Source organism: Enterococcus sp. AZ126, from assembly GCF_051714545.1.
In the GTDB taxonomy this organism is placed as follows: Bacteria; Bacillota; Bacilli; order Lactobacillales; family Enterococcaceae; genus Enterococcus_L.
Map to the genome: position 1 here is coordinate 461,371 of NZ_JBIOSB010000001.1, position 57,671 is coordinate 519,041.

Genomic DNA, 57,671 nt, shown 5'->3' on the forward strand with positions numbered 1-57,671 from the left:
TTGAAGCTGTTCATTTTTTTGTGTTTCTAACTTTTGAAGTAAAACATTGACTTTGTCTTGACTGTCTTCTTGCTTCTTTTTGAATTCAATTGCTTTGTTTTTTTCATACGTGCTAATTTCTTTTTCTGCTATTTGTCTCATCTTTTTAATAGACGCTTCCGCTTCGCGAATTTTATCTAATGCTTCTAAAACCATTTTTTCACCCCTATCCTATAATGAACAACTCTTTATTCTTATTTATTGAACTTACTATTTCTTTACAATCTAAAAAGGAATAACTCGTGCTTTTAAATACTAAAAACACAACTTATTCCCTTAGTCTTTGTTTAGAACGTAAAAAAGGGCGTAAGTTCAAAAAATCGTTCTTCTCACCCCTTGAAGAACATGATCCTTGAAGCTTGCGCCCAACCATTTTTATTAATATACGCTTATCTTAGCAAAAAAAATTCGCAATTACAACTACTTTACAAGTACGCTTTATCTACACACTACAAAAAGAACGCTTCTAAGTCATAAGGAGAATGACTAATTCGTTCGACGATCGTCTCTTTCCAAACATCAGTAAACCAGTCATATTGGATTTGATTGATGATGCTTTTTTTCAATGCATCGTTCATTGTCTCACTATCGATCTCACCTTCATAAAAAGAGCCTAACATCGTGAACATTTTGGTATTATTATGTTGTTGAAAACGATAAATACGCCCTTTTTCTATGTAATAAAACCAGTGATTGATAATGACCGCAAATCGATTTTCTTTATCGTCAAGCAATGTCACAAACATTTTTTTAGTGATTTTTTCCATGTTATTTACTCCTTTGATTTCTCCAGTTAGTCTATCCCATCAACTTATTTGTAAAAAGACGATCGACTATTTCATTCCAAGTTGTTTCTATCGCTTTTCAATTGATTCACTATCGATCATATAAAATAATTTTTAACCAAACTTTGTGTTTGAAATTCAATACCATTTGGTATAATAGATACATAAGGATACTATATTGAACAACTGGAGGATAAAAATGACCCAAAAATTAATCAAAATAACCACAACATTCCACAATACATGGTTGATTGATCTGAAAAAAGATAGTTTTTCTAAAGAAAATAATATTTTATTCGGTGATACACTCAGACTTTCTATTTCTAAAAACGATTCCTATTATTTTTCAGAGTCAGTTCCTTTAACGTATGACAAAGAAATTTTGTCCAAAGAACAACCCACTGAAAGTGAAATTAATTTTTTTAATTATATGAAAAAGGTTGAAGAAAAGACGTTTTCAAAATCATTGGCAGCTAAGTATACGATAGATCAATATGTAATCTCTGAACAAATAGTGAGTATTTAAAAGAAAATCGTTTAAAATAAAAAAAATAACAGCCTCTGATTTACTTCATTCAACAGGAAAAGTAAATCAGAAGCCATTATTTTGCACTTTTTTTGTTACGCACTTTTTACTAATACATTTTAGTTTTTTTTTAGTTAAATTGTTTGTTTACAAAACGTTTTTGATAACTTGAATAAAATAAATTTAGATAAGTTTTAGACTCCTCCAGTAACTACATATACAGAAATAACACTTGTGATAACAGCTATTAATGAAATCATCAACACACCTCCACTCACTTTTTCTAGAAATCAACGTCTGAAAACAAATAATTTTCCTTAGGTAAAGAATAACAAACAGCTCTTGAAAAATAAAGTAGAAAATCAAAAAGTGCGAAATTAGCATAAAATCCCAATCTATTATTAATTTTTTTCTTAAAAACAGGAATTTCCAATCAATTATATGCTATAATCGCAAAAGAAGGGAGAGAAACTCTTGAATATCATAGAAACTTTACGTTTTTTTAGACTTAAATTGAAATTACCTCAAAGAGAAATGATGTCTGAATACACAGATCCTTCCACTTATTCGAAAATTGAAAGTGGTAAACGCTCTCTTAAGGTGAATGAACTAGAAGAAATATTAAATCAAACATCCATTAGTGTCGAAGAATTTTTTAGTTTTACAACATTTGATAAACACCAACAAGATTTCAGAGAAACTTTTTATTATTGTGGTGCTCATTTAGAAAATAAGAGTACAAAACAAAAGCTACTTAACTATTATTATTCATTAAAAGAAAAAGAGAAAAAAACATTGCGCGAGGTGTCAAATTACATTGGCATTAAAAATTTTTTCAATGCTCACTGGGAAGAAGTTGATCCTGTGACTTTTAAAGAAATAAATGATATTTTTGAAGACTTAATGAACAAGTCTTTCTATATTCAATATGACTATATTATCACGGCAAATTTAACTCGTTTTTTTAATGCCAAACAAGCTGATTTAATCCTTGCTAGGATGTTCCCTATTAAATACGAAGAACAACGTGATTTTACTACAAAAAAATTTGCGCATAATATTCTTATTAATTTAATTTCAATGAGATTATATGCAAAAGATTATGATAGTGCAGAAAAATATATAAAGCTTGCTAAAAAACAAGATAAGCAAAATGAAAACTACAGTTTTAAATTAAATCTTCAATATTTAACAAATATTTTAAACTATATTATTGAGGGCGAGCCTGTTTATATGGAGCGTGTTTATGATTTTATACATTTGTTAGAAAACACTGGTGACACTTTACAAGCAGAGCAAGTAAAAAAAGAAGTAAAAATGTTGACACACGAAAGAGATAGTGAAAAAATGCTAAACAGCTATGCGGTTGGTTTAATGAAAGAATCTTAATTTAGTTTTAAATCAAGCATATCCCACCTCTTTCAAGGTGGGATAAAGAGTATTAATCAAATCGAGTACAATGAAAATACTATTAGGGTATATCTATTGTACTACATGATGTATTGCATTTCAACCCTTTGGTTAATTACTGTTTTTTATTTGTTTATTCACTAATAAGCTTAATCGAGTACCATCATTCTATATAAACTCCCCTGTTCAGTGGATTTTTTTATTTCTCAGCCTATTTAATAGGTATCAATCTAAAAAAGCAAACTAGATTAAAAAAGCCCTCTAGAATCGTGAGGGCTTTTTTTGAATCATATTATTTTATTGCTCAACGGCCAGTGCTTCTTCGCTCAGCTTTTTTACGTTTTCCACGTGCGTTACTTTTTTTAACCATATCTGCTGCAATGACGGATGATAACAGTCCATCACCGACTACTTTATTTGTAACAGATTTTGCAGTTTTATATTTAACTGCTGATTTTAATAAACTCATAAGATTCACCTCATACTAGTTTTTTTGTACCTTTTGATGATACAAGAAAATTGTGAAGTTTTTTTGATTTTATTTATAAATAAATACCCAACTTTTAGACTAAGTATAAATTGAATGATGATTAGAATTCTTTAATATGTTAGAGAGGATGATTTTTAATGCGAACACTGTTTCAGGCTTGCTCTTGATTACTCTCATCCATGACTCCTCCGAACAAAAAGACCACTCGATACGTAATCTTCTATTACTTCTTAATTGTAATATAAACCTAAATTTACAATATCATCCATTCTAGTTTTAAGCGTTGTAAACTTAATTAATTTAACATTATCATTTCGAATCGCTTTTCTAACAATATCAATTTCATTTTGCAGTTCACTGTAATTTTCGGTATTTTCTATAGTAAAAATACCTTTTAGATTAATGGTTCGAATATTCGCTTCGTTCGTTCCAATCGATGCAGTCACACTTGCTTTAGAACTATGAGTGATGTTTTCTAGTATCAACGAATCATTCGAAACTAAAAAAAACAACGACTTATACCCTTCTCTATGAAAAATAATTGAAAATTTAACTGTAAAAGGAAACCCCTCCTTGTCATTCGTTACCACATTATAACTCAAAGCTTTTTCTAGGACTTTTTCATATTCCAAATAAAACGACTCCTTACTTTTACTAAGTTATATTTATTATACTTCAATTTTATGCGAACACACTATAAAAAGTCCCCGCCTAATCAATGATGTTGACCAGATTCATCTTCCTTGATTGCTAAACCTCTATCCATTCAGACTGAATAAGTACATTCACCAGACACATAAGAATCTTCGTCCGCTTCACTCAAAACTTGAGTAATTCAGTCATTTAAATCGTATTGACTGTGTGGATATCATGGCTTTTCCTCACCTTGTTTGATCTGTTTATCCGTTTTATAATAATTTCTTAGACTATCTTTGATGCGGTTAGACATTGGTGCACCCAATCCTCTATTTTCACTAAATTTGTATTACAATATTGTTATTCACTATTACAAATTTCGATGGATATATTTACTAAGTATTTGTTATTATCTATTTAAATAAAAAATTAAACGGAGGATATTAAAATGAAATTTCTTAAATTTATAATATTAATCTTATTTGTTGCTGGTGGTTTTTTTGCTTTCTATTATTCCCAAACATATGTTGGTTCCGTAGCCTACGCTAAAACGCCTTCTGAAGTTCCTGAAATGAAACCTACTATAGACATGGACGGTAAAATGATTAATGGGCTATACTCCTACAATTACAAATTAACTTTTGTATCACCAAACGGCCACAAAGATGTACGTGACGTAGAAATCTCTAGCGAAAAACCGACTCCTTTACAACCAAACTCTTATGTTAAAGCAAAATTAAGTAAAAAAAGAGTAACTGAAGGTCCTACAAGTATTGACGAATCCTCAATTCCTAAAAAAACTTTGGATAAATTACAATCACTAAACGACTAGCTAACTAATCGTTATATGTTACTCCGTAAAATAAAATTAATTCACTCACTACTTAAATATAAAAAATAGACAGTAAAAGCGCTGTGCAAACTTCTGTACGTTAACGTTTCTACTGTCTGGCGGGATTAAAAAAACTATAATGACAAGCTCAAAGTAGTCTAAAAATATCTTTAAATATAGATAATTCTAAATAACTAATGTATCGTATAGATTGGTAGAACTGTTACTAAAAGTTACTTAACATCGATAATTTCTACTCACTCTGCTAAAATTCATCCGTTCATTACAACTGCTTGGCACATATACGATAACTTTTGTTGTCTAATACCTTTAAATCACTTAAATAATAGTCTGTGACTTATAGTGAGCAACAGTGAAGGCTTCTCTAGTATCTTATTATCTGTTTGATCGGTAAATACTAATTGATCTTTAAATATCTTGCAAGTCAACCATATTTCACCACATCTGGAGAATAATAGCTTATTCCGCTTTTTCGGGAAAACCTATAAACTAAACATCTGTTCAATTCTGGATACATTCTTTCAACGCTTACCAAAGGAAAGTTGATGAATTAAACTGTTCAGTTGCAACAGTTAATATCTTATTCCACTTTTTATGAGTAACTAATCTAAATCTGCATCAATCTCTACATCAGCAAAAAAAAGACAGTAGAAACACTGTACAAACCTTTGTACATTAACGTTTCTACTGTCTGTCTCCATAAAAATTATGGAGACGGCGGGAGTCGAACCCGCGTCCAAACACATTGTCACTTAAACTTCTACGCTCATAGTCATACTATTTTGAGGCTTCGCTGAAATTCATGCCGCATAACAGGCCCGAACTCTCGCTAGTCTGATGATCTCTTCTAAATTTTACAGACGGAAAAATTTAGCGTATCCCACTTAATTTGAGACCCTTACTCGAGCACATGGGCGATGCCGAGAGGATCTTCACCCGCTGTTTTTACGCAGCTAAAGCGAAAGTATTGTTTTCGTTTTTAGCAGTTATATTTAACTGTAACGTTTTTACGTAGACGTAACCTACGAAACGCGATTCAAGCTCAACTATGCCTGTCGAATCCGTAACGTCCCCGTTAAGATTAAATAGCATAATATACGCTTTTAGTAGTATAACATATTTTTCTTGATTTTCAAAGGATCAGAAGCTGATTCTTCACCTTCTTATTGTCGTTGTATAACACTGCTTAGAATGGTCCATAATTTAAAAAAATTAATGCCCTGTCCCATATGTATTCACTAAAATCGTACCAATTACAATAAAACCAATACCGATAATCGTTGGTGTATTGATTTGCTCTTTCCAATAAACAACTGAAAAAATCGTGATCAAAATAATGCCAACTGCTCCCCAAAGTGCATAAGCAACGTTTAAGGGCATATATTTTATTGCTTTAGATAAACTATAAAAACAAACAACATACGCAGCCAGACATTCCACAGAAGGTATTAATCTGCTAAATCCATCTGTTGCTTTTAATAGATTTGTCGCAATCACTTCACTTATTATAGCGATAAAAAGATATAAATAACCAATCATACTCTATCCCTCCTCCTATCATTCCTCAATTATTATATCAAAACTTTCTCTAAATGGAACGGTTGATTTTTCTATATAAATAAAAAGATCAGCAACAGATTTAATCATGTAAAATCTATTGCTGATCTCATATTCACTTTATTTATTGACACACAAAATCAAGCTTCGACATAATAATTAAGCATCCAATGTATACCAAATTTATCAACGAGCATGCCATATTTTTTAGTCCAGAATGTTTCAGCTAATGGCATCGTGACTTTTCCACCTTCAGCCAAACGATTAAAGATTCGATCAATTTTAGCTTCATCATCTGTGCTAACTACCAAAGAAACATTATTGCCTTCAACAAAAGTTACCCCCATACCATCCGGCATATCTGAAAACATGACAGGTACGCCTTCAATCGTCATTGATGCATTAATGATCAAGTCTTTCCACGATTCTGGTGTTGGATGTTCAGGAACTTCAGGCGCATCTGCAAACGTCATGACACCTTCACTTTTCACATCAAATATTGTTTCATAAAAAGCAATTGCATCAGCCGCTTGATTCTTAAAATTCAAATAGACTTCTAACATACTCTTCTTCCTTTCTATCTATTTTCTATAATTATCTCATGCTAAAAGAAATTAGGCGAAAGGAAGGCTCATAGTTCATTAAAAATCAGTATTATTTATAAGTGCTTCGGCAAATTTTTCTAAGTACTCTTGATCTACTTCATCATAGCCATGTGTGATTGCGCTATCTAAGTCTAAAACTCCAAGGAACTTTCCATCTTTGATCATTGGCACAACAATTTCAGATAGTGCAGCTGAATCACAAGAGATATAATTTTTATGATTTTTGACATCTTTAACAATCAATGTTTCGCGTTTTTTTGCAGATTCCCCACACACGCCTTTTCCCATTTGGATTCGAGTACATGAAACTTTTCCTTGAAACGGACCTAATACTAATTCTTCTCCATCAAATAAATAATAACCAGCAAAAACGGTATTAGGTAAAGCATCAGCTAAAAGCGCAGAAGAATTGGCCAAGTTAGCAATTTTATCATGTTCTATTTCAGTGATTGCGGCTTGTTGTTGCACTAATAATTGATATGTAGCAATTTTTTCTTCTTTTGTTTTCCACATTTTCCGTTCACTCTCTTTTCCATAATTTAGATGATAGCACTATTCAATATTTTTATATTATATCATAGTCTTATATTTAATAAGTTCACTTCGTTTTAGTATGAATTCTTTATAGGATACTTTGTTTTCTACATGAAATTCATACTCTTCATAACTACTTCAAATAAATTCACACTTTTTTCAAGCTTTTTTATGTTTGATTTAATCTATTAAGGTTATAGTTTAATCACAGTAAACAACAAGTAACTTTGTGGATGAACGTGGTGTTAAAACTCTTTGAGGACTAACGGATGTTTATTCTCGACCCGATGAGGTGTAGGTTCGAATCCTACCGTCCACGTATGTGCAGTCTTTGCACTTAATATACATTTATCACTAAGATGAAAGGAAGGATGTTCTATGAAAAAAGTATTCGTTACAGGAGCAACATTATCGGCAATTACACTTGCGGCGTATTCATTTTTAAAACATACACCGAAACATCAGCATGACAATGGTAAACTATGATAAAAAAATTATCCTGAACGATCCCATTCGTTCAGGATAATTTTTTTATTTTACAGAGCCACTGGTCATTCCAGAGATAATATTTTTTTGGAAAATTAAATAGACAATTGAAATGGTGATGATTCCAATAACATATGAAGCAAATGAAGGGCCATAATCACTAAAATATTGTCCCTGATAATTATATTGGAACAACGGCAATGTCCACATGCTATCATCTTTGTTCAAAATTAGTAATGGCAATAAGAAATCATTCCAAATCCATAACGCATTAATGATCAACGCTGTAGCATGCATTGGTTTCATTAATGGAAAGGCTATTTTAAAGTACATCCTAAACTTGCTGCACCCATCCATCTGAGCTGCTTCATCCAATTCTACAGGAATACCTGTTTTAATATAGCCAACATATAAAAATAATGTTTGTGGAACGGCATAGGCTAAATATAAAATAATCAATCCGGGAATGTTTGATAACCCTAATTTTGTGACCATCGTGGTGATTGGAATCATGATCACTTGAAAAGGAACAAAGATTCCCAAAATCAGGAATGAGTACATCAAAACAAAGGCTTTTTTCTTTGAAATATTTCTTGCAATTGAAAAAGCTGCCATCGGTACAATCAATGTGATTAAAAGAATCGATAGAATCGATATGACGGCTGAATTGATAAAATAGCCACCAACCCCATCATCTAGCAAACGAGAAAAGTTTTCAGTTGTAAATGGATTAGGTATGCCAAAAAAATTTCCTGTAATTTGTGGTGTATCTTTAAAAGAGCTAACAATTGTTAAATATAGAGGAATCAAAATGACTAATACACCTATTGCTAAAAAAAGGTAATTTACATATGCTGTTTTCTTTTTCATGATTTTTCCTCCTATACTTCAAATCGTTTGGACAATCGAATTTGGATGATCGAAATACACGCGATGATAACGAACAGAATCACAGCTATTGCATTAGCATATCCATATTGATTATTTTTAAACGCATAATTATAGACTAATAGACCCAGTGTTGTTGTTTTGTCACTTGGTCCTCCTCCAGTTAATGCATATATCAAATCAAAAGCAGTTAGCCCACTTTTTAGCGCCATAATAAAAACCATACTCAATGATGGTAAAAGATAAGGTAATTCTATGTGGCGAAAAATTTGACTTTTGGATGCGCCATCCATTCCTGCCGCTTCTAAAATTTCTTCAGGAATACTTTGTAATCCTGAAAGAAAGATAATAATCGGCATAGCTGCTCCTTGCCAAAGTGCAACAAAAAGCACGCCATAAAAAACCGTTTTCTCATCAGCAATCAAATTCACTTGTAACCAACTGATATCAAGTACTTCACCGATTTGAGGCAAACCATAGTTAAAAATTTGTTTAAAAATCAATCCTAACGTCACTGTGCTTAATACAGCTGGAAAAAAATATACCGTTCTAAAAAGACCTACTCTTTTTATTTTGGTATTCAGTAACCGAGCAATAAAAATACCAATAATAATCTCACCAACAATCAATCCGATCGTAAAAATCACTGTAAAAGAAATACTTTTAAAAAACTTTTCATCAGAAAAAATCAATTGATAATTTTTCAAACCAACCATCTCATAATTTGAAGTCAATCCAGTCCAATTTGTTAAACTATAGAAAAAGCCCTGTAGCATTGGAAAGTAGAAAAAAATCAATTGTAGAATAATTGGAACTGCAACAAAAAGATACGCCCATTTTTTATTTAAAAATTCTCTTACTCTCATTAGTGATCCCCTCTTTTTCCAACTATTTCATTGTGTCAAAAAAACTATTTAAATTCTTAGCTAACTGAGTTTTATTCCCACTATTAATATAATCAACGGTAGCATGCCAGAAGTCTTCTTCTGAATTCCAATCCTTTTGCAACCAAACAATCTGTTTATCTGTAAATACATACTGCGTAACACCTTCTGTTTCTGGAAATTTCCCTTTTGTTTCAACAGACTTGATTGCTGTTGGCGCACCATCTACATCATAATATTTTTGCATGGCTTCTTTTGTTGTTAAGTATTCAACAAATGTATTTGCCGCTTCTTTATTTTTAGATTTGTTACTGATCGATACAGCTAAATCAGCTGCTCCTACTGTCAGTTCTTCGCCTACTTTTTCTCCAGGAAACGCAAACATTCCAATTTCAAAGTCCGGTTGTTGATTTTGAATCGCTGGCAATGCCCAAATACCTTGAGGAAAAATAAGTGCTTTTTGATTGGCAAAAGTAGCGACTGCATCGTCATAAGTAGCACCATTGGCATTTTTTTGGGCTGTTCCTCTCATTAAGTTTAATCGTTCAACCACTTCTTTGAAATCTTTATTCCCCGTTTTGATTCCGCCTTTTGGACTGTGAACTAACGCTTTATTTGCTCCTATGAATCCATTGTCAACAGTTGCCCAAGCTAATTGATGATAACCATTTAAGCTCCATGAATCGGTCGTTGTCAAAGAAGCCGCAAAGGGAATTTCATTTTTATCTTGGATCATTTTGACTAACGTTGCAAACTCTGCCCAAGTTTTCGGAGGCTCTATATTTAGTTTCTCAAAAGCAGTTTTATTATAGAAGAAACCCCAGGCATTACTCGTTAGAGGAACCGAATACTCTTTACCATCGATTGCGTAAGTTTCCGCTGCACCTTCTTTTAGATTGCTCATATAAGATGCCTTGGTTAAATCTTCAAAAACATCTGCCTTCGCCCATTCTTGAAAGTCAGCGTTTTGTGGATATGAATTCACGACATCTGGAACATCACCACTCGCAATTCTAGTTTTCAAAACTGTACCAGCATCTGGTACATTAGTGAATTTTATTTTAATTGTTGGATTTTCCTGTTCAAAGTCCTTAATGATTTCTTCCAACGTCGACTTCATTTCTTTTTTTTGAGAGAAAAATTCAATTTCTGTTTGACCTGTGTTACTTTCTTGTTTTTTTCCACATGCGGTTAAACTAACTGTTGCGATTGTCACAAAGACAATTTTCTTCCACTTTTTCATTTTATTCCCCTCAACTTTCGTTTTAATTAAATACGCATTTTGATATTAGAATTATTTATAGTTTTCTAAAATAATAGACAATACTTGAAAAATCTCCTTTACTATAAGGGATCGTTAGGCCAACATTCATCAGTTCATCTCCACAAAATCGACGTCCAGTTTCTAACTCAAGATAGGTTGCTTCACTATCCAGACCTTTTAATTTTATGAAAGTGATTGGTGCCTCTGCTACTGCAAGTTTTCTGATATATGTTACGACAGATTCACTTTGATCTTTGGCAACATAACTAAATGCAATGTCATTATTATCATTGGTAGAACAATCCAATCGATAGAGTTCTCCTTTTTGAATGATCGGCCTGATTTTTTTATAAAACGTGATTTGTTCCTTGATTGCTTTCAATTCCGCCTCAGAAAGTTTCGTCAAATCCAGCTCATATCCCAGATTACCAGCCATTGCAACCGCTCCTCTTGTTTCAAGCGACACACTTCGTTCAACTTGATGGTTAGGCACTGCCGACACATGAGCACCCATCGTAATAGCAGGAAAAATCAAACTCGTTCCGAATTGAATATCTAAACGGCAAATTGCATCGGTGTTGTCACTTGTCCATGTTTGCGGCATAAAACACAACATTCCCAGATCATAGCGACCTCCTCCACCTGCACAACTTTCAAATAAAATTTTTGGAAATTTTTGCGTTAATTCAGCTAAAACATGATAAAGTCCCAACATATATCGATGTGCTACTTCTTTTCCCCCTTTTGCGTTTGAAAGAGAAGAGATATTCGTTATATTACGATTCATATCCCATTTAACATACTGAATAGTACTAGATGTAAATACCTTAGACATCGAGTGAATAATATAGTCACAAACAGCCTGTTGCGATAAGTCTAAAACTAATTGGTTCCGACTAAATGTATGTTCACGACCTGTTGCCTGTATACACCAATCTGGATGATCACGATAAAGTTCGCTATCTACAGAAATCATCTCTGGCTCGACCCACAAACCAAATTGCATGCCACGGTCATTGATTTTTTTTGCCAAACCGCTCAGACCTATCTCTAATTTGTCGTAATTCACTGTCCAATCGCCTAGAGAAGAATTATCATCCATTCTTTTTCCAAACCAGCCATCATCTAAAACAAATAACTCAATGCCAACTTTTTCAGCATGATCCGCTAACTTAAGCAATTTTTCTTCATTAAAATCAAAGTAAGTAGCTTCCCAATTATTTAACAAAATCGGTCGTTCTTTTTGTTTATATCTACCTCTTAAAATATACCGCTCTACAAAATCATGAAGCTCACGGCTCATTTGGCCTAAACCATGGTCATGATAGGCTAGAAGTGCTTCCGGCGTTATAAAAGTCTCTCCTTTATTTAATTGCCAGCCAAATGTTTCGTGATTGATTCCGATAAATAATCGTGTATTTTGTAGTTGATCTACAAAAGCGCCCGCTTCAAAATCACCACTATAAATCAACTGTAAACTGATGATTTCTCCATAATTTTCATTTGCATTAGGCTCTGTCAACGCGATAAACGGCGTACTTCCATGACCAGATGCTCCTCTTCTAGAATTAACGATCGATAGTCCTTGCTGCAGTTTACTTCTTTGGACCATTTTTTCTCTTGCGTAACTACCTGTCAGCTTAATAAGGTCATAATTTGAACTTGGTAAATCGATCATGAAACTAAGTGCTTTATTTAAAAATAAATGTTGTTTCATTCCATTTACAAATTCTGCATGCGTCGCAATAACGTTAGAATCATCAAAAATCGTAAAGAATAAATGGATATTCATCTCTAGAAATGAATCGACTAATTCAATTTCTAACGTCATGCATTCATTTTCATTACTTCTACTTGAAGGTAAATTCGTCAGTTCTTTTTTCCCAGAATAAATTTTATGCCTATGATAACGTAAATCTGCTAATGCATCATGTTCATTCACTACTTCAAAAGCTGGAGTTCGAAAGTCTCCTAATCCTGTACAGCTATATACCAATCGTTGTGTATCCAGTGAAAAAGTACGATCATTTGAATAGGGACTCGGTGAAAAAGCTCGGTCCAAATATTCATATCGGTTTGATTCATGATATTCTTTGATTTTTTTTCCAAAATATTTTTGTACAAGACAACCTTCTTTTGTTATACCTAAAATCAAACTTATTTTATCTGAGTACACATGAAAAAAATTTTTTTGATTATCGAATTCTACATTCATTCTTTCACCTCTATCATTGATATCTCTTATTTTAATTTATGAAATCGTTTTCTAAAATAGCAAAATGTTGATATTTCATGGTAAAATGTTCTTAATTGATCAATTGAGGTGAATAAGCATGGATTTTGTTTTTTATGAATACGAAAAAAAACAGTTGGATATAAATATTGATTTTTGCGGTAGAGAAGCTTGCTTACCTAACTATTCCTTTGGTCCATCCATTAGAGAAAATTACGTGCTTCATTTTATTTTAGATGGTTCTGGCTGTCTACATATTGATGGAGATATAATTGATTTAGCAGCTGGAGATTGCTTTGTTTTGCCTAAAGATCACATTACGTTTTACCAAGCGAATAAACAAACGCCATGGGAATATGTATGGATTGGAATTGGTGGAACGAAGGTCGAAGAATTTCTCCAACGCTCCTCATTATTAGATTTTTTCTATTTAAAGAATATTGCTCATAGTGCGTTTATTAAAGAATTTATTCTATTAGTAGATTTATCAGAAAACGTAAGCGATTCTAACATTGACTTATTGATGGATAGTCAAATATATAAGCTGCTTTACATACTTGCAAACGAATTTCCATCTACTAAACAAATTAAAAAATCGCAAAAAGAACTTTATTTTTTAGAAGCTATTAAGTATATAGCCAATTATTTTAATCGTGCAATAACGGTTACCGATATTTGTTCGCAATTAAATTTAAGTAGAAGTTATCTATATGCAATTTTTAAAGCGCAAATCGGGTATTCCCCTCAACAATATTTACTACGATTCAGAATGAAAAAAGCGTCTGATTTATTAGTTAATACCTCTAATACAGTTACGATGATCGCATCTTCCGTTGGTTACAATGATCCTCTTAATTTTTCTAAGGCTTTCAAATCCTACTATGGTCAATCCGCAACAGAGTATAGAGTAAATCATACCGACCTCAAACAAGGTAGACGAGTCTTTTCTAAGAAAATAGACTAGACATTACTGGAAAAACAATCTATAAAGGAATAAATAATAGGCTAGGATATAACTCGTCGAGTTATATCCTAGCCTTAAGGAATCCGAATAAATGCTTTTGTCCCAATCTCTTATTTATTTAAAAACCAAATGATATTCTCCTTCTTCAGCGCTATCTAAATATTGATACAAAATCAATTCAAGAATCGCCAACATTGAAATGTGAGAAGTAATTTCCATTTTATTTAAAAAGAGTTCATCTGTAAACACGTAAAAATTAATATCACTCATATTTTGTACGACGTTATTATCTGCACCCGTGATCGATACTAATAACGGATGTGTTGCATTTTTTAAGTACTGCATCAATTGAATCCATTCTTCATCTTTCCCTTGATAAGTTAAAATAAATACCATATCTTCAGATTTTATCTGCTGTTGTACAATCGCTCTCATTGGCTGATCTTCAGGAAATACCACCAAAAATCCAGCTGCGACAAATAGATACTTTACATACTGCATCAGCTGTTTATTCATTCCTTTAGCAAATAAGTAGATAATTGGTTTTTTCTTTAAATACTCTCCTACTTTTATCAAACTATTTTTATCGATCACACGAACAGATTCGTTGATATTTTTTAGGTACTCTTCACGATAATCTTTTTGGGAAACGACAAAGGGACTGACTTTTTCTTCTTTTTTTTGATTTAAAAGAGTATATTTAACGACTGTTGTGAACTCACTATAACCAGAAAAACCAATTTTTCTAACAAATCGGAGAAATGTTGTAGTTGATACAAAACAATCATCGGCTACTTCACGTATGCTTTTATTTTTAATTTCATTTAAGTTTTTTACAACATAATCAAATAGTAGATGTTCATTTTTTGTTAGCTCCGAAACGTGAGGGTTTATCACTTCAAAAAAGTCCATTTTCTTCCCTCCTACTTATTTTTTGGAACACTTTGTGCAATACAATGAATATTTCCGCCACCTAATAAAATTTCACGTGCAGAAACACCAATAATCTTGCGGTCTGGGTATAATTTTTCCAGTAATATTCCTGCTGCTTGATCATTCTTATCATTAAATAATGGATAAACAATCCCGCCGTTAGCCGTAAAATAACTAACATACGTTGCAGTCAGTCGATCTCCAGGAAAGCGCGGCAGCATTCCATTGACTGGGTCTACTCCCTGACTTTCTTCGGTTGTGATATACATTGGTTCAGGCATCAGCATTTTATGAATAGTCAATTTTCTGCCTTTTGCATCGGTTTCATTTTTTAACTGTTCATAGGCTGCTTTTGAGATTTCATATTGAGGATCATCAGGGTCTTCTGTCCAAGTCAGGACGATTTCACCTGGGCGTACAATATTCAGCATATTATCGATATCTCCATTGGTTTCATCTAAAAAGAATCCTTGTTTTAGCCAAATAATTTTTTCTACATTACAGTATGCTTTCAGGACTTCTTCAATTTCCTCTTTAGAAAGTTTACCATTTCTACCTTCTGAAAGTAAAACTTCTTCTGTTGTGTATAATGTTCCGTCGCCATCTAAATGAATAGAACATCCTTCTAAAATAAATTCTTTTAAAGAGTAGTAATCGATATGATTAAATTCGCACAATTTTTCAGCAATCAAGTCATCTTGATCCCAAGGGAAATACAAGCCATCTAATAATCCGCCCCACGCATTAAAACGCCAATCTACTCCACGAATTTCCCCTTTTTTGTTTGTTACATAAATAGGCCCATAATCCTTGATCCAAGCATCATTATTACTCATCTCCATCACTCGAATAGACTCAGGCAATAAGTGGCGAGCATTTTGATATTGATTCTTCGAAACCAACATCGTAACTGGTTCAAACATCGCGATGGCTTGGGCTACTTGTGCATAGGCAGTTTGCGCAGGTTTTCCTCCATTACGCCAATTATCAGCTCGTTCCGGCCAGATCATGTATGTTTCTTTGTGTAGGTCAAATTCTCCCGGTGCAAAAAAACCATCCTCTTTAGGATTACTCATTTTTAACTTCATATAGTCTGTACTCCTTTTGCTTAATATTTCTGTTATGTAAGCGATATATTTTTAATATATCAGAAAGAAAGAGTAGAAACTAGTTTTTGTCTCCACTCTTTCTATAAAGCTAAGCAGTAATGATAGTACCTGTTTCTTCTTCTAATAGATTCTTGATGTTTTCTATGGAGGTGATTACTGCTTTGCCGTTGCTATTTTCTTTAATGAACATTATTGCCGCCTGCACTTTTGGGAGCATACTGCCTGGTGCAAACTGATTTTCTTCAATATATTTTTCCATCTCTGCAACCGTTACTTTGGTTAAATCCGCTTGGCTTGGTCGATTGAAATTGATACTGACATGATCGACACCTGTCAATATCACTAACCTATCCGCATGAATCAATTCAGCTATTTTTTCAGAGGCAAAATCTTTGTCTATCACGGCTTCCACACCCTGATAGGTACCATTTTTTCTCACTACTGGAATACCTCCGCCACCGCCTGCAATCGTAACGATTCCATTTGCTACTAATTGTTCAATCACAGGATATTCGACAATATCGATCGGACTTGGTGAAGGGACAACTTTCCGAAATCCTCGACCTGCATCTTCTACGTATGTTGCAGATGTTTCTCTTTTCTCTACTTCCATTTCTTCTTCACTTAAAAAGGGACCAATTGGTTTACTTGGTGCTTGAAAAGCTGGATCTGTTTCGCTGACAACCACTTGGGTTAAAAGTGTTGCTACGTTTTTAGAGATATTTCTTTTTTTCAATTCATCTACTAGCGCATTTTCAAGCCAATAGCCAATGCTGCCTTGTGTCATTGCAACGGCTGTATCGACAGGCATTGCTGGATTTTTCTTTGTAGCACCTAATTGCTGCTGTAATAATAGATTTCCAACTTGAGGGCCATTACCATGCGTGATGATCAGTTCATGACCTGCTTCAATGAAATCTGCTAAATAATATGCTGTGTACGCTAAAGCTTTTTGTTGTCCTTTAGCACTGGGATCCGTTGTTAAAATAGCATTTCCTCCCAATGCAACTACGATGCGTTTTTTCATTTATTCCACCTCACTTTGGTACTTGTTGGGTAATGCAGTGAATATTTCCACCACCTAAAAGAATTTCTCTGGCAGGTACACCAACAATTTTTCTATCAGGATATAATGCTTGTAATAAATCGATTGCTTTTTCATCATTTGGATCATCAAATAGTGGTAAAATGACACCACCATTTGCCGTATAATAATTTGCATAACTTGCAGCTAAACGATCCCCTTTTTCTCTTGGTAAGGTTCCAGCTACTGTATCCACTCCAAAACTTTCTTCTTCAGTGATCAATATCGGATTGGGTACGTGTAATTTATGCACAACAAGCTTACGACCTTTAGCATCTGTTTCATTTTCTAAAATAGCTAAACATTCTTTTGAAATTTCATATTGTGGATCGTCTTTGTCATCCGTCCATGCCAAGACAACTTCTCCAGGCTTCACAAAATTAACAATATTATCGACATGACCATTGGTTTCATCTAAATAAATCCCACGTTTCAGCCAAATGATTTTTTCCAATGATAAATATTCCTTTAAAACTTGCTCGATTTGTTCTTTTGAAAGCTGGCTATTTCGACCTTCCGATAGTAAACATTCTTCTGTAGTGATCAAGGTTCCCTCACCATCCACATGGATCGAACCACCTTCCAAAACAAAATCATTTAAACGATAACGATTCAGCCATTCTATTTCACAAATTTTCTGTGCGACCTGATCATCTTTATCCCACGGAAAATACAGTCCATCAACTAATCCGCCCCATGAATTAAAGGTCCAGTCTACACCACGAATTTCACCTTCATCATTTTTGACAAAGGTTGGACCGCAATCTCGAACCCAAGCATCATCGTTTGCGATTTCAACAACTCGAACACTTTCTGGCATCATATGGCGAGCATTATCATATTGTTTTGCAGATACACCTACTGTTACTGGTTCAAATTCGCTGATAGCAAGGGCTACATCTACAACTGTTTTTTGTGCTGGTTTGCCGCCATTGCGCCAATTATCTGGACGTTCTGGCCACAAAATATATACACCTTGATGTGCTTCAAATTCTCCTGGCATGTGGAATCCGTCTTTTTTAGGTGAACTATCAATTGTTTTCATGGTTTAAACTCCCTTTCTCTTGCTCATTTTTTATCTGTTGCTCTTTTGCATACTCTTTATCTCCTAAGCGAATACAGATTTCACCAATAATCACCGCTGCCATCGTTCCAATCAAAATAGGAATTTTTTCAGCATATTCTGTTTTGGATAAAGGGACAATCGAAAAAAATAGAGTGATAACTAACAACGCTAGAGGAATATATGCGATTATTTTCAAAAAAAATGGTCCTCCTGGCACTTTAAAAGGTCTTTCTTTATCTGGATCGATCTTGCGTAACTTCAAAAAGGCAGGAAACATCATAATATAAGAAACTAATAATGCCACCACATTTAATGCGAAAAATGCCCAGAAAATATTTTCATTTGGTATAAACGGTGCTGCAATAACTAACAGTGACGCTACAATACCATTTATGACTGAAGCACCTATTGGCATTTCGTTTTTAGGATTTTCTTTTGCGAATAGGTTTGGCATATCATGATTTTTGGCAGCATAAAAGGCAACGTAATTCACACCTAAAGCCCATGAAATCAGATTTGCAGCTAGGGTATACATAAACAGTAAGCCAATGATGATAACAAATGGATTGATCCCACCAACTAATAAAATAAAGCTATCAATCAACCCACCTGAAGTTGATAATTGATCTGCTGGCACTGCTGCTCCCATCCCAAATGCAGCAAATAAATAGAAGAATGCAATCAAAATACCGCCGTAAATGATCGCTTGTGGAATTTGTTTTTTCGGATTTTCCATATCACTGGCTAAGGTTGTTACCACTTCAAATCCTAAGAAGTTAAACAAAATCACAGAAATAAAGCTCAAACTATTTAAATCAAATGTCGGCAACAACGCTCTTCCAGAAAAATCATTCGCCATGCCCTTTGTCACAGCATGATAAATGCCTAACACGCCTAAGCAAACCATAATACCGACTTTAGCAAATGCAGCAATATTCAAAATCCATTTACTATCACTGACAGGATAACAACTGATCAATGTTACTCCCCAGATAAAAACTAATTGAACTATAACTAAAATGGGTGTCCCTAATGCTAATCCGAAAATTTGTGTCATGACTTCTGTGAAAAGCACCGCCAAGCTAGCCATCCAAATCGGAAAATTGATCCAATAAAACCAAGCAACACGCGCGCCCCATCGACGCCCAAAAGCCATCTTGACCCAATCATAGATACCCCCGTCACCAGTATAAGTAGTGCCTAATTCCGCTGAAATCAAGCCGTAAGGTAAGAAGAATAAAATTAATAAAATTCCCCACCAAAAAAATTGGGATGAACCAATAGCAGCAGCAGGAGCGGCAGATTCAACAACAAGTATGACAACAACTGCCATTAAAACTGCATCAAACAACCGAAATTTCTTTTTTTCTTTCATGTTTTTACGCACCTTTCATTAAAGAAACGGGAATAGAAGTAGAATCTTTACTATAGAACACTTCTATTCCATCCGTTCTAAAAAATCATTTAGCGACGACAGCATTTCTTAACATTAATTCAAATTGTGCATCATAAAATTCACCGACTGCTTCACTCGCATAATTTAAATATGGATTTAAGAAATAAACCAACAATGCACGCATTGCCGTCAAACGATTTTCTGCTTCATCTAAAACGATTGAATAAGGTGCATCTAACACTTCATCGGTCACTTCTTCTCCTCTAGTGGCAGGTAGACAATGTAAAAATTTAACATGTGGCGCAGCCATATCGATCAAAGCTTGGTTCACTTGATATTTTGGATAGAATGTTGCCATTCGCTCTTCTTCAGATAACTCGGCCTCATACAATCCATACCAAACATCCGTATAAATAAAATCAGCATCTTTCATTGCCTCTTCTGCATTTTCTGTAATTAGCACACTACCGCCAGATAGCTTCGCATTTTTTTGACCGACAGCAAGTGTTTCCTCTTTGATTTGAAATCCTTTTGGTCCAAACTGAACAAAATCCATACCCATTTTCGTTGCCATAAACATTGTTGATACACATACCTGGGTAGCATCGCCAACAAAGACAATTTTGCAATCACTCAGCTTTTTACCTTCTGGTAGATGTTCTGTCATTGTAATAATGTCGCCTAATTCTTGTGTCGGATGGTTGTAGTCACTCATACCATTGATAACTGGAATCGTTGCATCTTTGGCTAAATCGACAATTGTTTGATGACGTTCCACTCGTGCCATTAAAATATCTACTAAACGAGATAACACTCGAGCAGTATCACCTAAAGATTCATGTCCGCCTAATTGAATTTGACCTGGTGCTAAATATTGTGCATGACCGCCAAGTTGTGTCATCGCCGTTTCAAAAGATACTCTCGTGCGAGTTGATGATTGCTCAAAAATCATCCCTAACGTCTTATCTTTTAAAAGGGGTGGATAATAGCCATTTTTGATTGCTTCTTTTAATCTCAAAGCTAGCTGGATCATAAAATCGATTTCTGCTTTCGTAAAATCATTTGTATCGACAAAGTCTCTTTTTTTCATCATTGCTTCCACCATTCTCTTTTTGATTTGTGTTGTCGGATTCCTCGAGTTTTCCTATTGACGAGTTAAGCATACCGCTAAGTTTCTCATTTTTAAAGCGGTTTCTAAATACTTGATGAAGAGAACAGCAGCTTGTACTTTGTTCCATTTTGAGTAACAGGTTACTCTACCCAATTATTAGTTTTTTAATGAATGGAAAAAAAAGGCAAAAATGAGTAAATCAAACTCATTTTTACCTTTTAGTATTTTTCTTAAAAACAGCTCTAATTTGTTAAGTCTTCCCCATTTGTAGCAATAACTTTTTTATACCAGTCAAATGATTTTTTCTTCGAGCGTTTCAATGTACCCTTTCCATCATTATCTCGATCGACATAGATGAAGCCATAGCGTTTTTTCATCTCTCCTGTTCCAGCTGAAACAAGATCGATACAGCCCCACGTTGTATAACCTAATAAATCTACTCCATCCAGTTCAACCGCATCTTTCATGGCTTGGATGTGTGCGGCTAGATACTCGATCCGATAATCATCGATCACATTTCCATTTTCATCTGGCGTATCCACGGCACCTAAGCCGTTTTCAACAATAAATAGTGGTTTTTGATAACGATCATACAAGTCATTCATCGTGGTACGCAATCCAAGTGGATCGATCTGCCAGCCCCATTCACTTGCTTCTAAATACGGATTTTTCACTGAGGCAAAGATATTTCCAGCTGTTTGTTCATTGATTGCCGGATCTGTTGATTGGACCCGTGATGAATAATAAGAGAATGAAATAAAATCAACGGTATGCTCTTTTAATAAGTCTAAATCGCCCTCTTCGATTGGTAATTCAATCCCTGCACGTTCTAATTCTTTCAACGCATACGCTGGATATTCTCCACGAGATTGGACATCGATAAAGAAGAAATTCTCACGATCTGCTTGACGAGCTGCCCAAACATCTTCTGGTTTACAAGTGTACGCATAGTTTGTACCAGCCGCTAACATACAGCCTACTTGGTTTTCTGGATCGACTTCATGTGCGATTTTTGTCGCAATGGCACTCGCCAATAATTCATGATGAGCTGCTTGGTATTTCACTTGTTCTTTGTTTTCCCCTTCTTCAAAATAAAGCCCTGCGCCCATAAATGGTGCATGTAAAATCATGTTGATTTCGTTGAACGTCAACCAGTATTTTACTAAGCCTTTGTAGCGATTAAAGATGACGTTGCATAGATTTTCATAAAACCCGACTAATTCACGACTGCGCCACGCACCATATTTTTCGACGAGATGCATCGGACAATCAAAATGTGTGATCGTTACAAGAGGCTCTATCCCATGTTTATGGCATTCTTTGAACAACTCTTCATAGAACTTCAATCCTTCTTCATTCGGCTCTGTTTCGTCTCCTAGAGGGAAAATACGACTCCAGGCAATCGATAGACGATAGGTTTTAAAGCCCATTTCGCCAAATAACGCAATATCTTCTTTATAACGGTGATACATGTCGATTGCATTTTGCGCTGGGTAAAAATGTTCGTCATCAAATTCAAACATTTTCTTCTCTCCAGTGATTACTGGAAAACGATCTGGTCCCACTGGCGCTAGATCTACGTTAGCTAAGCCTCGGCCTCCTTCATTATAGCCTCCTTCACATTGATTGGCCGCTGTTGCGCCGCCCCATAAAAAGTCTTTTCTAAATCCCATATCAAAAACCTCCAACAATTTATTTGAATAAAAGCCTAATTAACGAATGACTTTCATTACTTGCTCACCTGGTTTAGCTAAAGTTTTGGTTAATGTAATAATGTCACCAAAATCAGCTGAATTTGTTACAACAACGGGTGTGATTATATTATAGCCTTTTTCAATAATTTTATCTAAGTCAAATTCAATTAATTTATCACCTATTTCAATATTTTGTCCTTTATCAACAAAGTATTCATAGCCTTCACCATTTAATTGAACCGTATCGATGCCAATGTGTATCAATAACTCCACACCAGAGTCGCTGGTTAAACCGATTGCATGTTTAGAATCAAAAATTGCTGTTACAATTCCAGAAACTGGCGCATAAACTGAACCTTCAACTGGTTTAATTGCAAAGCCTTTACCTAAAATTTCCTCTGAAAACATTCCATCTTCCACGGCTGTCAAGGCTACTACTTCACCTTTTATTGGTGTAACGACCTCTGTGAGCGTGTTTGCTTCAGAAATAGAGTTTTCTTCCTTATTATTGATTGTAGTCTTTGGTATTTCTACTACTGGATCTTTATATAAAATGTATGAGACTACAAAAGAAATCACAATACTGATTGCAGCTCCGATACAAGCCATATATAAATGTTTCAAGGTATCATCTCCAATATAACTTGGAAGTGTCAATAAACCGGGTGAACCACCAGTAAAGTTCTTCACTCGAGTGATTCCCATAAACAAACCACCGATTCCGCCACCAATCATCGCAGCATATAAAGGCGTTTTATATTTCAAGTTGACACCGTACAATGCAGGTTCAGTAATTCCAAACAAACCTGTTAGACCTGCTGAAGCAGCTACCTGTTTGATTGAAGAGTTTTTACTTTTCACACCAACGGCTAAAGAAGCAGCTCCTTGTCCAAGGTTTGATGCTAACATACCTGGATAGATCACACTATCATATCCTGTTGTCATACGATTGTTAATCCCAATAGGTACTAAGCCATAGTGAGTTCCTGTAGCTACAAACAACGGTGTCAACGCGCCAATAATCGTTGGAACTAACCACGGACTAAAGTTCTCCAATACTTTGATTCCATTTGAAATACCATCACTAATCAAATACCCGATTGGTCCCACCACTACTAACGAAACAGTACCGACAATTGCAATTGTAATCAATGGTTTACTAAAAAATTTAATTGCTTTAGGTGACACTTTATCTGCAATTGGCTCGACATAAGACATAAACCAAACGGCTAAAATAATCGGAATAACGGAGGAGCCATACGTTACCGCAGAAATTGGCAGTCCAAATAGATGAATACTTCCAACTCCAGCTTCTTTGATTGCATTGACCATCCCTACAAAGTTTGGATGGAGTAAAATTCCACCAACCATCATGGCTAAATACATATTAGTTTTAAATTTCTGTGCAGATGACGCTGCTAACAAAATAGGTAAAAAGTAAAAAGCAGAATCTGCCATAAAATCAATGATAATATAAGTCTGACCTGTTTTGTCGATCGCGTTAAAGACAACTAGAAGAGACAGAACAGCTTTTAACATACCGGCCGCCGTAATCGCTGGTAAGATTGGTGTAAAAATACCTGTAATAGTATCAATAACTTTTGAAGCCGCACCACGTTCATCCTTCCCATTAGATTCGACTTGTTCTCCATCTAATGCGGGCACTTCTTTTAAAATTTCTTTATAAACACTTCCTACATCACTACCAATAATGACCTGATATTGTCCACCTTTTGAAACAACCCCCATCACGCCTACTGTATTTTTCAATACCTCTGTTTCTGCTGTTCCTTCATTTTTCAAATTAAAGCGTAATCTTGTAGCACAATGAGTCAAACCCGTGATATTTTGTTTTCCACCGATTTTTTCAATAATTGTTTGTGCTAATTCTTGATAATTCATCGTTCATCCCCCTAATCTAATTACAACTCGAAGTAAAATACACAAAAAAATACCTAAGAAACCTCTTATTTCAAAGAGATTTTCCCTAGGTATAGCCTGCTCTTTCACAGTAACAATCCTTTAATTGTTGGTTATTCTTCTGATATGGATGGTGAGATAGATCATCTCGTCTTCTTGTAATTCACGACCAAATTCTTTTCCAATGTACTCGCGTATTTTCAGTGCACAAAGATATTCTTCTTGATATTTTTCTTTTAACATAAATAAGAAACCTTCATCTTTGTCTTTATCTAATTCTATTCCACTAAATAAACGTTGAACAAAAAATTTCAAATGCGTAATAAACCGTTCATAATTTAGCGTGTATTCATCCAAATCAGTTTTATAATGATATTTAACAATATTAATGATTTTTTGAATGACTTTTGTCATTTCTGAAACTTGGCTGACCTGAGATAAATCTAGTTCTGCATTAACGATATGTAATGCAATAAAACCAGCTTCATCTTCTGGTAGCACTATATCCAGACGATTGGAAATAATAGTCAATGCTTCTTTTCCAATCAAATATTCATGATTATAAAAACGCTTGATTTCCCAAAGCAGTGCGTTTCTAACAGGTAGACCGCTATTTTGTCGTTCGATTGCATAATCGATATGATCAGTTAGCGTAAGATAGATATTTTCATTCAGCTTTTTTCCTAAAGAAACTTTGGCAAATCCAATAATTTCATTAGCAACCTGTAAATGCTCTAAACGAACATTTGCTAACAGCTGTGTAAGCTTATTTGTATTTAAATCGGCATTGCTTGTATATATTTTTTCAATAAGAGAATCCTCAATAACATCGCCGATATTTTTTTTAAAGCCAATACCTTTACCCATCACAAGTACTTCGTGACCGTCAGCATCAAGTGACTTCACAATATTATTATTGATTACTTTTTTTACTTCCATAATATCTCCTCAATGAGATTAGATCAGCTAGCTAATTAAATGTTAATAAAAGAAATAAAGTATAGCCTGAAAAATCAGTAACAATCTTGATTTCTCTTGTTATTAAAACATGAAAATAAAGCGTTGTCAACCAAGGAAAAATACATTCATTCGCTTTATAAAAAAATTTCTACTTATAAAATATTATTATTACTTAACGTAAGTCGGTAATTAATAAGAGCGATTTAATTTTTCAGTATTACTAACTTCTATCAATACATATACTTATTTTTTAGTGTTTCTAATATTAATAGTTAAATTTTATTTCTAAGTAATTTGTTATCTTTCCATGATGCTCTTTTACGGCTGCATTGTCTGAATATTTTTTAAATAGCCATTTTTCATATTTTTAAGAGTATTCATTTTATCAATTACTAAATAATCTTGATAGATTTGAAACCCAGCAACACCTAAAACATCTAACGATAAGGTTGCTCCCCCAACTCTCCGAAAAGAAGTGTTTTACTAAAAAAAGAGTGAATCGATAGAAAAAATGAAGCCATATTACTCTCAATACCAAGTAATTTAACTTCAATCTCAGTTAAATATCAACGAATCAGATACAAAAATACAAAATTACTTCAAAATGTTTAAACAAAAAAAGAGCATTAACATAAGAATATGTTAATGCTTGGCATATACCGGCGGCCGGGGTCGAACCGGCACGATCGTGAGATCACAGGATTTTGAGTCCAGCGCGTCTGCCAATTCCGCCACGCCGGCATAAAATAATTTTTGCAAGGCGGTAACCGGATTTGAACCGGTGATGAAGGTTTTGCAGACCTCTGCCTTACCACTTGGCTATACCGCCATATTACAATTTAAACATTCTCAAAAAGAGAAAACTGGGGTAGCTGGATTCGAACCAACGCATGACAGGATCAAAACCTGTTGCCTTACCGCTTGGCTATACCCCAATAATTAAAATTAAAAGCTAAGGGCGACTGATGGGAATCGAACCCACGCGTGGCGGAACCACAATCCGCTGTGTTAACCACTTCACCACAATCGCCATAAAACATATGATAAAAATTAAAGCTAAGGGCGACTGATGGGGATCGAACCCACGCGTGGCGGAACCACAATCCGCTGTGTTAACCACTTCACCACAATCGCCATAAACTTGCTAACAGGGATAGTAGGAATCGAACCCACAATGACGGTTTTGGAGACCGTAGTTATACCGTTTAACTATATCCCTACTAAATAATGGAGGAAAGTGGATTCGAACCACTGAACCCTAAGGAACGGATTTACAGTCCGTCGCGTTTAGCCACTTCGCTATTCCTCCAAATGGCGCAAGACAGAATCGAACTGCCGACACACGGAGCTTCAATCCGTTGCTCTACCAACTGAGCTACTGCGCCAAAAACTATAAACGGTCTGGACGGGACTCGAACCCGCGACCTCCTGCGTGACAGGCAGGCATTCTAACCAGCTGAACTACCAAACCGTAATTTAATGGAGGTTGACGGGATCGAACCGCCGACCCCCTGCTTGTAAGGCAGGTGCTCTCCCAGCTGAGCTAAACCTCCAAAAAATATAAATGACCCGTACGGGAATCGAACCCGTGATACCGCCGTGAAAGGGCGGTGTCTTAACCGCTTGACCAACGGGCCAATAAAAACTTAATACGGAGAGTAAGGGATTCGAACCCTTGAGACAGCGTTAACCGTCTACATGATTTCCAATCATGCTCCTTCGGCCACTCGGACAACTCTCCAAAGTTAAAAGAAGCAAGCATACTCATGAATCTTATATTAAGAAACTCCGGCAGTAGGACTCGAACCTACGACATCATGATTAACAGTCATGCGCTACTACCAACTGAGCTATGCCGGAATAATCAGCGTGGCGACGTCCTACTCTCACAAAGGGAAACCCTTCACTACAATCGGCGCTAAGAAGCTTAACTTCTGTGTTCGGCATGGGAACAGGTGTATCCTTCTCGCTATCGCCACCACACTGGGTGTTGTTGCTATTCAATTGAGTGATTATTCACTCAAAACTGGATTGAAGTTGTAATCAAACTATCCGATATACTTTTTTATTTCGTTTCTTTGGTTAAGTCCTCGACCGATTAGTATTGGTCCGCTCCGTACATCACTGCACTTCCACTTCCAACCTATCTACCTGATCATCTCTCAGGGGTCTTACTTTCTTAAAGAAATGGGAAATCTCATCTTGAGGTGGGCTTCACACTTAGATGCTTTCAGCGTTTATCCCTTCCCTACATAGCTACCCAGCAATGCCCTTGGCAGAACAACTGGTACACCAGCGGTAAGTCCATCCCGGTCCTCTCGTACTAAGGACAGCTCCTCTCAAATTTCCAACGCCCGCGACGGATAGGGACCGAACTGTCTCACGACGTTCTGAACCCAGCTCGCGTGCCGCTTTAATGGGCGAACAGCCCAACCCTTGGGACCGACTACAGCCCCAGGATGCGACGAGCCGACATCGAGGTGCCAAACCTCCCCGTCGATGTGGACTCTTGGGGGAGATAAGCCTGTTATCCCCAGGGTAGCTTTTATCCGTTGAGCGATGGCCCTTCCATGCGGAACCACCGGATCACTAAGCCCGACTTTCGTCCCTGCTCGACTTGTAAGTCTCGCAGTCAAGCTCCCTTCTGCCTTTACACTCTGCGAATGATTTCCAACCATTCTGAGGGAACCTTTGGGCGCCTCCGTTACTCTTTAGGAGGCGACCGCCCCAGTCAAACTGCCCACCTGACACTGTCTCCCACCACGATAAGTGGTGCGGGTTAGAGGGTTCATAACACAAGGGTAGTATCCCACCAGCGCCTCCACCGAAACTAGCGTTCCGGATTCATCGGCTCCTACCTATCCTGTACATGTGGTACAAACACTCAATATCAAGCTACAGTAAAGCTCCATGGGGTCTTTCCGTCCTGTCGCGGGTAACCTGCATCTTCACAGGTACTAAAATTTCACCGAGTCTCTCGTTGAGACAGTGCCCAAATCGTTACGCCTTTCGTGCGGGTCGGAACTTACCCGACAAGGAATTTCGCTACCTTAGGACCGTTATAGTTACGGCCGCCGTTTACTGGGGCTTCAATTCTGAGCTTCGCCGAAGCTAACCCATCCTCTTAACCTTCCAGCACCGGGCAGGCGTCAGCCCCTATACTTCATCTTTCGATTTTGCAGAGACCTGTGTTTTTGATAAACAGTCGCTTGGGCCTATTCACTGCGGCTGACCGAAGTCAGCACCCCTTCTCCCGAAGTTACGGGGTCATTTTGCCGAGTTCCTTAACGAGAGTTCGCTCGCTCACCTTAGGATACTCTCCTCGACTACCTGTGTCGGTTTACGGTACGGGCAGTTGTTTTCTCACTAGAAGCTTTTCTTGACAGTGTGACATCAGGAACTTCGGTACTATTATTTCCCTCCCCATCACAGCTTGTCCGTACAGAGTAAAGCATTTGACTCTACTCAAGACTTACTGCTTGGACATGCACTTCCAGTCGCATGCATTCCTTAGCCTCCTGCGTCCCTCCATTGCTCAAACAAAAACAACTGGTACAGGAATATCAACCTGTTGTCCATCGCCTACGCCTATCGGCCTCGGCTTAGGTCCCGACTAACCCTGGGCGGACGAGCCTTCCCCAGGAAACCTTAGTCATACGGTGGACGGGATTCTCACCCGTCTTTCGCTACTCATACCGGCATTCTCACTTCTAAGCGCTCCAGCCGTCCTCACGATCGACCTTCAACGCCCTTAGAACGCTCTCCTACCATCACACCAGAGGTGTGATCCACAGCTTCGGTAATATGTTTAGCCCCGGTACATTTTCGGCGCAGGGTCACTCGACTAGTGAGCTATTACGCACTCTTTAAATGGTGGCTGCTTCTGAGCCAACATCCTAGTTGTCTGTGCAACCCCACATCCTTTTCCACTTAACATATATTTTGGGACCTTAGCTGGTGGTCTGGGCTGTTTCCCTTTCGACTACGGATCTTATCACTCGCAGTCTGACTGCCGAATATGAATGAATGGCATTCGGAGTTTATCTGAATTCGGTAACCCGAGATGGGCCCCTAGTCCAAACAGTGCTCTACCTCCATCATTCTTAACTTCGACGCTAGCCCTAAAGCTATTTCGGAGAGAACCAGCTATCTCCAAGTTCGTTTGGAATTTCTCCGCTACCCACAGCTCATCCCCGCACTTTTCAACGTACGTGGGTTCGGTCCTCCAGTGCGTTTTACCACACCTTCAACCTGGCCATGGGTAGATCACATGGTTTCGGGTCTACGACTACATACTCATTCGCCCTATTCAGACTCGCTTTCGCTGCGGCTCCGGCTCTTCACCTTAACCTCGCATGCAATCGTAACTCGCCGGTTCATTCTACAAAAGGCACGCCATCACCCATTAACGGGCTTTGACTTGTTGTAGGCACACGGTTTCAGGATCTATTTCACTCCCCTTCCGGGGTGCTTTTCACCTTTCCCTCACGGTACTGGTTCACTATCGGTCATTAGGGAGTATTTAGCCTTGCGGGATGGTCCCCGCGGATTCCGACGGAATTTCTCGTGTTCCGCCGTACTCAGGATCCTCCTAGGTGTTGCCAACATTTCGTCTACGGGGCTATTACCCACTTTGGCGAACCTTTCCAAGTTCTTCGACTATCTTGACAGACTACCACATCGGAGTCCTACAACCCCAACAAGCAAGCTTGTTGGTTTGGGCTTTTCCCGTTTCGCTCGCCGCTACTCAGGGAATCGAATTTTCTTTCTCTTCCTGCAGGTACTTAGATGTTTCAGTTCTCTGCGTCTACCTCTATCCAGCTATGTATTCACTGAATAGTAACATCCTATAAAAGATGCTGGGTTTCCCCATTCGGAAATCTCTGGATCATAGCTCACTTACAGCTCCCCAAAGCATATCGGTGTTAGTCCCGTCCTTCATCGGCTCCTAATGCCAAGGCATCCACCGTGCGCCCTTATTCACTTAACCTTACGATCTTACGATCGGTTTTGTTTGGTTCGTTTCTCTAGCGATAGAGGCGTGACCAATAAAATAAGCTTCGAACTATTTTAATTAAAAAACTCATTCAACGCGGTGTTCTCGGTTTGTTTTGATTACTTTTATACTTCAATATCCAGTTTTCAATGAACAATAACTTAGTAACCAATGGTTACTAATGGAGCCTAGCGGGATCGAACCGCTGACCTCCTGCGTGCAAAGCAGGCGCTCTCCCATCTGAGCTAAGGCCCCGTGGTACATATTAATTTAAGAGTAAACCTCTCAAAACTGAACAAAGTGTCGACGAATGTGTAAGTTTCCGTAATATTCCTTAGAAAGGAGGTGATCCAGCCGCACCTTCCGATACGGCTACCTTGTTACGACTTCACCCCAATCATCTATCCCACCTTAGGCGGCTGGCTCCACAAGGGTTACCTCACCGACTTCGGGTGTTACAAACTTTCGTGGTGTGACGGGCGGTGTGTACAAGGCCCGGGAACGTATTCACCGCGGCGTGCTGATCCGCGATTACTAGCGATTCCGGCTTCATGTAGGCGAGTTGCAGCCTACAATCCGAACTGAGAGAAGCTTTAAGAGATTTGCATGACCTCGCGGCCTAGCGACTCGTTGTACTTCCCATTGTAGCACGTGTGTAGCCCAGGTCATAAGGGGCATGATGATTTGACGTCATCCCCACCTTCCTCCGGTTTGTCACCGGCAGTCTCGCTAGAGTGCCCAACTGAATGATGGCAACTAACAATAAGGGTTGCGCTCGTTGCGGGACTTAACCCAACATCTCACGACACGAGCTGACGACAACCATGCACCACCTGTCACTTTGTCCCCGAAGGGAAAGCTCTATCTCTAGAGTGGTCAAAGGATGTCAAGACCTGGTAAGGTTCTTCGCGTTGCTTCGAATTAAACCACATGCTCCACCGCTTGTGCGGGCCCCCGTCAATTCCTTTGAGTTTCAACCTTGCGGTCGTACTCCCCAGGCGGAGTGCTTAATGCGTTAGCTGCAGCACTGAAGGGCGGAAACCCTCCAACACTTAGCACTCATCGTTTACGGCGTGGACTACCAGGGTATCTAATCCTGTTTGCTCCCCACGCTTTCGAGCCTCAGCGTCAGTTACAGACCAGAGAGTCGCCTTCGCCACTGGTGTTCCTCCATATATCTACGCATTTCACCGCTACACATGGAATTCCACTCTCCTCTTCTGCACTCAAGTCTCCCAGTTTCCAATGACCCTCCCCGGTTGAGCCGGGGGCTTTCACATCAGACTTAAGAAACCGCCTGCGCTCGCTTTACGCCCAATAAATCCGGACAACGCTTGCCACCTACGTATTACCGCGGCTGCTGGCACGTAGTTAGCCGTGGCTTTCTGGTTAGATACCGTCAAGGTAAGAGCAGTTACTCTCCTACTTGTTCTTCTCTAACAACAGAGTTTTACGATCCGAAAACCTTCTTCACTCACGCGGCGTTGCTCGGTCAGACTTTCGTCCATTGCCGAAGATTCCCTACTGCTGCCTCCCGTAGGAGTCTGGGCCGTGTCTCAGTCCCAGTGTGGCCGATCACCCTCTCAGGTCGGCTATGCATCATGGCCTTGGTGAGCCGTTACCTCACCAACTAGCTAATGCACCGCGGGTCCATCCATCAGTGACACCCGAAAGCGTCTTTCAAGTCAGCACCATGCGGTGTCGACTATTATGCGGTATTAGCACCTGTTTCCAAGTGTTATCCCCCTCTGATGGGTAGGTTACCCACGTGTTACTCACCCGTCCGCCACTCTTCTTTTCAACTGAGTGCAAGCACTCGGTAGAAAAGAAGCGTTCGACTTGCATGTATTAGGCACGCCGCCAGCGTTCGTCCTGAGCCAGGATCAAACTCTCATAATAAAAGTTGAACACAATCCGAAGATTGTTAAGCTCATTTGGTTGCTAGCATATTGCTTCGCTTTGTTAAAAATTGTTGTTTGTTTTTACCGTTGTAAAAACAACCTACACATTTGGTTCGTCTTACTTTGTTCAGTTTTCAAAGGTCTACTGTGTTACTTCGCAGCAACTTTTATATCATATCAAATCTCCGATTCGATGTCAACACTTTTTTTTAAAAGTTTCAAAGTTTTCTCTGCTTGATGTTATCGAATGTTTCGTGACAACTTCATTAGTTTATCAGGTCGTTTGTTATTTGTCAACAACTTTCTTCCTGATTTTTCAAGTTTTTTTTGTCGTTATTAATTAACAACTTTGTTATTCTATCATGATTGTATTCTTTTCGTCAAGAGGAAAAAAACATTTTTTTCTCTTTCACCCAATTAACAAACATTCATTAGAACATTTATAAATATAACAATACTTATCATAAAATGCAACTAGAAAATACCTGTTTTTTGATTCTTTTTTTCTTAGCGAACAAATTACTTGAACTTCATTTGAGCATTCGCTTTTTCTCTACTATTATGCGTTCTAATGCTTAGATTATTCGGTTAAAAGATTAAAAAGAGCAGGAATATTTTTTCCTACTCTTCTCCTTCACTTTTTTTAACTATTGGAATATAGATTCTGAATATTGTTCCTTGATGAACAACACTTTCTGCGTCTATCTTTCCTTTATAATTTTCTACTAGCTGCTTAGCGATTGATAATCCTAATCCATTTCCGCCCTTGTTACGAGCTCGTGCTTTATCTACTCTATAGAAACGATTGAATATTTTATCTAAATCATCTTCTGGAATTCCTTCACCAAAATCTTGAATAGCAATTTCAAATTCACTTAATGTTTTTGAAATTGAAATATGAACCTCTTTTCGAGTCGTCGAATATTTTACTGCATTATCCAAAATAATGATTAGAAGCTGTTCAAAGTGATTTCGATAAATACCCAATGTCACTTCATGCAATAAATCATCATCTAGAGTAATAACAAAATCCGGATATAGAATTTTAAAATTGTTAAACACTTGATAGACGACTTGCTTAGCATTTGAGGTATGATTTGAATACTGCACATCAACTTGTTCTGCTCGCGATAGATCTAGCATTTCTTGGACTAAGCTTTTCATCCGAACAATTTCTTGCAAACTTGCTTCTAGGGATTCATCCAAAATCTCGGGATCTTCTTTTCCCCAGCGATTTAATAAGCTTAAATGCCCTTCTATAATCGCAACTGGTGTACGTAATTCATGGGAAACATCTTCTACAAATTGCTCTTGTTGCTCAATGTATCGTCTCATGCGATCTAACATTTCATTAAATATTTCTGCGAGGTCTGCTAACTCATCATTAGAATGTATATCCGGCATATGGATATCCGATTGCGGATCTTTTCTAATTGTATCCATCGTATCTCGTAAAACTTTCACAGGTTTCAAGAAGTAAGAAGATAAAATAAACCCTAGTATGCTGCTCAAGATCAATGAGATGATTTCTAATACAATCAGTGTCAGTAATAAACGGTTTCTAATATCATAAAAAGAAGACAACTCGTAAAAAGCCTGAATGTAACCTATCTGTTCTCTGTTCTTTTTTGAATAAACTGGTTGAATAACTAAAAAACCCGTTTTGTTATCGATTGATTTAATTTCAGCATATTGTTTTTCTTTTTTTCCTAATTGACTTTGTAATTTCTGTGTTTCAAATACTAGAGTCCCTTTTTTATCGTATATTGATAGAAACAATGCTGGCTGTCCTAGCTCAGAAATCATCGTATCCATTTCCATCAGTGAGCCCTCTATAGAAATCCTCTTGTTATCCAAAGCATTTTCATCAACACTAGGTGTTTTCAATTTTTCATAGACATCTGATACACTCAAGCTTCCATCAGCATTCGCTAAACGATTCCCCACCTCAGCAACTGTTCTCTCTACATTTTCTCGTTCCTTCTCAACAATGAGGTTGACTGAGGATTTATAAGTGATCACGGCAAAAATAGTAAATACAACAAATATGAAGAAAGAACTTGCAGAAGCCCACTTGATTGTCAAAGAAGGCCCCTTCAGTTCTTTTTTTTCTGCTTTTTTCATTTTTAAAGATTTCACGAGCGCATCACATAACCTGTTCCACGAACAGTTTGAATGTAGCTCTCCTCGCCTGGAACATCAATTTTGTTACGTAGATAACGAATATAAACATCGACAACATTCGTTTCGACTTCTGTTTCATAACCCCAAACTTTATTTAATAGTACATCACGGGCTAATACAACATTTACATTTTCCATTAAAGTTAATAGTAGTTCATATTCACGTTTCGTTAATTCAATCATTTCAGAATTACGTCGAACAACGCGATTTTCTTTTTCAATTGTTAAATCACGATAGGTAATAGTAGTTTGTTTTGCTACATTTTTATCACCTTCAATATCGATTCGGCGAAGTAACGCACGTAAGCGAGCTAATAACTCTTCTATAGCAAACGGTTTTACAATGTAGTCATCCGCACCATGATCTAATCCTGACACTCGGTCAATTACAGAATCTCTTGCTGTCATCATGATGATCGGTGTGTTCTTCACTTGACGTACACGCCGACAAACTTCAAGCCCGTTCAATTCAGGCAACATCAAATCTAAAAGGATAGCATCCCAATCATTATTTAAAGCCGCTTCCAAACCAGTACGTCCGTTGTAGTGAACCTCTGTAGTATAGCCCTCGTGTTTCAGCTCCAGTTCTACAAAACGTGCTAAGTTTTTTTCATCTTCAATAATTAGAATATTACTCATTGGTTATTTGTCCTTTCTCTTTAAAAGCTATCTTAAAGCTTACCCATTATACCCACTTTTGCGTCAAAAAGCTAGCAACAACCTGTTCTCACTTCATAGCAGAGAGAAAACCATGAGAAATTTTTGAATCCCATGGCTTTCAAACGTACTATTCTTCATTATACCAACTATAGTGGTACGTACCTTCTTTATCAATTCGTTGATACGTATGAGCCCCAAAATAATCTCTTTGCGCTTGAATCAGATTTGCTGGCAAACGCTCTGAACGATAAGAGTCGTAATAAGCAATAGCTGAAGCGAAAGTTGGGACTGGAACACCCGCTTGAACTGCAATCGATACAACATCACGAACAGATTGTTGATATTTTTTTGTTATATCGATAAAGTAATCATCTAATAATAAGTTTTCAATTGTTGGATTTTTATCATATGCATCTGTGATCTTTTGTAAAAACTGAGCACGGATGATACATCCTGCACGCCAGATTTTGGCAATCTCACCGAAAGGCAAGTCCCACTCATAATCTTCTGATGCCACACGTAATTGAGCAAAGCCTTGAGCGTAACTCATAATTTTACTGAAATACAATGCTTCACGAATCTTTTCAATCAATTCTTTTTTATCCCCTTGATAACCAGGTGTTTCAGGCTTAGCTAAGACTTTACTTGCTTTTACACGTTCATCTTTATAAGCAGAAATAAAGCGAGCGAAAACTGATTCTGTGATCAACGGTAGTGGTACACCTAAATCTAAGGCGCTTTGGCTTGTCCATTTACCAGTGCCCTTGTTACCGGCAGCATCCATGATGACATCAACGATTGGTTTACCTGTCCCTTCGTCGTCAGTACGCGTTAAAATATCAGCTGTGATTTCTACAAGATAACTGTCTAGTTCACCTTGATTCCATTCTTTGAAAATCTCAGCCATCTCTTCAACAGAAACACCAAGAATATTTTTCATAAGATCATAGGATTCAGCAATTAATTGCATATCACCATACTCGATTCCATTGTGTACCATTTTAACATAGTGGCCTGCCCCATTAGGACCGATATATGTCACACATGCTTCGCCATCTTCAGCTTTAGCTGATATTTTTTCTAATATAGGAGCCACTAGTTCATAGGCTTCTTTTTGTCCACCTGGCATGATTGAAGGCCCCTTTAATGCACCTTCTTCACCACCTGAAACACCAGTCCCTATAAAGTTGATTCCTGAATTAGCTAGTTCTTCATTTCTACGAATCGTATCTTTAAAGAATGTATTTCCGCCGTCGATTAAAATATCCCCTTTATCTAAATGAGGTAATAATTCTTGTATCGTTGCATCGGTTGCAAATCCAGCTTGAACCATCAGCATAATGCGACGAGGTTTTTCAATAGAGTCTACGAATTCTTCAATTGTATAAGTCGCTTTGAAATTTTTATCTGGATGCTCTTCAACGACATCCGTTGTCTTTGAACCTGTCCGATTGAACAGGGCAACTGAATAGCCTCTACTTTCGATATTTAAGGCCAAATTTTTTCCCATTACGGCCATTCCGACTACGCCAAATTGTTGTTTTGTCATCATGTATCCTCCCACTATCTTTGAAAAGAAATTCATTAGAATTTTCTTATAATCTATATCATTATAACGTAGAATGCTTGATATGAAAACAAAATAGTTCGAATAATTTGATTTATTCTTGTTTATCCTTGAGAATTTCGACAATTGTGGAAAATTGTCCATCAAATCCATTAACTCCAAACAAAATAAATCCCCTAGGCTCCATGGTTAGCCTAGGGGATTTTAACATTTTCAAAAAAATGTTTTTTATGCTTCTTTAGAGATTACGTCTTTTCCATCGTAATGACCACATGCTGGACATACGTGATGGCTTTTTCTCATTTCACCACAGTTTGAACATGCATTCAAACCTTTAATAGTTAATTTGTAATGAGTACGGCGTTTGCCCTTTTTAGCTTTTGAAGTTCTTCTAGCTGGTACTGCCATTGGTGTTCCACCTCCTTGTAAAGATGTGTGCATGAAATGCACGGTATATTCCAATCTTACTACTTATCGTCTTCATCAGATGTTTCGCTGAATAATTCAGATAATTTAGCAAGACGAGGATCCATTGTTTGTTGTGCTTCTTCTTGTCTTTTCTGCACGTAGTCTTCTTCTGAAAGGACTTCCCAGTCATTGCCTTTTGGCATATCATGACTTGTTTGTTCTTCATCTGATAAAACTTGAATCGGAATTGACAAAAGAATGTTATCTTCGACTGACTCATCTAAATCGATTGTTGGTTTTTCCAACAAAATGATTTCTTCATCTGCCAAACGTTCATCTCTTTGTTGATATTGTTCCAGAGTCATAAATACCTCATCGACATTAATCAAAAGCTTGAGAGGAACGGGTGTTAAAGAACGTGAAGAGGGAACTGTTACAATAACATCGATTTGATAGTGAAGCAAGTATTCTTCTTTTCCTACTGTTAGTAGCCCGGTTGCTTTGACAGGACTAACATCTAAAATCAGATTATCTCTTTTCATCAGTGACTCTTTTAAATTTAGTGTCTCTGAAAATTCACAGGGTTTGTCTTTGTATTTGTTTAGTTCTAATAAAGACCATTTCATATTCTCACCTCATAACGCAACAAAAGCAATTATACAGGGGGATGAAAGCTTTGTCAATGAAATTTTCTTGACAGTGTTTTCTTCTTTCGCTTTTTTCTAATTCTTACTATTCTATTCTTGAATTTTAATGGTAAAATAAAGAAAAGGAGGAGTTAGTATGAATGCTTTTGAATTTAAAGACGTTTCATTTATTCGGGATAAAAAGACACTTTTAAATAACGTAAATTGGTCTGTTAAAAAGTCTGAAAACTGGGCTATTATTGGATTGAATGGTGCGGGTAAAACACTGCTCTTACAACTGATTTGCGGATATTTATGGCCGTCAAAAGGACGATTAGAAGTTTTAGATCAGGTATTTGGTCACGCATCTATTCCTGAACTTCAGCGACGAATCGGTTGGGTCAGTACAGCCTTACAGTATCGTATGAAGAATCGTGAAACAGCTGAAAAAATTGTTCTTTCAGGTAAATTTGCTAGTATAGGGATCTACCAACATTACACTGAGCATGAATTGGAACAGGCAAAAGCTATTTTAAAAGGTGCTGGTGGAGAATCTCTAATTGGAAAAAAATATGAAGTTTTGTCTCAAGGAGAACGTCAATTGGTTTTGATTTCAAGAGCTCTAATGGCCGATCCTGAATTATTGATTTTAGATGAACCTTGTAATGGCTTGGATTTATTCGCTAGAGAAAAACTTTTATACCAAATCCAGAACATCGCTGAGCAAAAAAACAGCCCTACGCTGCTTTACGTTACGCATCACACCGAAGAAATCCTACCGTGCTTCAAGCATCTAATGCTATTGAAAGACGGAGAAATTTTTGCCAAAGGAACGCAATCAGAACTATTCACTGAAGATAAATTAGAAGATTTTTATGCTGAACCCATTCAAATCATCCCCTTAAAAGAAGATCGTTTTGCAGTCTACCCTAAATAACAGAATCTAATGAGGCTAGGACATAAATCTAGATTTATGTCCTAGTCTCAATTTATATTATGCATCTTCAGTGCTGACCCCTTCATCTTCTGTTTGTTTAAACGTTTCGATTGCTGCTAAGAATTTTTCTCCGTACTTGTCCAATTTATTTTGTCCCACACCTTTTACTTGCAGTAACTGAATTGAATTTTTAGGTAGTTTTTCACACATTTCTTTCAATGTACTATCGGAAAAAATCAAATAGGGCGGTACACCTGCTTCTTGTGCTAAATCCATTCGTAACTCTCTCAAGTTTTCGAAAAAACCATCATTTACAACTACTTTGCGAACACGTTGATCTTCTTTTCTAAAAACCTTCTGTTGACCTAACAGAACTTGAACCCCAGTAGACGAAACAGATAGTAACGGATACTGCCCGTCTGATGGATTTAAGTATCTTTCGGCGGTTAGATAATCAATCAATTGATTGACTTCTTTTTGAGTTCGATCTTTCATCAATCCATAAGTAGGTAAACGATTAAAATGCCATTGATCTATTTTTTGATCTCTTGAGCCTGTCAATACTTTCCCTACTAAACCCTTACCAAATTTTTCACCCATTCTTTTTACACATGATAAAATCTTTTGAACATCAACGGTGATATCTACTAATTCTCGTTGATCCAAACAATTGGAACAACGGCCACAATCAGAACCTTTCTCTCCAAAATAGCGTAAAATAAATTTTTGTAAACACATTTGCGCATTTGCATATTGAGACATTTCTCTTAATTTCATATATTCTTTTTGTTTATAATCAATCGTCATTTCTGATTGATCGATAAAAAACTGTTGAATTTGAAGATCTTGCGGCGCATAAAGTAACACGGCATCACTTGGCAGTCCATCACGTCCCGCACGTCCTGCTTCTTGATAGTAAGACTCTATATTTCCTGGAATTTGGGCATGAATTACAAACCGAACATTGCTTTTATTGATTCCCATACCAAAAGCATTTGTCGCAACCATCACTTGCAATTTATCAAATAAAAACTCTTCTTGATTATGACTCCGTTCTTTCTCGTTCATTCCACCATGATACATTCCAGCAGTAATCTTTTTACTTTGAAGTAAGTGGTAGATCCGTTCAACTTCTTTTCGAGTACTTGCATATACAATGCCAGATTGTCCTTGATTCAATTTTAAATATTCCAAAAGGAAAACATCTCGATTTTGATCTTTCACAACTTGAAATGCTAAGTTCTCTCGAGCAAAACCAGTCTGTACCTGATTATCATTTGGAATATGTAATTGCTTAAGAATATCTTCGGCGACCTGAGGCGTTGCAGTAGCCGTCAGGGCAATAACAGCTGGCTGCTGCTGGAATTGTTCAATGATTTCAGCTAAACGCAAATAACTTGGGCGAAAATCATGCCCCCATTGCGAAATACAGTGTGCTTCATCGACTGCCAATAAATCAATGGGAACATGTAATAATAGTTGTTGAAAATCAAATGATTCTAATCGTTCAGGTGCGACATATAGAAGCTTCACTTCGCGATTGACCGCCATTTGAACTCGTTTGTTCATTTCTTGTTGAGAAATCGTACTATTGATGAATGTAGCAGGAATCCCCATCATATTTAGCGCATCGACTTGGTCTTTCATCAATGATATCAATGGTGAAATCACTAAAGTTAAATTTTCCAACATAAGCGCCGGTAGCTGATAACAAATTGATTTCCCACCACCTGTTGGCATGATACCTAAAACATTTTCTTTATGTAAAACATGATTGATGATTTCTTCTTGTCCATGACGAAATTCGTCGTATCCAAATTTTTCTTTTAATACACCTTTGATGTCAATCATGAAATTCTCTCCGTTCTTTGTGTCTGGTTGTTATTTTAGCATGCACTATAAGGCAATTCAAGGGAGGATTCGTCTACTTGTGAAACAATTCAACTAATGTGAAACAATGAGCCCTTTATCATAAAAATCAAAAATCCCTGTTTATCAGTGTTTATACTGTAATATACGTAGTTTTTAAGATTATTCATTAAAAGTTATCCACAAAAATAGGACAAAACTTAATAAGTTTTGTCCTATCTACTCTACCTTAATTCTAAACGTTTCGTTTATTCAGCTACTTTTTTCTTTTTACTTGCTTTTTCACGTTCGTTTTTATTAAGAATTTGTTTTCTTAAACGAATGCTTTCTGGTGTCACTTCACAATATTCATCCTCATTCAAGAATTCTAAAGATTCTTCCAATGTAAGAATTTTTGCTTTTTTGATAACGGATGTTTGGTCTTTGTTAGCAGAACGAACGTTAGTCATTTGTTTTGCTCTTGTGATGTTTACAGTTAAGTCATTATCACGATTATTTTCACCAATGATCATTCCTTCATAAACATCAGTTGTAGGCTCTACAAAAACTGTTCCACGTTCTTCAATACTCATAATACTATAAGTAGTGGCTTTACCAGTGTCGATCGAAACAAGCGCACCTTGATGACGTCCGCCAATTGTACCTTGGATCATTGGTAGATATTGGTCAAATGTGTGGTGCATGATACCGTATCCGCGAGTCATTGATAAAAATTCAGTTGTATAACCGATCAAACCACGAGCTGGCGCTAAGAAAATCAAACGAATTTGACCATTACCAGTGTGAATCATATCTTGCATTTCACCTTTACGTAGACTCAATGATTCAATAACACTACCCATGTATTCTTCAGGTGTATCGATTTGAACACGTTCAAACGGTTCACATTTCACGCCTTCAATTTCACGTTCGATAACTTCCGGACGAGAAACTTGTAATTCGTATCCTTCACGACGCATATTTTCAATCAAGATTGATAAATGCAATTCGCCACGACCAGATACAGTCCAAGAATCTGGTCCAATTGGTTCTACAAGTAATGATACATCTGTTTGTAATTCTGCCATTAAACGTTCTTCAATTTTACGAGAAGTTACGTATTTACCTTCACGACCGGCAAATGGAGAGTTATTTACTAAGAATGTCATTTGTAATGTTGGTTCATCAATGTGTAGAATCGGTAATGCTTCTTGGTGTGCTACGTCAGCAACAGTCTCACCAACAAAGATATCTTCCATACCTGAAACGGCAATTAAATCGCCTGCTTTTGCTTCATTGATTTCAACACGTTGTAATCCAAAGAAACCAAAGATTTTAGTAACTCGGAAGTTTTTCACGCTGCCATCTAATTTCATTAAGGCAACTTGATCGCCAACTTTCATTGTTCCACGGAACACACGACCGATACCAATACGTCCAACATAATCATTATAGTCTAATAATGATACTTGGAATTGTAATGGTTCATCCGAATTATCGACTGGTGCTGGTACGTGTTCAATGATTTGATCAAAAATAGGGGCCATCGTTGGTTCTTGGTCTTCTGGATTATCAGAATTGCTTGACGTTCCATTCAAAGCTGATGCATAAATAACTGGGAAGTCCAATTGATCATCATCTGCACCTAATTCGATAAATAATTCTAATACTTCATCTACAACGTGTTCAGGGCGCGCTGATGGTTTGTCAATTTTATTTACAACAACGATTGGTGTTACTTTTTGTTCCAATGCTTTTTTCAACACGAAACGAGTTTGAGGCATCGTACCTTCATAAGCATCAACGACTAAAACCACACCGTCTACCATTTTCATGATACGCTCTACTTCACCACCGAAGTCAGCATGTCCAGGGGTATCCAAAATGTTGATACGAGTTCCATTGTAATCAACTGCTGTATTTTTAGCTAAGATCGTGATTCCACGTTCGCTTTCAATAGCATTTGAGTCCATCGCACGTTCTTGTAATTGTGTATGTCCATCTAAAGTTTGTGATTGTTTCAATAATTCATCTACTAATGTTGTTTTACCGTGATCGACGTGGGCTATGATTGCCACGTTTCTAATATCTTCTCTGTATTTCAATGTAATTGCTCCTTATCCTTTTGCCTTACGTCACTTGTTCATATAAATCCGACTGTTTATTATACCAAATTTTTTTCATGAAATATAGTCTAAAGCTTTCAAAAGTTATGAAAACTTCATATTTTATTGCCTTTTTTTGAAAAATACCACATTTATTGGAAAAAAGCAACGTTTTCTGATCAACTATCGTTGACTTTCTGCTTGGATTTCTGGAATTAGATTCCTATTCGTGAATAAAATTCTCTTGAATTTCATTGTATGCTGCAGGTGTTGCCGCTAAAAAGTATTCTCGTTTGTCAAAGGCTAGTGGTTTTCCTTCTATATTAGAGTACTTAAATCCAAATTCATTTAGCAAAACCAACCCAGCTGCATAATCCCAAGGACTCAAATTAGAGATATATCCGATATGATTGCCTTTGAGCATGGCAATCAACTCCACTCCCGCACAGCCACTGACTCGAATTCCCATGCTTCTATTACCGATTTCTCCAGCTGAATAAATATTTTTTTTGTACATGTATGCATTCATTCCAATTAAACCCTGTGATAAAGGCAGATCTTTTGGTGGTGTCAATTTTCGATCATTCAGAAAAACACCACTATTTTTTCCACCCCAGTATAATTCGTCTTTCATCACATCATAAATAAAACCAAGTTGTCCAATACCTTCTTCATATACAGCAATCATAATACAAAAATTTTCTTGTTCCATCACAAAATTCATCGTGCCATCGATTGGATCAATGATCCAAACTCGACCAGCGAAAGAATCAATCGTATCAAAGCCCTTTTCCTCAGCCAAAATTCGATCTTGAGGATACCGTTCATTGATTTTTTTGATAAAAAACAATTGCGTTTCTTCATCGATATTTGTGACTAAGTCCTTTCTACCAGACTTTTGCGAGACAGAAAGCTCATTGGTTAAACTCACACGAATATAACCTGCTGCTTCTTTCAACCATTCTTTTATTTCAATGATCATTTTTTCTGAAGTCAATTTAATCAGCTCCTAGTTTCAATCTACCCGAATCTTGCTTTTTAGCTTGTTGGAGAGTTCGATAGAGCGAATAGCCAGATGCTTTTTGAAACTCATTTCCTAAACGCTTTTCTTCCCCGATACTTTTAACGACGGTTTTAAATTCTTTATACGTATTCAAAAAATCTTGGGTATCGATTCCTGTTTCATTTGCTTGTTCTACTGCTGACCATAGATTGGTAACGATCACCATTTCATCTGTTGTCCAGTCTAAATCTAAAGGGTACTGATAATCTTTCATGTTTTCACCTCATTTTCTAGTTTATCATAAGGTCATAATATTTTTCTATCTTCCTTCATTTTTTTGACTTATTTTGCCAGTTTGTCAAAATCGGCAAAAATAAAACACCTTTTTCTACTTCCACTTTTTGAGATGAATAAATTCCAGTATTCCCTGAGCACATATAACTAATTAAACAGATCATAAAGAAAAATAATGCTGCCTCACCACCAAATAGCTCAATTCCCATAATAAAACAAGCAATTGGCGTATTCGTTGCGCCAGAAAAAACACCTATAAAACCTAATCCAGCCAAAAACGGGACAGATAAGTGTAAAATTAACGCTAAAGTACTCCCAAATGTTGCACCGATTTCAAATAAAGGCGTCACTTCCCCACCTTGGTAACCTGCCCCTAATGACAATGCTGTAAAAAAAAGTTTCCCGAGAAAGTCAAACCAATGATTCGCTCCATCAAAAGCATCTTGCAGTAAGGGTAAACTTAGCCCGAGATAACGTTGCGTTTGCAAAATAAAAACTGCTGCTACTACGACTATCCCTCCAATGAAATTCCGTAAAACAACATTACTGAACCAACGTGCATATATTTTTTTGATCCATGTGATCGATCGACTAAATAACCATCCAACTAAACCGAAACAAATACCAGCAACTATCATTTTGATAAACAATAGTACTGACCAATCCGGTATCTGACCCATGCTGTAATGTGTATGCGTTATACCAAAAGATTCAGTAACAAAATTTGCAAAAAAAGCAGCAAAAAAACTTGGAAAAAGTCCGTCTGACCGTAAACGACCAATCATCAAAACTTCTAACCCGAAAATCGTCCCTGCTAAAGGTGTTCCAAAAACAGAGCTGAATCCCGCACTGATACCACTAATGATTACAATTTCTCTTTCAAGCTTATCTAATCGAAAAAGACGCCCAATCGCGTTTGCCACTGTTCCACCCATCTGAACCGCTGTTCCTTCACGACCTACTGAACCACCAAACAAATGAGTGGTTATCGTACCAAATAAAGTCAATGGAATGAGGCGCAACGGGATATCTTCTTGTTCCCCGTTTGCTTGATCAATCACAAGATTGTTGCCTCGAACGGCATTGCCTCCAAATTTCTTATAAAGAAATGCAAAAACTGCCCCACTGATCGGTAGTAGCAATAAAAGCCAAGGTTTATCAAGCCTAATTTGAGTCACAGTATCTAAACTTTTTAGAAAAAAAGCAGACAACATTCCCATCACCAGTCCAATTATTGAAGCGATTGTCAGCCATTTAATCATATAAATACTGATTTTTATTGGCATCTTCAATTCACTTTCCACTCGATCACTCCTTTTAAATGTATTATGTATTCTATTCATACTAGTTCAATTATAACAATTTTTGCTTAAAGAAACGAGGAAAAAAATCATTTGAGTTAAACGTACTAAAGCACTTGCAAAAGCTTAATATTGTGCTACTATAAATAGGAAATTTTCAATATCTTCCTATTATTTATTTCATTATACTCAGTTGATATTTTTGAAAAAATCTGTAGAAAAAATCTTGCAATAGATTGTTTTCTTAAAATGAAAGGATGTTTTCCTTGAAAGAATTAACAAATGGTAATCCCGCAAAACTGATTTTTTTCTTTACAATCCCATTGTTGATCGGCAACATCTTCCAACAGTTTTACAATATGGCTGATATGATCATTGTCGGAAAAACATTAGGAAAAGATGCTTTAGCAGCCGTTGGTTCAACTGGCAGTATCACTTTTTTAATTATTGGTTTTGCCCAAGGATTGACTGCTGGCTTATCTATATTGACATCCCAGCGTTTTGGCGGACATGATTATCGTGGTGTAAAGAAAAGCTTCGCAACTGGTATCGTAATAAGTGGTATCGTTACGATTTTTTTAACTATTTTAAGTTTAATTTTTGTTCGCCCGATGCTTCTAATCATGCAAACGCCTCCCGAAATTATTGACGATGCTCAGATCTTTATTTCAATCATTTTCATGGGAATCTTTGCTGCAATGTCGTTTAACCTATTATCTAATGTGATTCGTGCATTGGGGGATAGTCGAACACCGCTTTTATTTTTGATCATTGCAAGTATCATCAATGTGGTATTGGATTTGATTTTGATCCTTAATTTTCATATGGGAGTTGCTGGAGCTGGTATTGCAACGGTTACGGCTCAAGTCGTTTCTAGTCTCTTGTGCATAGTCTATATTCGTTTGAAGATCCCTAATCTTCAATTACGGAAAAAGGACTTTTCTATTGACAAAAGTGAGTATAGAGCTCATTTAAATATCGCTTTACCAATGGCCTTTCAATCATCGATCATTGCGATCGGTGCGATCATATTGCAAGCCGCTCTAAACAGTTTAGGAACGGACGTGGTAGCTGCTCAAGCTGCTTCGGGTAAAATCGAACAATTTGCAACACAACCAATGATGTCATTTGGTATTGCAATGGCAACCTTCACTGCCCAAAATTATGGAGCCAAAAAGTACAAACGAATTTTGCAAGGTGTTACTCAGTGTATTGCAATGAGTATTGGTTTTAGTCTTTTAGCTGGCGGAATCGTAATTTTCTTTGGGCAAAATTTGATGACCCTTTTTGTCAGCCCAAATGAAATAGATGTTCTTAATCTTTCTCAGATTTACTTTAATGTCAACGGTAGTATGTATTGGTTATTAGCAATTTTGTTCATTATACGTTATACACTTCAAGGACTTGGGCAAAGTGTGATTCCTACTTTAGCCGGAATCATGGAACTTGTCATGCGCTCATTTGCAGCAATTATTCTGACCGCTTCGATAGGTTTTGTCGGTGCGGCTTTGGCATCTCCACTTGCTTGGGCTGGTTCTGTGGTAGTGCTGCTTGCGTCTTATTTCAAAGCAATCAAGCGTTTAAAACGTTTAGAATTTGAACAACTAACTGAAACAGAGTGATTTTCACCATCTCTAAACTACAAAAAAACGATCGATTCTCAAAAAGAAAATCGATCGTTTTTAAGTTATATAGATTGTTTTCCAGGAAAATATTGACGCCATTTGGCTTTCACCGAATTTGTCATCGGTTCAGAAGCTTCTTTGACTGCACAATATTTATCTACCATCGTAACAATATAGCTTTCTTTATACTTCGGTGGTGCAATCGTTGCACCCCACATATGCTTAATGATAATATCACGTTCTAAATCCGAAAGTTCTGTTAATTTCTCTGCGTTTTTCACCGCAATTCTTGGGTGCACATAAGCATGAGAACCTTCATCGAATTTTGTTGTACGCCAATCGTAATAGAACAAGTCATGCAATAATCCAGCACGAGCCGTCGCTTTAGCATCACCATTCCATTTTTTAGCTAGTTTATAACTATAGTAGGAAACGCTGATTGAATGATCTAAACGGGTCGAGTGAACATGCTGCGTGTAATTTCCTAAACGTTGTACTTCTTCCGTTGCCAACAAATCTTCCACATAAGACATATATTCTTGATCTTCACGCCATTTTTCAGTCATTAATTCTGGTTCCACCTTTTTAGAGACTTAAAAGTTTCTGTTTTTTTAACTTAATGAAAGTATAGCACCTTGATTTTCTAAATACTAGGATTTTTGAATTACGTAACTAAACTTTAATATTTACTTTATAAATAGGCTGTTTTCCCTTTATCTGTCTGTTCTCTTAATTTTTCTTGTGCTTCTGTCGCCCAAGGATGAATAACTACTGGTTTAGAATTTAATAGATAATCCAGATAAATCAGTGCGGCTTCTTCTAAAGATGTATCTAAAGCCGTTAATAATTCACTTAGATATGGCGGTTCACCTGGTCGATCCCATTTGATTTTATCTGCCAAAAAGACAATCAGATCTAACCGAGAATATTCTTTTTTTAATGTAGTATGACACTCTATAGCAGACAGAATCGACTCATCATTGATTCCAAACAATTCTTTTGCCATGTATTTCGAGAGTTTTTGATGAATGATCATCGGCAGTTTTCGTTCCGAATGGAGCACGTCAATGTCTAAAGATTCAGCGAGATCAATTCTTTTTTCATTTGGAATAACTGCACTAATATCATGGAGTAATCCTGCAATTTCAGCCGCTCGTTGGTCTTCGTCAAAGCGCTCAGCTAATCGTTTAGCTTCTACAGCAACTGTATACGAGTGCCGCGCTACTGACTGATATTCTTCTCCAAGATATAGACGAACATCATTATATCTATCTTCTGTGAGTTGAGGCATAACAAATGGAACTTGATTCATGCTATTTTCCTCCTTCGTTTTGATGTTTCGCAAATTCGGCTTTAATTTCTATAAAGGATTGAAATAATTGTAAAAATTGAAATAACTGCGCACGATTTTCGAATTCTTCTCTTGTTTTTGGTAATTCTTTTTTTCGGTACTCTTCATAAACTAGAGAAATTCTATCTAAAATATCTTGTCCATCGTTATTTTCTGCAAATGTCTCAGCAGTATATTGTAATAACTCTCGAATATTTCCTACTTGTTCAGGTTCAACGGTGATATTTTCTAGAATCTGAAGCATATCTTTTAAGCGATTGCTTTGTAGTCTGCGCATTGTGAAGTATTCAATATAATAATGATTTGAGGACATCAACTGATTTTCTGCATGATTTTTCGCCCAGTTTTCGCCCGTTCGAATAAAGGCTTTTAAATCGTTGCATTTTTCAAATAAATTTCTTTCTTTACCATGCTGATTCAAATAGGCCGCCATGTTGTTCAATATCTTACGAAACATTGTTTCAATGACTTCTTGGTCTTCCTTCAAGCGTTTTTCTGTGTCTGGCATGTACAAATTCATGATCAAAGCAAATCCAACGCCAATTGTCATTAATAAGAACTCATTACTGATGATCGACCAAGATAAGTCTTGTTCAACTAAATATTGCGTCACTAAAACTGAGCTTACGACAATCCCATCTGAAAGGTTAAAGTAAACAGCCGCTGGAATAAATACCAGCAAATAAACACCAAATGCTACTGCATTGAATCCTAAAAGAGAAAAGCATCCATAAGCAACGACTGTCGCTAGCGCTAAAGAAAGTAGTCGATAAAATCCTGTCACTAAAGACGTTTTCTTCGTATTTGTGACACTCAAAACAGAAATGATCCCAGCCGATGCTGGGTATAACAAGCCTAAATTCCCTGCAACGATCATCGCTAATGTTGCACTCACTGCGGTTTTAACTGTTCGTAATCCAATTTTCATTTGACCGCTCCTCAAAAAAATAATTAATCTTTAGTATTAATACTAGTAATTTTACCTCTTTTTCGGTTATCATAAAATAGAAAAGTGATTAAATGTTGATTATAGGAGAGAAAGCTAATGGAAATCGGCCGTTTTCGCTTAGGCTTGCGTACTCTAAAAACAGCCTTAGCTGTTATGCTATGTATTATTTTATTTAAAGTGTCCGACCGAGGAGCGCCATTAATAGCCGCTTTATCCGCAGTATTTTCGTTAAGGCAAGATTTAACCACTAGTCTTACTTTTGGAAAATCACGGGTTCTCGGTAACACTTTAGGCGGTGGTCTAGCTATCGTTTATTTTCTTGTGAAAGATCTTTTTTCTAGTGATTTTTTGGTTGAATTATTTTTACTTCCATTTTTAGTAATTGTTGTGATCGTTGTTTCGGACGGTATAAATAATAATTCTGGTATTATTTCAGCAATTGCAACATTGTTATTGATTTCCTTGAGTATCCCACAAGGCGAATCCTTTCAATTTGCTTTTTCACGTGTAATTGATACATTTATAGGTACATTTATAGGAATTGGATTGAATTTCTTTTTCAAACCAAAACCGATTGAAGAAGAACATGAAATTAACGAAGATTTAGCTGAACTCGCGAAAAAAGAACAAGAATTGGAAGAACTTAGAAAAAGAATACAAGACAGAGCTACGTTAGAAAAACAAAATAATGAACCAAAATAAGTCAAAAAAAGCTGCCAAAATCTTGCTAGATTTTGGCAGTCCTTTTTTATTCTTTATCGCTTGAATCATCTTCCCCGTAGAAATTCACATTGCTGTTCGTTCCTTTTTTAGAGAAGTTTTCAATTAGTTCTTTAACGTCTAACCCTGTTGTTTCTTTCAGTGTTTCTTGTGTTCCAGCTAATAAATTCGTTGCGTAATTGGTAATACGATTAGCGCCTGCATTTTCTCCGCCACCGCCAGTATCAACAACCGAAATTTTATCGATATTGCTTAGTGGTTGAGCAGCTTCTTTCATTAATTGCGGCAACATTTCCATCACCATGCTTAAGACAGCAGCTTCGCCATATTCCTTGAATGCATCTGCAATTTTTTGTTTTGCTTCGGCTTCGGCAGCACCGCGAGCTAAAATAGATTCAGCTTCTGCTTGACCTGCTAATCGCGTCTGATTTGCTTCTGCTTCCGCTAAAGATTCTACGCGGAAACGTTCTGCTTCAGCTTCTGCAACTTCACGAGCTTTTTGCGCCAAAGCTTCTTGCTCTTTCGCGTAACGGTCGGCATCCGCTTTTTTCTTCACTTCTGAATCGTATTGTTTCTCACGACGAACGATTTCTTTTTCTTCTAACTCGATTTGTTTCTGACGCTCAATGACTTTTACTTCCATCTCTTGCGCAATTACTTCTTGTTGTGCTTTGGCTGTTTCCAAATTGTAGGCTTGGTCAGCTTTTGCTTTTGCAATATCTTGTGCTTCTTTATAGGTTGCTAATTTTAATTCTTTTTCTTTTGATGCTTCAGCGATTTCTGTTTGACGTTGTAATTCTGCTTGTTGTGATTCTTTTTCTGCTTCAGCTTTTTTGATACGTGTTTCTTTCCATGCTTCAGCTTCTGCAATATCTGCATCACGTTTGACTTGTGCAATTCTTGGTTTACCTAGAGAATCTAAGTAACCATTTTTGTCGCGAACTTCTTTGATAGTGAAAGACACGATGATCAAACCCATTTTTGCTAAATCCACACTGGCAACTTCTTGCACACTCTGACTGAATTTATCACGGTTTTGATAGATTTCTTCGACGGTCATCGAGCCAAGGATCGAACGTAAATGTCCTTCTAAGACTTCACGCGCTTCATTTTCAAGTTCTTCACGTGTTTTACCTAGAAATTGTTCTGCTGCTGTGGCGATTTCTTCAACAGAAGAACCGATTTTGATGATCGATGTGCCGTCACACATCACTGGAACCCCTTGTTCTGTGTAAACTTCTGGAGTCGATACGTCTAATTTACTTGATAGCAAGCTGATTCGGTTTGACCGTTGGAACACTGGCAACACAAATGCGCCTCCGCCACGTACGATTTTTATTTTATTACCGCTCTCATCTGCATGTACATTTTTATTGCCTAAATAACTCCCACTAATAATCAATGCTTCATCCGGCTTTGCTGTTTGATATTTTGAAATGAAAACAATCAACAACATCAGTAAAATAAAAACAACTAAAGCAATTGGTCCTAAAATCCCTAATTCCATTTTCTTCTACTCCTCCTATTTTATAGTTGTAAACTTCCTTCATATGGAACTACATAGCAAACGCGCTCCCTGATTTCAATAATGAGCACCTGCGCGCCTCGTTCGATCGGTTGTTCTTGTGGAGCATAGAAAGCAGCTGGTCGACTGATTGAGCCGGTGACACTTTTCAATTGGATCTCGCCCATTCCTCCAACTGGAATTGGAGTTACAACTATTGCCATATTTCCTTCCATATCTTTTTCAGAAATTGAAATAGTCGATTCGGCGTTCTTCATTGGCATCAATACATAAAAATTCAAGAAAAACACCAAAATTGATGAAATCGCTCCACTTATCAGAAACAACATTAGATGGTCCAAATCAAGTAACCGCTCTCCTAAATAACCAAACAATGAAGTAAACGCTAGCCACGGAATAACCAGCATCGGATCGATCGGTCCGTCAAAATCAAAAACATCTCCAAAAATCACCAATAAAACAGCAATTCCTGCACAAACAAGCAAGGTATAAAGATAGATTGTTTCAATTGGAATTCCTTGTATCACTTTCTCACTCCTTTCTCCTTTTGGTTCGACCTTCAACTCTTAGCGCTTTAGCACGTAGAATTGGTTGCAAGCAAATCGCTAATATAGAGTCCACTGTCATCACTAGAATAGAGACGCTTCATTCCCACTATGACGCCCACACTTTTTTCGTCGCTCTATTTGAGCCACTTCTCCCATTCTCCTCCGACGTTCTCATGAAGATACTTATATTTTACCAATACTTTATATAAAATGACAGTAAATCTTTTAAAATCATACGAGAGTTGTAATAGTTTTCACGAAAAGAAATGAAACGAATAACCCTTAATTAAAAGATTATCCGCTTCATTTTTTGATCTATTTTATTCGTTTGATTTCAAGGCTTCGATCATATCAACTTTTTTCAATTTCTTATGCATAAAGAACATGACCAGAAAAGTAAAGATCAGGGTAATCAATGCAGAATAAAGGTAGCTGATCCAATGAATCGTTGGTGAGAACATCAGCATATCGACTTCAACGGTTGTCAATACATAACTGTGAACAAATTTTCCAAAGAAACAGCCAAAGAAGATCCCGATCAGCGTTAAAATAATATTCTCACGATATACATACATCGTGACTTCTTTATCGTAAAAACCTAACACTTTAATCGTTGAAAGTTCTCTGATTCGTTCTGAAATATTGATATTCGTCAAATTATATAAAACGATAAATGCCAATAAACCAGAAACAGTTATCAAGACCCAAACCACAATATTCAAACTCTGGATCGTATCATCTAGTGCATCACTTGAAATAGACAAGAAAGACACATTTAAAACGTTCTGATTTTCCATCAGCTCTTTTCCAATATCTGCTTCAAGTTTCTCACTAGGTGCCTTATCAAAAAGTAAAAATTCAGTATTATAGTTAGGTGACTTTTTAACTATTTTTTCGTAATAGTTTGGAGACATATAGGCAAAATGACCTGTATAATTTTCAGCGATTGCACTAATTTTAAATTTGTATTCATGATTATCACTATCGCTTAAAACAAGTGTATCACCAGGTTTGTAGTGAAAAAGTTTCGCTAATTTTTCATTGATGATCACACCATCATCGGTCAATTGATACTTTTCACCCGATTGTCGATCATTGAATAATATGAATTCAGCGATTTCTTTTGGTTTTTCAGGTACATAGATTGAAACATCTTGTTTCGCATTTGATTCTTTTGTTGTTTTTAAAGATTCAACATATAACGGCATCGTCTCTTTTAATCCATCGACTTTGTCTAACATTTCTTGATACTTTTCAGATTCTTTTTCACTTTGATCTTCTTTGAATGTCACGACTGCCTGATAATGCCAGATTTTATTAAATTGGACTTCCACGATATCTGAAATAGAGTCTTTTAAGCCAAATCCTGTGATGATCAAAGCCATACAGCCCGCTATACCCAAAACGGTCATCAACATTCGCTGTTTGTAACGGAATAAATTTCGGGCAGTGACTTTTTGAATAAAGCTTAATCGATTCCAAATCGGCTTGATCCGTTCCAGCCAGATCCTTTGTCCTGCCTTAGGCGCTTTTGGACGTAATAGGCTTGCTGGTGTACTGAATAAATCGATTCGTAAAACAACCATCGCTGCTCCTGCTGTACACAAAACGGCAATAAGTATCCCAATTAAACTGTAACTTAAATACCACGGTGTCACAAAATCAGGAATATTGTACAGTTGTCCATATGCATTAAAAATGATTGTTGGGAATAAATAATATCCGACGAACAACCCTAATACAGCTCCACACAGGCTTGCGATTGCAGCATAGACTAAAAATTTAAATGCGATCTCGCCATTTCGGTAACCTAATGCTTTTAGGCTACCTACTTCCATTCGTTTTTCGTCAACCATCCTTGTCATTGTTGTCAGACTAACTAATGCTGCAATCAAGAAAAAGAAAAGCGGAAAGACGGTGGATAGTGAAGTAATGCGATCAGCATTGTCTTCATATTCAGAATAGCCCGGATTATCATCTCTTGTAAAATAATAATAATCAGCCGCTTTTAAATCTGCGAGTTCTTTTTGCTTATTTTCTAATTGTTTTTTTGCATCATTTAGTTTCGTTGTGGTCTCGGCTTTTTTCTTTTGAAACTCTGCCGATCCTTGATCGTAGGCTTGTTGTCCCTCATCAATTTTTGCTTGAGCTTCGTTTAATTTTGCTTGACCGTCAATTTTTGACTGTTCCAACTGGGATTGTCCAGCAGCAAGTTGTTCTCTTCCAGAAGCTAATTGTGTTTCAGCTTGAGTGAGTTGTGCTTGGGCTACTGCAAGTTGTTGTTGACCCTCTGTATATTGCATAATTGACTGATTGATCGTAGCGATTGTTTGATCAATTGTTTGCAGACCTTGCGCTACTTGGGCTTGTTGCGCTGATAGGTTTGCTAACGCCCCATTGATCGTCTCCATAACAACGGGGATAGTTGCTCTTTCAGGTTGCGCGATTAATTGATTGATAGCAGCGGTAATTTCTGCTGGCGCTCCTAATGCTTGGACTGCTGACTGTAACTGAGGTGCAGCATTTGCAATACTTTCTGCTAATAAATCATCTGACACACGATCTATAATAGCCACAGATGCAGCTAAACTCTGATACCCATCAGCTAACTGATTCAATGATTCATTTGAAGCAGTTAATTCATTACGCTGTTGCTGCAAACCAGGCAAAGCATTTTGACCTTGTGCAACCTGAGCTTGGGCATTTGCTAATTCGTTTTTCTTCGTTTCAAGCAAATTTTTCTGTGTTGCAAGTTCATTTTCACCATTGATGATTGTTGCCTGATTTGCTGCAAGTTCGTTTTCTGCAGCGGTGATTTGTTCTGTATAGGACTTTTGGGCCTGCGCTAGTTCTTGCTTACCTAAGGCTAATTCCTGCTCGCTAGTTTGCAATTTGCTTTCAGCATCTTTCAATGCATTTTCGCCATCAGTAATCTCTTTTTGCGCTTTTTCAAATGATGCCTTTGATTCTTCTCGTATTTCTGTCACACGTTGTTCCGGACGTTTTTCCATCGCTTTTTTGACTGTTATAACAGCTTTTTCTCGTTTGTCTTTATATTCTTTAGAGTAACTATTTAGATCTTTTAGACCTTTGAACGAGACAAGAATTTCTGTATAGGTTGATAGATCCATATCTTCTTTAGGCACGACAGCAAAAAAATCTAATGATCCTTTTCCAATCGTCGTATTTCCTCTAGATGTATTTTCTATATATTCAGGAGATTGGACAAATCCGACAATTTTAAACTTTTCTTTTTTTAATGATTTGTCTTTGTTATCTTCTTTTGAAAGCGTTAGGGTTTCACCTAATTTATACTGTCCTCGCATTTTGGCAAGATCATCTAATACAATTTCTCCAGTTTTTTCAGGCATACGTCCTTCGACCACACGATAATCGATCAGCGGCTGCTTTTCATTTAAATCATAGCTTACAAATTTAACCGCTACATTGCGTTCACTCACGGCAACATCTTTTGTATATCTAGGAAAAACAGTCTCAACTTCTTTGGCTTTTTTAGCTTCTTCAACATCTTTATCTGTTAAACCAAGTGTGGAAACGATTCGAGCATCTGGTAGTTTTTGATGTTGATAATAGTTTGATGCTGTTTGAGTCATGTCAGGTCCTGTAGCTTTTAATCCCACAAAAACCATGACACCAAGAAATATAATACCCATGATTGATAAAAATCGAGTTTTTGATTGTTTGATTTCTCGAAAACTTGTTTTAAGTAACGCTGTTTTTTTCAACACAGCCACCTACCATTCTATCTCAGATACAGGTTTTGGTTCATCGTTGATCATCACATTTCGAACCTTTGCATCATTGATGCGGATTACGCGGTCAGCCATTGGTGCGATTGCTGAATTATGGGTGATAATGATTACTGTTGTTCCAGTATTTCGAGCTGTTTCTTGTAAAATCGTTAATATTTGTTTACCCGTTTCATAATCTAGCGCTCCTGTCGGCTCATCACACAATAGTAATTTAGGGCGCTTAGCGATTGCTCTTGCAATTGTCACACGTTGTTGTTCTCCTCCTGATAATTGTGCAGGAAAATTATCCATCCTTGCACCTAAACCGACAGATTTCAGTACTTCCTCAGGATTCAATGCATCTGAAACAATTTGAGAGGCCAGTTCAACGTTTTCTTTTGTCGTTAAATTCGGAACTAAATTGTAAAATTGAAATACAAAACCAACATCATTTCTGCGGTATGTAGTCAATTGTTTTTCATTAAATTTTGCGATATCGGTTCCATCGATTACGATTTGTCCTTCATCACAAGAATCCATTCCACCTAAAATATTTAACACGGTGGATTTTCCAGCGCCACTGGGACCTAAAATAACCGCAACTTCCCCTTTTTCTACCGAAAAAGTGATCCCGTCATTGGCTGCAATTGTCGTATCTCCCATGTGGTATCTTTTATATTCATTTATTACATCGATATAAGCCATTCAATTCAATCCCCTCTAAATAGAATTTTATCATAAGAATACAAACAAGTCCTCCCACAAGTCAAATGCTTTTTGATTTTTCGATTTTTTTTCGTATAATAGAGGAATGAGATTAATTCGGAATTAACGGTGAGTCAGAAACTTTTTTAATACTAAGCTTTCTTTCTCAATCTCTGAGAGTAGTTAGGAGAAAAATAATGGCAAGAAAAAAACAAAAACCACCTTTTAATCCAGCAATCATGCTTGTGGCGGTTTTAATTATTTTGATTTTAGGTGTGTTTGGAGTTCAAGTCCCAGACAACATTCAGGAAATGTTCGGTATTCATACTCAGGAACAAACAAAACCCAGCACCTCCAAACCAGTAAGTTCTACAAATCCCGGACCTAAAGAGCTTGGTTCTGCAACTTTTTCAACCGCTGAACTAACCGATCGTAAAAAAGGCTGGATTGATTATCATGCATTAGATTCGCTAGGACGTGCGACTGGTGCCGATGCTTTGTTAAAACCTGCAATGGTCAATACAGGAACATCAGCCAATAAAGACATTCGTCCCCCAGGATTTGTTTCAGGTTTGGATCCAACGAATCATTCAAGAGGTCATTTGATTGGACGTCAGCTTGGTGGCTCTGGTGATGATGCAAGAAATCTTACGACTCTTTATCAAACACCTGTAAACACACCTTTCATGACTAAATATGAAAATCAGATTCGTCAAGCTTTAGACAATGGCGAGACTATCCGTTACCGTGTCACGCCTGTTTATGAAGGAACAGAGTTATTATGTAAGCAAATCGATTTAGAAGCAAAGGGCTTAGATAAAAATACAGCAGTTGATTTTCGTGTTACGATCTTTAATGAACGATAATTTGTTTAAATTTTAAAAAAGAGACTACACAATCTCACTGCTCTTTAATTCAAGATCAAACAAATCCACTCATTCTTTAAAATTAGGAGGTACCCAATGAACTTTAAAAAAATCAAAAGACAATTGACTGAAGCTGATCCACAACTTTTCTTGGCTAAAGTTTTACAAAATCAGCAAGATGAAACAAGTACGATTATTTTCAGTCAAACTATTGAAAAACAATTTGAGCAAAACGTCCAGTACTTGTCTTCTGATGAAACGGTTTCTTTGGATGATCTTATAACGTGGAAAGATCATCATTTTTTGGTCGTGGCTCAAACTATTGATGGCGATTATATTGCTGGTACTACAAAACAGACTTTTGTGATTCCTAT

General features: G+C 36.9%; 46 protein-coding genes, 14 tRNA genes, 3 rRNA genes, 1 other RNA gene and 1 other annotated feature (2 of these 65 only partly in view). Of the genes, 9 read left to right on the plus strand and 55 right to left on the minus strand.

Features of this window, described 5'->3' with window-relative positions:
* Both IGI43_RS02215 and IGI43_RS02220 read right to left on the minus strand, forming a co-directional pair.
* Positions 1-195 carry the 5' portion of a hypothetical protein gene (locus IGI43_RS02215; protein ID WP_438756193.1) on the minus strand. 132 nt of this gene lie to the left of the window's left edge, so 195 of the gene's 327 nt are visible here — the first part of the coding sequence; it begins with the start codon at positions 193-195; the stop codon falls past the left edge of the window.
* A gap of 167 nt (positions 196-362) precedes the next feature.
* Positions 363-410 (minus strand) — a sequence feature (sodium ion sensor (DUF1646 type); this cis-regulatory element may regulate processes involved in with the transportation of sodium ions).
* Positions 411-488: 78 nt separating this feature from the next.
* A complete protein-coding gene (locus IGI43_RS02220) occupies positions 489-806 on the minus strand; it encodes a hypothetical protein (RefSeq protein ID WP_438756194.1) in 318 nt (105 codons plus the stop codon).
* 217 nt (positions 807-1,023) lie between these two features.
* Between IGI43_RS02220 and IGI43_RS02225 the strand changes: the two genes are divergently transcribed.
* Complete coding sequence (locus IGI43_RS02225) at positions 1,024-1,350, plus strand: hypothetical protein (RefSeq protein ID WP_438756195.1); 327 nt, start codon at positions 1,024-1,026, stop codon at positions 1,348-1,350.
* 474 nt (positions 1,351-1,824) lie between these two features.
* Positions 1,825-2,739 carry a helix-turn-helix domain-containing protein gene (locus IGI43_RS02230; protein WP_438756196.1) on the plus strand — a complete coding sequence of 305 codons (915 nt, stop codon included), beginning with the start codon at positions 1,825-1,827 and terminating at the stop codon, positions 2,737-2,739.
* A gap of 325 nt (positions 2,740-3,064) precedes the next feature.
* Here the strand turns inward: IGI43_RS02230 and IGI43_RS02235 are convergent, their stop codons facing one another.
* Both IGI43_RS02235 and IGI43_RS02240 read right to left on the minus strand, forming a co-directional pair.
* On the minus strand, positions 3,065-3,229 hold the full coding sequence (locus tag IGI43_RS02235) for a hypothetical protein (protein ID WP_438756197.1): 165 nt from the start codon (positions 3,227-3,229) through the stop codon (positions 3,065-3,067).
* Positions 3,230-3,480: 251 nt separating this feature from the next.
* Complete coding sequence (locus IGI43_RS02240; RefSeq protein WP_438756198.1) at positions 3,481-3,882, minus strand: hypothetical protein; 402 nt, start codon at positions 3,880-3,882, stop codon at positions 3,481-3,483.
* A 452-nt stretch (positions 3,883-4,334) separates the two neighbouring features.
* On the opposite strand from IGI43_RS02240, the gene IGI43_RS02245 reads away from it, so the two are divergent.
* On the plus strand, positions 4,335-4,718 hold the full coding sequence (locus IGI43_RS02245; RefSeq protein WP_438756199.1) for a DUF1093 domain-containing protein: 384 nt from the start codon (positions 4,335-4,337) through the stop codon (positions 4,716-4,718).
* Positions 4,719-5,445: 727 nt separating this feature from the next.
* On the opposite strand, the gene ssrA is transcribed toward IGI43_RS02245, so the two are convergent.
* The 8 genes from ssrA to IGI43_RS02285 all read right to left on the minus strand — a co-directional run bounded on the left by ssrA (position 5,446) and on the right by IGI43_RS02285 (position 13,172).
* Positions 5,446-5,813: a transfer-messenger RNA gene (gene ssrA, locus IGI43_RS02250) on the minus strand.
* A gap of 138 nt (positions 5,814-5,951) precedes the next feature.
* Positions 5,952-6,278 (minus strand): DMT family transporter, encoded by a 327-nt coding sequence (locus IGI43_RS02255; RefSeq protein ID WP_438756200.1) that lies wholly within the window; start codon positions 6,276-6,278, stop codon positions 5,952-5,954.
* Between the two features lie 158 nt (positions 6,279-6,436).
* The gene (locus tag IGI43_RS02260; RefSeq protein ID WP_438756201.1) at positions 6,437-6,859 is read right to left on the minus strand and encodes a VOC family protein; all 423 of its coding nucleotides are present in this window, start codon (positions 6,857-6,859) and stop codon (positions 6,437-6,439) included.
* Positions 6,860-6,937: 78 nt separating this feature from the next.
* Positions 6,938-7,414, minus strand: coding sequence for a GAF domain-containing protein (locus tag IGI43_RS02265; RefSeq protein ID WP_438756202.1), 477 nt, complete (start codon positions 7,412-7,414; stop codon positions 6,938-6,940).
* 552 nt (positions 7,415-7,966) lie between these two features.
* Positions 7,967-8,791: a carbohydrate ABC transporter permease gene (locus IGI43_RS02270; protein ID WP_438756203.1), complete on the minus strand. Its 825-nt coding sequence runs from the start codon at positions 8,789-8,791 to the stop codon at positions 7,967-7,969.
* 11 nt (positions 8,792-8,802) lie between these two features.
* Positions 8,803-9,675, minus strand: coding sequence for a carbohydrate ABC transporter permease (locus IGI43_RS02275; RefSeq protein ID WP_438756204.1), 873 nt, complete (start codon positions 9,673-9,675; stop codon positions 8,803-8,805).
* A gap of 22 nt (positions 9,676-9,697) precedes the next feature.
* Positions 9,698-10,936, minus strand: coding sequence for an ABC transporter substrate-binding protein (locus tag IGI43_RS02280; RefSeq protein ID WP_438756205.1), 1,239 nt, complete (start codon positions 10,934-10,936; stop codon positions 9,698-9,700).
* A gap of 55 nt (positions 10,937-10,991) precedes the next feature.
* A complete protein-coding gene (locus tag IGI43_RS02285; RefSeq protein ID WP_438756206.1) occupies positions 10,992-13,172 on the minus strand; it encodes an alpha-galactosidase in 2,181 nt (726 codons plus the stop codon).
* 118 nt (positions 13,173-13,290) lie between these two features.
* Between IGI43_RS02285 and IGI43_RS02290 the strand changes: the two genes are divergently transcribed.
* Complete coding sequence (locus IGI43_RS02290; protein WP_438756207.1) at positions 13,291-14,154, plus strand: AraC family transcriptional regulator; 864 nt, start codon at positions 13,291-13,293, stop codon at positions 14,152-14,154.
* A gap of 114 nt (positions 14,155-14,268) precedes the next feature.
* Here the strand turns inward: IGI43_RS02290 and IGI43_RS02295 are convergent, their stop codons facing one another.
* The 31 genes from IGI43_RS02295 to IGI43_RS02445 form a co-directional block, all read right to left on the minus strand.
* Complete coding sequence (locus tag IGI43_RS02295) at positions 14,269-15,066, minus strand: MurR/RpiR family transcriptional regulator (RefSeq protein WP_438756208.1); 798 nt, start codon at positions 15,064-15,066, stop codon at positions 14,269-14,271.
* An 11-nt stretch (positions 15,067-15,077) separates the two neighbouring features.
* Positions 15,078-16,175, minus strand: coding sequence for an agmatine deiminase (gene aguA / locus IGI43_RS02300; RefSeq protein ID WP_438756209.1), 1,098 nt, complete (start codon positions 16,173-16,175; stop codon positions 15,078-15,080).
* Between the two features lie 109 nt (positions 16,176-16,284).
* On the minus strand, positions 16,285-17,223 hold the full coding sequence (arcC, locus tag IGI43_RS02305) for a carbamate kinase (RefSeq protein WP_438756210.1): 939 nt from the start codon (positions 17,221-17,223) through the stop codon (positions 16,285-16,287).
* A 10-nt stretch (positions 17,224-17,233) separates the two neighbouring features.
* Positions 17,234-18,325, minus strand: a complete 1,092-nt coding sequence (aguA, locus tag IGI43_RS02310; protein WP_438756211.1) for an agmatine deiminase — start codon at positions 18,323-18,325, stop codon at positions 17,234-17,236.
* Positions 18,312-19,721, minus strand: coding sequence for an amino acid permease (locus tag IGI43_RS02315; protein ID WP_438756212.1), 1,410 nt, complete (start codon positions 19,719-19,721; stop codon positions 18,312-18,314). The genes aguA (IGI43_RS02310) and IGI43_RS02315 overlap by 14 nt, the downstream gene beginning before the upstream one ends.
* A gap of 85 nt (positions 19,722-19,806) precedes the next feature.
* The gene (ptcA, locus tag IGI43_RS02320; RefSeq protein ID WP_438756213.1) at positions 19,807-20,832 is read right to left on the minus strand and encodes a putrescine carbamoyltransferase; all 1,026 of its coding nucleotides are present in this window, start codon (positions 20,830-20,832) and stop codon (positions 19,807-19,809) included.
* A 263-nt stretch (positions 20,833-21,095) separates the two neighbouring features.
* The gene (locus IGI43_RS02325) at positions 21,096-22,526 is read right to left on the minus strand and encodes a 6-phospho-beta-glucosidase (RefSeq protein WP_438756214.1); all 1,431 of its coding nucleotides are present in this window, start codon (positions 22,524-22,526) and stop codon (positions 21,096-21,098) included.
* A 39-nt stretch (positions 22,527-22,565) separates the two neighbouring features.
* On the minus strand, positions 22,566-24,449 hold the full coding sequence (locus IGI43_RS02330) for a beta-glucoside-specific PTS transporter subunit IIABC (RefSeq protein WP_438756215.1): 1,884 nt from the start codon (positions 24,447-24,449) through the stop codon (positions 22,566-22,568).
* 120 nt (positions 24,450-24,569) lie between these two features.
* Entirely contained in the window at positions 24,570-25,406 is an 837-nt protein-coding gene (gene licT / locus IGI43_RS02335) for a BglG family transcription antiterminator LicT (protein WP_438756216.1), read from the minus strand.
* A gap of 678 nt (positions 25,407-26,084) precedes the next feature.
* A tRNA-Leu gene (locus IGI43_RS02340) sits at positions 26,085-26,168 on the minus strand.
* A 17-nt stretch (positions 26,169-26,185) separates the two neighbouring features.
* Positions 26,186-26,256 (minus strand) — tRNA-Cys (locus IGI43_RS02345).
* A 34-nt stretch (positions 26,257-26,290) separates the two neighbouring features.
* Positions 26,291-26,362: transfer RNA gene (locus tag IGI43_RS02350), tRNA-Gln, on the minus strand.
* A 22-nt stretch (positions 26,363-26,384) separates the two neighbouring features.
* Positions 26,385-26,457 (minus strand) — tRNA-His (locus IGI43_RS02355).
* Between the two features lie 31 nt (positions 26,458-26,488).
* A tRNA-His gene (locus tag IGI43_RS02360) sits at positions 26,489-26,561 on the minus strand.
* Positions 26,562-26,575: 14 nt separating this feature from the next.
* A tRNA-Trp gene (locus IGI43_RS02365) sits at positions 26,576-26,646 on the minus strand.
* 9 nt (positions 26,647-26,655) lie between these two features.
* Positions 26,656-26,736: transfer RNA gene (locus IGI43_RS02370), tRNA-Tyr, on the minus strand.
* Positions 26,737-26,739: 3 nt separating this feature from the next.
* Positions 26,740-26,812 (minus strand) — tRNA-Phe (locus IGI43_RS02375).
* Positions 26,813-26,824: 12 nt separating this feature from the next.
* A tRNA-Asp gene (locus IGI43_RS02380) sits at positions 26,825-26,898 on the minus strand.
* 9 nt (positions 26,899-26,907) lie between these two features.
* Positions 26,908-26,980, minus strand: a tRNA-Val gene (locus IGI43_RS02385).
* Between the two features lie 12 nt (positions 26,981-26,992).
* Positions 26,993-27,064: transfer RNA gene (locus IGI43_RS02390), tRNA-Glu, on the minus strand.
* Between the two features lie 15 nt (positions 27,065-27,079).
* A tRNA-Ser gene (locus tag IGI43_RS02395) sits at positions 27,080-27,168 on the minus strand.
* 45 nt (positions 27,169-27,213) lie between these two features.
* Positions 27,214-27,287: transfer RNA gene (locus IGI43_RS02400), tRNA-Asn, on the minus strand.
* A 7-nt stretch (positions 27,288-27,294) separates the two neighbouring features.
* Positions 27,295-27,410 (minus strand): 5S ribosomal RNA (gene rrf, locus IGI43_RS02405).
* A gap of 95 nt (positions 27,411-27,505) precedes the next feature.
* Positions 27,506-30,417 (minus strand): 23S ribosomal RNA (locus tag IGI43_RS02410).
* A gap of 188 nt (positions 30,418-30,605) precedes the next feature.
* Positions 30,606-30,678 (minus strand) — tRNA-Ala (locus tag IGI43_RS02415).
* A gap of 83 nt (positions 30,679-30,761) precedes the next feature.
* Positions 30,762-32,322 (minus strand): 16S ribosomal RNA (locus IGI43_RS02420).
* Together the 16S, 23S and 5S rRNA genes with 14 tRNA genes alongside form the textbook arrangement of a ribosomal RNA operon.
* 623 nt (positions 32,323-32,945) lie before the next feature.
* Positions 32,946-34,448, minus strand: a complete 1,503-nt coding sequence (locus tag IGI43_RS02425) for a HAMP domain-containing sensor histidine kinase (RefSeq protein ID WP_438756217.1) — start codon at positions 34,446-34,448, stop codon at positions 32,946-32,948.
* 11 nt (positions 34,449-34,459) lie between these two features.
* Positions 34,460-35,146, minus strand: coding sequence for a response regulator transcription factor (locus tag IGI43_RS02430; protein ID WP_010765234.1), 687 nt, complete (start codon positions 35,144-35,146; stop codon positions 34,460-34,462).
* A gap of 148 nt (positions 35,147-35,294) precedes the next feature.
* Positions 35,295-36,716 (minus strand): NADP-dependent phosphogluconate dehydrogenase, encoded by a 1,422-nt coding sequence (gene gndA / locus IGI43_RS02435; protein ID WP_438756218.1) that lies wholly within the window; start codon positions 36,714-36,716, stop codon positions 35,295-35,297.
* A gap of 246 nt (positions 36,717-36,962) precedes the next feature.
* Complete coding sequence (gene rpmF, locus IGI43_RS02440; RefSeq protein WP_010763436.1) at positions 36,963-37,142, minus strand: 50S ribosomal protein L32; 180 nt, start codon at positions 37,140-37,142, stop codon at positions 36,963-36,965.
* 59 nt (positions 37,143-37,201) lie between these two features.
* Entirely contained in the window at positions 37,202-37,768 is a 567-nt protein-coding gene (locus tag IGI43_RS02445; RefSeq protein ID WP_438756219.1) for a YceD family protein, read from the minus strand.
* Between the two features lie 157 nt (positions 37,769-37,925).
* On the opposite strand from IGI43_RS02445, the gene IGI43_RS02450 reads away from it, so the two are divergent.
* Positions 37,926-38,705, plus strand: coding sequence for an ABC transporter ATP-binding protein (locus IGI43_RS02450; protein WP_438756220.1), 780 nt, complete (start codon positions 37,926-37,928; stop codon positions 38,703-38,705).
* A 57-nt stretch (positions 38,706-38,762) separates the two neighbouring features.
* Here IGI43_RS02450 and recQ read toward each other — a convergent pair whose 3' ends face one another.
* The 5 genes from recQ to IGI43_RS02475 all read right to left on the minus strand — a co-directional run bounded on the left by recQ (position 38,763) and on the right by IGI43_RS02475 (position 45,259).
* On the minus strand, positions 38,763-40,556 hold the full coding sequence (gene recQ, locus IGI43_RS02455; protein ID WP_438756221.1) for a DNA helicase RecQ: 1,794 nt from the start codon (positions 40,554-40,556) through the stop codon (positions 38,763-38,765).
* Positions 40,557-40,822: 266 nt separating this feature from the next.
* Positions 40,823-42,658 (minus strand): translational GTPase TypA, encoded by a 1,836-nt coding sequence (gene typA, locus IGI43_RS02460; RefSeq protein ID WP_438756222.1) that lies wholly within the window; start codon positions 42,656-42,658, stop codon positions 40,823-40,825.
* 223 nt (positions 42,659-42,881) lie between these two features.
* A complete protein-coding gene (locus tag IGI43_RS02465) occupies positions 42,882-43,640 on the minus strand; it encodes an inositol monophosphatase family protein (protein WP_438758798.1) in 759 nt (252 codons plus the stop codon).
* Positions 43,641-43,656: 16 nt separating this feature from the next.
* On the minus strand, positions 43,657-43,935 hold the full coding sequence (locus IGI43_RS02470) for a UPF0223 family protein (protein WP_438756223.1): 279 nt from the start codon (positions 43,933-43,935) through the stop codon (positions 43,657-43,659).
* A 55-nt stretch (positions 43,936-43,990) separates the two neighbouring features.
* Positions 43,991-45,259: a voltage-gated chloride channel family protein gene (locus IGI43_RS02475; protein ID WP_438756224.1), complete on the minus strand. Its 1,269-nt coding sequence runs from the start codon at positions 45,257-45,259 to the stop codon at positions 43,991-43,993.
* 263 nt (positions 45,260-45,522) lie between these two features.
* Here IGI43_RS02475 and IGI43_RS02480 point away from each other — a divergent pair, with 263 nt between their 5' ends.
* The gene (locus IGI43_RS02480) at positions 45,523-46,878 is read left to right on the plus strand and encodes an MATE family efflux transporter (RefSeq protein ID WP_438756225.1); all 1,356 of its coding nucleotides are present in this window, start codon (positions 45,523-45,525) and stop codon (positions 46,876-46,878) included.
* 65 nt (positions 46,879-46,943) lie between these two features.
* Here IGI43_RS02480 and IGI43_RS02485 read toward each other — a convergent pair whose 3' ends face one another.
* From IGI43_RS02485 to IGI43_RS02495, 3 genes are all read right to left on the minus strand, one after another.
* Positions 46,944-47,447: an HD domain-containing protein gene (locus IGI43_RS02485; RefSeq protein WP_438756226.1), complete on the minus strand. Its 504-nt coding sequence runs from the start codon at positions 47,445-47,447 to the stop codon at positions 46,944-46,946.
* Between the two features lie 125 nt (positions 47,448-47,572).
* Entirely contained in the window at positions 47,573-48,193 is a 621-nt protein-coding gene (gene yqeK, locus IGI43_RS02490; RefSeq protein WP_438756227.1) for a bis(5'-nucleosyl)-tetraphosphatase (symmetrical) YqeK, read from the minus strand.
* Between the two features lies 1 nt (position 48,194).
* Positions 48,195-49,160, minus strand: a complete 966-nt coding sequence (locus IGI43_RS02495) for an aromatic acid exporter family protein (RefSeq protein ID WP_438756228.1) — start codon at positions 49,158-49,160, stop codon at positions 48,195-48,197.
* A 117-nt stretch (positions 49,161-49,277) separates the two neighbouring features.
* On the opposite strand from IGI43_RS02495, the gene IGI43_RS02500 reads away from it, so the two are divergent.
* Positions 49,278-49,883, plus strand: coding sequence for an FUSC family protein (locus tag IGI43_RS02500; RefSeq protein ID WP_438756229.1), 606 nt, complete (start codon positions 49,278-49,280; stop codon positions 49,881-49,883).
* Between the two features lie 46 nt (positions 49,884-49,929).
* On the opposite strand, the gene IGI43_RS02505 is transcribed toward IGI43_RS02500, so the two are convergent.
* From IGI43_RS02505 to IGI43_RS02520, 4 genes are all read right to left on the minus strand, one after another.
* Positions 49,930-51,408 carry a flotillin family protein gene (locus IGI43_RS02505; protein WP_438756230.1) on the minus strand — a complete coding sequence of 493 codons (1,479 nt, stop codon included), beginning with the start codon at positions 51,406-51,408 and terminating at the stop codon, positions 49,930-49,932.
* Between the two features lie 20 nt (positions 51,409-51,428).
* Entirely contained in the window at positions 51,429-51,953 is a 525-nt protein-coding gene (locus tag IGI43_RS02510; protein ID WP_438756231.1) for a hypothetical protein, read from the minus strand.
* 341 nt (positions 51,954-52,294) lie between these two features.
* A complete protein-coding gene (locus IGI43_RS02515) occupies positions 52,295-55,723 on the minus strand; it encodes an FtsX-like permease family protein (protein WP_438756232.1) in 3,429 nt (1,142 codons plus the stop codon).
* A gap of 6 nt (positions 55,724-55,729) precedes the next feature.
* The gene (locus IGI43_RS02520) at positions 55,730-56,431 is read right to left on the minus strand and encodes an ABC transporter ATP-binding protein (protein ID WP_438756233.1); all 702 of its coding nucleotides are present in this window, start codon (positions 56,429-56,431) and stop codon (positions 55,730-55,732) included.
* A 197-nt stretch (positions 56,432-56,628) separates the two neighbouring features.
* Here IGI43_RS02520 and IGI43_RS02525 point away from each other — a divergent pair, with 197 nt between their 5' ends.
* A complete protein-coding gene (locus tag IGI43_RS02525) occupies positions 56,629-57,297 on the plus strand; it encodes a DNA/RNA non-specific endonuclease (protein ID WP_438756234.1) in 669 nt (222 codons plus the stop codon).
* Positions 57,298-57,393: 96 nt separating this feature from the next.
* Positions 57,394-57,671 carry the 5' portion of a hypothetical protein gene (locus tag IGI43_RS02530; protein ID WP_438756235.1) on the plus strand. It continues 109 nt past the right edge of the window, so the window shows 278 of its 387 coding nt (coding positions 1-278); it begins with the start codon at positions 57,394-57,396; its stop codon lies off the right edge, out of view.

Bases quoted from the DNA above. Each gene is read 5' to 3' on its own strand.
- IGI43_RS02220 (WP_438756194.1), bottom strand. From the start codon at position 806: ATGGAAAAAATCACTAAAAAAATGTTTGTGACATTGCTTGACGATAAA.
- IGI43_RS02225 (WP_438756195.1), top strand. From the start codon at position 1,024: ATGACCCAAAAATTAATCAAAATAACCACAACATTCCACAATACATGG.
- IGI43_RS02235 (WP_438756197.1), bottom strand. From the start codon at position 3,229: ATGAGTTTATTAAAATCAGCAGTTAAATATAAAACTGCAAAATCTGTT.
- IGI43_RS02245 (WP_438756199.1), top strand. From the start codon at position 4,335: ATGAAATTTCTTAAATTTATAATATTAATCTTATTTGTTGCTGGTGGT.
- IGI43_RS02255 (WP_438756200.1), bottom strand. From the start codon at position 6,278: ATGATTGGTTATTTATATCTTTTTATCGCTATAATAAGTGAAGTGATT.
- IGI43_RS02260 (WP_438756201.1), bottom strand. From the start codon at position 6,859: ATGTTAGAAGTCTATTTGAATTTTAAGAATCAAGCGGCTGATGCAATT.
- IGI43_RS02265 (WP_438756202.1), bottom strand. From the start codon at position 7,414: ATGTGGAAAACAAAAGAAGAAAAAATTGCTACATATCAATTATTAGTG.
- IGI43_RS02270 (WP_438756203.1), bottom strand. From the start codon at position 8,791: ATGAAAAAGAAAACAGCATATGTAAATTACCTTTTTTTAGCAATAGGT.
- IGI43_RS02275 (WP_438756204.1), bottom strand. From the start codon at position 9,675: ATGAGAGTAAGAGAATTTTTAAATAAAAAATGGGCGTATCTTTTTGTT.
- IGI43_RS02280 (WP_438756205.1), bottom strand. From the start codon at position 10,936: ATGAAAAAGTGGAAGAAAATTGTCTTTGTGACAATCGCAACAGTTAGT.
- IGI43_RS02285 (WP_438756206.1), bottom strand. From the start codon at position 13,172: ATGAATGTAGAATTCGATAATCAAAAAAATTTTTTTCATGTGTACTCA.
- IGI43_RS02290 (WP_438756207.1), top strand. From the start codon at position 13,291: ATGGATTTTGTTTTTTATGAATACGAAAAAAAACAGTTGGATATAAAT.
- IGI43_RS02295 (WP_438756208.1), bottom strand. From the start codon at position 15,066: ATGGACTTTTTTGAAGTGATAAACCCTCACGTTTCGGAGCTAACAAAA.
- aguA (WP_438756209.1), bottom strand. From the start codon at position 16,175: ATGAAGTTAAAAATGAGTAATCCTAAAGAGGATGGTTTTTTTGCACCG.
- arcC (WP_438756210.1), bottom strand. From the start codon at position 17,223: ATGAAAAAACGCATCGTAGTTGCATTGGGAGGAAATGCTATTTTAACA.
- aguA (WP_438756211.1), bottom strand. From the start codon at position 18,325: ATGAAAACAATTGATAGTTCACCTAAAAAAGACGGATTCCACATGCCA.
- IGI43_RS02315 (WP_438756212.1), bottom strand. From the start codon at position 19,721: ATGAAAGAAAAAAAGAAATTTCGGTTGTTTGATGCAGTTTTAATGGCA.
- ptcA (WP_438756213.1), bottom strand. From the start codon at position 20,832: ATGAAAAAAAGAGACTTTGTCGATACAAATGATTTTACGAAAGCAGAA.
- IGI43_RS02325 (WP_438756214.1), bottom strand. From the start codon at position 22,526: ATGGGATTTAGAAAAGACTTTTTATGGGGCGGCGCAACAGCGGCCAAT.
- IGI43_RS02330 (WP_438756215.1), bottom strand. From the start codon at position 24,449: ATGAATTATCAAGAATTAGCACAAACAATTATTGAAAAAATCGGTGGA.
- licT (WP_438756216.1), bottom strand. From the start codon at position 25,406: ATGGAAGTAAAAAAAGTAATCAATAATAATATTGTGAAGTCACTTGAT.
- IGI43_RS02425 (WP_438756217.1), bottom strand. From the start codon at position 34,448: ATGAAAAAAGCAGAAAAAAAAGAACTGAAGGGGCCTTCTTTGACAATC.
- IGI43_RS02430 (WP_010765234.1), bottom strand. From the start codon at position 35,146: ATGAGTAATATTCTAATTATTGAAGATGAAAAAAACTTAGCACGTTTT.
- gndA (WP_438756218.1), bottom strand. From the start codon at position 36,716: ATGACAAAACAACAATTTGGCGTAGTCGGAATGGCCGTAATGGGAAAA.
- rpmF (WP_010763436.1), bottom strand. From the start codon at position 37,142: ATGGCAGTACCAGCTAGAAGAACTTCAAAAGCTAAAAAGGGCAAACGC.
- IGI43_RS02445 (WP_438756219.1), bottom strand. From the start codon at position 37,768: ATGAAATGGTCTTTATTAGAACTAAACAAATACAAAGACAAACCCTGT.
- IGI43_RS02450 (WP_438756220.1), top strand. From the start codon at position 37,926: ATGAATGCTTTTGAATTTAAAGACGTTTCATTTATTCGGGATAAAAAG.
- recQ (WP_438756221.1), bottom strand. From the start codon at position 40,556: ATGATTGACATCAAAGGTGTATTAAAAGAAAAATTTGGATACGACGAA.
- IGI43_RS02465 (WP_438758798.1), bottom strand. From the start codon at position 43,640: ATGATCATTGAAATAAAAGAATGGTTGAAAGAAGCAGCAGGTTATATT.
- IGI43_RS02470 (WP_438756223.1), bottom strand. From the start codon at position 43,935: ATGAAAGATTATCAGTACCCTTTAGATTTAGACTGGACAACAGATGAA.
- IGI43_RS02485 (WP_438756226.1), bottom strand. From the start codon at position 47,447: ATGACTGAAAAATGGCGTGAAGATCAAGAATATATGTCTTATGTGGAA.
- yqeK (WP_438756227.1), bottom strand. From the start codon at position 48,193: ATGAATCAAGTTCCATTTGTTATGCCTCAACTCACAGAAGATAGATAT.
- IGI43_RS02495 (WP_438756228.1), bottom strand. From the start codon at position 49,160: ATGAAAATTGGATTACGAACAGTTAAAACCGCAGTGAGTGCAACATTA.
- IGI43_RS02500 (WP_438756229.1), top strand. From the start codon at position 49,278: ATGGAAATCGGCCGTTTTCGCTTAGGCTTGCGTACTCTAAAAACAGCC.
- IGI43_RS02505 (WP_438756230.1), bottom strand. From the start codon at position 51,408: ATGGAATTAGGGATTTTAGGACCAATTGCTTTAGTTGTTTTTATTTTA.
- IGI43_RS02520 (WP_438756233.1), bottom strand. From the start codon at position 56,431: ATGGCTTATATCGATGTAATAAATGAATATAAAAGATACCACATGGGA.
- IGI43_RS02525 (WP_438756234.1), top strand. From the start codon at position 56,629: ATGGCAAGAAAAAAACAAAAACCACCTTTTAATCCAGCAATCATGCTT.